Below are 54,704 nucleotides of genomic sequence, written 5' to 3'. Positions count from 1 at the left end.
GCGGATCCAAATAAGCGAAAATCTGAAAAAGACCTGAACTTCAAGCCGATCCCATCTCCGATCCATCCAACCGACTACAAGCCCGAACCCTCGCAATATCAAGAGGTTGAGCCGGGCCACTTGATCCTGACAACTGATAGCGGATACTGAACAAAATGGCAGCACGCCTGACGCCGCTTGAGATCATGACCAAACTGATCTCGTTCCCCACTGTCAGCCGCGAAACCAATTTGCCATTGGTCGATTGGGTCGAAGAATACCTGAAGGGCCACGGGATCGAACCGCATCGCTGGCCGGATCCGGACCAACCTCATAAAGCCGCGATCTTTGCGCATGTCGGCCCAAAGGAAGAAGGGGCCGTTGTTCTGTCCGGCCATACCGACGTCGTACCGGTCGACGGGCAGCCATGGGACAGTGACCCGTTTACAGTGACCGAGAAAGACGGCAAGTACTTCGGTCGCGGCACCTGCGACATGAAAGGGTTTGACGCCCTGGCGATTTGGGCTCTGGTCGAAGCGCACTATGCCAGGATCAACCGACCGCTGCAGCTTGCGCTCAGCTTTGATGAAGAGGTCGGATGTACTGGCGCGCCGCCGATGATCGAAGCGATGCAGGACGTTTTGCCCAAAGGCTCCGCGGTGATTGTGGGTGAGCCGTCAATGATGCAGGCTGTGACAGGTCACAAAGGCGGTTTTGGTTTTGACACCCACATCGTCGGGTTCGAAGTCCACAGCTCGATCATGCACACTGGCGTGAATGCCATCATGGCAGCTGCGCCTTTGATCGAGTGGGCCAATCATAGAAATGCCGAGAGCATGGCCGCGCGACCAAGTGACATTGCGGCCGTCTTCGACCCGCCGTGGACAACCTGTCATGTCGGTATGATCGAAGGGGGCACGGCTCACAACATCACCGCCAAAGACTGTAAATTCATGATGGATTTTCGTACCGTACCGGATGAAACGCAGGCTCAATGGCGTGATGCATACTTCGAACAGGTCCGTCTGGCCGAAGCGCGGATACAGGGCGTTCATCCAGACGCCCGAATCGAGCTGAAAGAGCATTTTTCGATTCCGGGGCTGGTGCCTGAACAGGACGGGGAGGCAGAGGCTTTGGTGCGCACGCTGACCGGGGATAACGCAAGCCACGTCGTCAGCTACGGGACTGAGGCCGGGCAGTTTCAGGAGGCAGGGTATTCTGCCGTGATCTGCGGGCCTGGCGATATTGCACAGGCCCACCAGCCGAACGAGTTCATTTCGATTGCGCAATTCGAAGCTGGTCAAAAGTTCATGCAGCGGCTGGTTGAAAAGCTGTGCGCCTGACCTGAAGTAAAGCACCATCAGCGGTTGAAAGGGAAAACTTGAGATGCCCGTCAAAAACAGACTAGCGGAAATGCATGGCGATATTACCAAGTGGCGTCGCCATCTGCATGCGCATCCTGAACTTTTGTATGACGTGCAAGAAACCGCTGCATTTGTCGTCGAACGCCTCAAGGAATTTGACGTTGATGAGATCACGCCGGGAATTGGCAAAACGGGTGTCGTGGCCGTTATCCGGGGGCGGCAAGACACAACTGGCCGTGTGATTGGTTTGCGTGCCGACATGGACGCCTTGCCGATTGAAGAGGCGACTGGGGTGGATTATGCGTCGATCGTATCGGGAAAGATGCATGCCTGTGGACATGACGGGCACACGTCCATGCTTTTGGGGGCGGCGCAATACCTGGCCGAGACCCGCAATTTCGATGGCTCTGTAGTTCTGATCTTTCAGCCCGCCGAAGAAGGTGGCGCAGGTGGTCTGGCTATGTGTCAGGACGGCCTGATGGAGCGTTGGGGCATTCACGAAGTCTATGGCATGCACAACATGCCCGGGCTGCCGGTGGGAGAGTTCGCAATTCGACCTGGCGCCTTACTGGCCTCGTCCGACGAGTTTGAAATCACAATCACCGGAAAGGGCGGGCACGCCGCCGCGCCACATGACGCGGTGGATACCACGCTGGTGGCCTCGCATATCGTTGTTGCCCTGCAATCCGTGGTGTCCCGTACGGTTGACCCAATCAAACGTGTCGTACTCACTGTGGGCACGTTCGTGACGGACAGTGTTGCGTCAAACGTGATTGCGCATACGGTTCGGTTGCAGGGAACCGTGCGTACGCTTGATACCGAATACCGCGCGATAGCAGAAGAGCGCGTGCGCCGGATCGCCGAGGATACGGCCTCGGCCTTTGGAGCCAAGGCGGAGGTTGTCTGGACGCCAGGGTATCCTGTGACGGTTAATTCGGATGCAGAAACGGCGTATGCCGCCGAGGCGGCAGAGGCGGTTGCGGGTAAGGTCAACGACGGCACTGACCCCATCATGCCTTCGGAAGATTTCGCCTACATGCTTGAAGAACGGCCCGGAGCTTACATCTTTATCGGGAACGGGGACACCGCCATGTGCCATCACCCGGAATACAACTTCGACGACGATGCGATACCCGCCGGCTGCAGCTGGTTTGCCGAGATTGTGGAACGACGATTGCCCGTCGCATAAAACAAGGAGAATGCCATGCCGATCAAAAACCGCCTCGCAGAGATGCACGATGAGATCACAGGTTGGCGGCGTGACTTTCACCAACACCCGGAAATTCTGTACGATACCCACCGCACCAGCGCGCTGGTGGCTGAAAAGCTGAAGGAATTCGGCTGTGACGAGGTGGTGACAGGTATCGGCCGCACGGGTGTGGTTGGTGTCATCCGCGGCAAGACCGATACTCAAGGCCGAGCAATAGGCCTGCGGGCTGACATGGATGCGCTGCCGATGCAGGAGCAGACCGGGCTGGACTATGCTTCGGCTACACCAGATGCGATGCATGCCTGCGGGCATGACGGGCATACAGCGATGGTCTTGGGTGCGGCAAAATACCTGACCGAAACCCGGAATTTCGATGGCGCGGCGGTGGTTATCTTCCAACCTGCCGAAGAGGGTGGGAATGGCGCCGAAGCCATGTGCAAAGACGGTCTGATGGATCGGTTTGGGATCCAGGAAGTTTACGCCATGCATAACGTGCCGGGTGTTCAAACCGGGCAATTCGCCATCCGCTCGGGCCCGTTACTGGCGGCGGCGGACGAGTTTGACATTCATCTCGAGGGGCGCGGTGGCCACGCGGCAAAACCGCATGAGACGATCGATACGACGGTCATGCTGTCTCAGCTTATCGTGGCTTTGCAGACGATCGTTTCGCGCAATGCGGATCCGATCCTGCAAGCCGTGCTGTCGGTGACTTCGGTCGAGACGTCTTCGAAAGCGTTCAACGTGATCCCGCAATCGGCGCAGGTACGCGGCACGGTCCGGACCCATTCCAACGACATGCGTGACCTGATCGAACAGCGCCTCAAGGACGTTGCCGACGGGATCGCCAAAACGTTTGGTGGCTCGGTGAAGGTCAATTACACGCGCGGGGTACCGGTGACGATCAATGCTGAAGCTCAGACGCGATTTGCTGAAGAAGCCGCAGTCTCGGTTGGCGGCAGCTGTCTTGAGGCACCATTGGTAATGGGGGGCGAGGATTTCTCGTTCATGCTGGAAGAGCGGCCCGGAGCTTTCATCGTTCTGGGCAACGGCGACAGTGCCGGATTGCACCACCCCGAATACAATTTCAACGACGAGATCATCCCGATTGGGTGCTCGTGGTTTGCAGAAATGATCGAGCGCCGGATGCCGGCGGCTTGAACTGAATTAGGAGAGAGAAGACATGCCAGTCAAAAACCGCTTTGCCGAATTGCAGGATGAGATCACCGTCTGGCGACGGGATCTGCACGAAAACCCGGAGATTCTTTTTGAAACCCACCGCACGAGTGCAGTGGTAGCTGACAAACTGAAAGAGTTCGGCTGTGACGAGGTTGTCACCGGTATTGGGCGCACCGGTGTCGTTGGAGTGATTAAGGGCAAGTCGGACAGCAAGGGCAAGGTTATCGGTCTGCGGGCGGATATGGATGCGTTGCCGATTCTTGAGGCGACAGGGCTGAATTATGCCTCGAAAACGCCGGGCGCGATGCATGCCTGTGGTCATGATGGGCATACTGCGATGCTGTTGGGCGCGGCGAAATATCTGTCCGAAACCCGCAATTTCGATGGCACCGTTGTTGTGATCTTTCAGCCTGCTGAAGAGGGCGGCGGTGGTGGTCGCGAAATGTGCGAAGATGGCATGATGGACCGCTGGAACATTCAGGAAGTCTACGGCATGCATAATTGGCCGGGCCAGCCAGTCGGCAAGTTCGCGATCCGTCCGGGTTCGTTCTTTGCGGCGACCGATCAGTTCGATATCACATTCGAAGGGCGTGGCGGCCATGCCGCCAAGCCGCATGAGACCGTAGACACGACCGTTTTGGCAGCGCAGGCCGTTTTGGCACTGCAAACCATTTCTTCGCGCAATGCTGATCCGATTGATCAGGTCGTGGTTTCGGTGACCTCGTTTGAGACGTCGTCGAAAGCCTTCAACGTGATCCCGCAGACCGTTCAAATCAAAGGGACTGTACGGACGATGAGCAAGGATATGCGTGATCTGGCTGAAAAGCGGATCAACGAGATCTGCAATGGGGTTGCCGCCACGTTCGGGGGCACAGCGGACGTAACCTATATTCGGGGTTATCCGGTGATGGTGAACAGCGATGACCAGACAGAATTTGCGGCGGATGTTGCCCGGTCGGTATCGGGGGATTGTGATGAGGCGCCTCTGGTTATGGGTGGTGAGGATTTCGCCTTCATGCTGGAGGAACGTCCGGGAGCGTATATTCTGGTGGGCAATGGTGACACAGCCATGGTGCATCACCCGGAATACAATTTTAACGACGAAGCTATTCCGGCCGGGTGCAGCTGGTGGGCCGAGATTGTCGAGCAGCGGATGCCGGCTGCCTGAGGGAAGGGTGGGGGCTCTGCCCCCATACCCCCGAGGTATTTTTGGCCAGATGACGAGGGATCCCGCACTTTCAGGTCAGGTCAAGCGCTGTGCAAAGCGTGTCGATGACCGTGTCCAGAGCGTCTTTTTGCGTGTTTACGCAGGATTTGGCGGCATCGCGAGCCTGGGACAGGGCCCTGTCATCTGCTAGCCAGAGCTCGACTGCCGCAGCGAGATCCCGTGTCGTTTGAACCTCAAGAGCTCCGCCTGATGTGATCAATGGGACGAATGTTTCGGCAAAGTTGAAGTAACCCGGGCCGGTTATTACTGCGGCACCGGCCTGCGCCGGTTCGAACGGATTGTGGCCACCGATCTTTTTCAGAGACCCGCCAAGGAACACGATGGGGCACAAGGCGTACCATGTACCCGTTTCGCCCAATGTGTCAGCGACATATACTTGGGTGTCGTTTTTGATCAGGGATTCTTCCGATCGGAACGAGGCGTTAAGATAGGAGCCATTCAGAAGTTTGGCGACGTCACCGCGTCGCTCCGGATGGCGCGGGATCAGCAGCAGAAGAAGATTCGGCCAACGTTTCAACAGCAAGTTGTGGGCTGCTAAAACGCTTTCTTCTTCACCTGCGTGGGTCGAACTGGCGATCCAGACGGGTCTTTGATCGATCTGTGTACGTATATCTTCGAGCGTGTTTTGATCCACAGGAAGAGGATCGGACATAGCCTTTAGGTTGGTGCCCGGCTGCACTCGGTCCGCAGGTGCCCCCATAGCCTTAAGATCGGTTGCGGTTTTATTGTTTTGGGTCAGAAACAGACGAAACTTTTCAAGTATAAATCGCGCAGTCCTGGGACGTTTTTTCCAACCGTCGACGGATTTGTCCGACAGTCGGGCATTCAGAAGAGCCAGTGGAATGTCGCGGTTTGCGCTTTCCACAACCAGCCGTGGCCAGATCTCGCTTTCGACGAAAATTCCGCCATCTGGTTGCCAATGGTTCAGAAAGCGTCGGACCGGGCTTGCAATGTCGAGCGGCGGGTATTGATGTCGCGCGCGCGGCGGCAGGCGTTTCTCGATCAGAGCCGCTGAGGTCGGGGTGCCGGAGGTGATCAGAAATTCGGTCTCGGGCAGGTGGTTTGCCAACCGTTTGATCAGGCTGAGGACGGAAAGGCTTTCTCCAACGCTGGCGGCGTGGAACCAGATCAACCGCCCTTTAGGGCGGGGCAGGCTGGCATAGCCCAGGCGTTCCTGTTGGCGTTCGACTGGTATGTCTGCTGCCTCAAGTTTTTTCCGGACGGTTCTCCAGACTAAAGGTGCGGCAAGGGACGTGAGGGCGCAGTACATGTGGTACAGCGCTGTAGGGCGGTCGTTTTGATCCGGCATTTCAGCCGCCTGTGTGGCTCATATGGCGGCTCATTTGGCCATCGATTGCCTGCCGGGAATAATCGAAGTCATGCCCTTTGGGTTTGAGGGTGATGGCCGCGCGGATGGCATCCTCAAGCGGTTGTTCGGTATCGGGGTGATCGCGCAATGCACCGCGCAGATCGGCCATGTCTTCCTGACCAAGACACATGTAAAGCTCGCCGGTGCAGGTCAGGCGGACGCGGTTGCAGCTTTCGCAGAAATTATGCGACAGCGGTGTGATGAAGCCGATTTTCTGGCCTGTTTCCTCCAACCGGACATAGCGGGCCGGGCCACCGCTGCGTTCGGCCAGATCGGTGACAGAATAGTGGTTTTCGTATTCTTTCCGAACATCCTTGAGTGACCAATACTGGTCCAGGCGGTTTTCGTTGCCGATATCACCCATTGGCATGACCTCGATCCAGGTCAGATCCATGTCACGTTCAGCGCACCATTTCGTGATCTTCGGCAATTCAGGCTCATTGAATCCTTTCAGAGCAACCGCGTTGATCTTGATCCGCAAGCCAGCTTTTTGTGCGGCGTCAATTCCGTTCAATACCTGCTTCAGGCGACCCCAGCGCGTGACCTTGGCAAACTTGTCATCGTCCAATGTGTCCAGAGATACATTCACCCGCCGCACACCGGCAGCATACAGGTCTTCGGCGAAGCGATTCAGTTGCGACCCGTTGGTCGTCAACGTCAGTTCTTTCAGCACTCCACTGTCCAGATGACGGGTCATCGCATTGAAAAAGGTCATGATATTACGGCGCACCAGTGGTTCGCCACCCGTGATGCGCAGCTTTTCGACGCCCATGTTGACGAAGGTCGAACACATCCGGTCCAGTTCTTCCAGCGTCAGTAGGTCCTTCTTTGGCAGAAAGGTCATGTTCTCGGACATGCAATACACGCAACGGAAATCGCAGCGGTCCGTGACGGAGACGCGGAGATATGTGATGGCGCGGGCAAACGGGTCGATAAGCGGAGCTGTCATGCCGTTATAAGTAAAGCTGGAACCAGCCCGCGACAAGGGCGAACTGCGCTTTGCGCTGGAACAGATAGGCGCAGGGCTGTAGGTTTCGGGTATGAAGAAAATACTAATTTTACTATGTGTGCTAACGGCCGGGTGTGACGCTGTACGGTCGACAACAGACCGTGTGTTCGGTGGGCGCGACGCACCTGCTCAGGTCGCGCCCGAGGTTGAAGCGTCTACCGCTGTTGCCGAAGAAGTGCTGCAACCCGATCCAGTTGCCGCACGCCCAAGCTGGGTCGGGGCAAAAACCACCATTGCCGGGCTTGGAGATCCGACCACGCCGGGTCGCTGGATGCAGACACCGCTGGTTGACAGTGAGGTGACGGCACGGGTCGTTGTACCGAAAACCGGAGCACAGGCCTATATCACTCTGGTCCCGATATCTGGCCCGGAAAGCAGCGGCAGCCGCTTGTCTCTGGATGCGATGCGGGCCCTTTTGGTGCCCTTCGATGAACTAGTCGAGGTTGAGGTCTACGCTGACTGATTTTTCAGGTATTTGCCTGCTTCGCGGCGGGCAAAGGGTTTCATGGCATCGCCGTGTTTATCCAGAAACTCGATTACGCGATCCGGGTCATGTTTGGACAATTCCCGTAGCCACCAGGCGATGGATTTCTGAATGAACCAGTCACGGTCCGGAACATATCCGGCGGCCCAGCCAAGAATGCGATCTCGGCGGTGCAGGTCATCGGGCTTGGGGTGGTTCTGTTTGGTCCAGGGCAGGGTTGCGACGAGGGCCGCGCGCCGGGTCCACATTTGGTCTGATCTTGTCCAATGCTCGACCTCGTCAAGCCGTTTAGGGTCAGCAGAAAGCCGCTTTTGCATCGCCATGCAGGCGTGGTCGGCAACAGCCCAGGCATCGAAATCCGGTAACCAGCTTTGCAGCAATACCCAGACCGCTTCGTCGGGCCGGATGCGGGCCTGCGTCAAAAGCTTGGCTGCGGCAAGACGACCTTCGTGAATATCGGTTTTCCAAAGTTCGTCCGCCAGTGCGACTCGCGCAGGTACGTCCAGCTCCTGCCGCCACGCCTTTGTCAGGTCGTTGAGAATCGGGTTGGCGACGCCCAGATAGAGGCGATCTGCCTTGTGGTAACTGGCCATTTGGGTCGCCCGTTCGGGGTCACCATGCGCTTTGATCTGATCGAGATATCCGGTCAGCATGCGGATCAAAATGGAACGCCTGTTGGTTTCCCATCAATCGTCTGGCCGTTCCTTTCCATCCAATAGGAACGGATTTCCTCATCTGATTTTCCATCCACCCATTTCTGCATTGTGTCGCGGTCGGATTGGAATTCCATGAAAGGCACGGCATAGCCGCAGGAGGTTTGTACCATCTCGATCGACTGGTCATAGATTTGCCGTGCACTGCGGTGACTGGGGAAGAGACCGGCAAGGTCGTCCCAACCTTCGTTGCCAACATGCAGGCAACGCGCTGTGCCATAGGTGCGCAGAATCATCGGACGCGTTGTGAAAGAACACCACATCAGCGTCATCCGGTTGACCTGCAAAAGATGCCCCGCAGTTTCGTTGCCACTGCCAGTCAGGTTCATCCAGACAACGCGGTTTGGTCCCAGTACACGCAGCGAGTCCATTCCTTTTGGGGAAATATTGACCCGACCTTCGGTCCCGGCGGTGCCGACGAAGAACATATGCTGTTCTTCAATGAACTTTTGATGCGCATCATCAAGCTGCGGGAACTGCTTGGCCATAATTCACTCCACCGTTACCGACTTTGCCAGATTGCGCGGCTGATCCACATCCGTGCCCTTGGCAACAGCCGTGTGGTAGGCCAGCAGTTGCGCGGGAACCGAGTAGAGGATCGGTGCAAGGCTGGTGTGAACATGTGGCATGCGGATGGTGCTCCAGACACCGTCGCCGGCCTCGTCAATGCCATCATCATCAGAGACAAGGATCACTTTACCTTTCCGTGCCATCACTTCCTGCATGTTCGAGACGGTCTTGTCGAAAACCGTATCACGTGGTGCCATGACAACCACGGGCATATGCTTGTCGATCAGGGCGATAGGGCCGTGTTTCAACTCTCCCGACGCGTATCCTTCGGCGTGGATATAGCTGATTTCCTTGAGCTTCAGCGCGCCTTCCATTGCCAGCGGATACATCAGGCCACGGCCCAGAAACAGGACGTCGCGCGCCTCGGACAGGCGTTGGGCGGCCTTGCGGATCGCACGGTTCTGATCAAGTGCCGCGTTCAGCACCGTCGGCAAACCGCGCAGTGCCGCGGCATGATCCGCGATTTCTTCGTCCGTCAACGTGCCCCGATCGGCGGCGGCCTTCAGGGCCAGCATCAGCAGCACACTCAGTTGGCAAGTGAAAGCTTTGGTCGAAGCGACGCCGATTTCGACACCGGCATGGATCGGAAGGGCGATATCACTTTCCCGCGCAATCGAGCTTTCGGGGACATTGACGACCGAAACGATCTTGTCCGCCTTGTCCTCGCAATAGCGCAGCGCGGCCAGCGTGTCGGCGGTTTCACCGGACTGGCTGACGAAAAGGGCCAGTGTTCGATCCGTGATCGGAGGTTCGCGATAGCGGAATTCGCTGGCGATATCGACTTCAACGGGCATCTTCGCCAGTTGTTCAAACCAGTATTTCGCGGTCAGGCAGGCGTAGAACGCGGTACCGCAGGCCACCATGGTCAGGCGATCCAGCTTGCTGAAGTCCAGATTTGTGTCCGGCAACACAACACGGTCACCGCCGGTGGGCAGGTAGGACCGGATCGCCTCAGCCACGACGACGGGCTGTTCTGCGATTTCCTTGGCCATGAAGTGCTTGTGCTCGCCTTTGTCGGCGCGTGCATGATCCAGCTTGATCTTGCGCTTTTCCCGGTTGGCAAGCTCACCGGCCTCATTGCGGATTTCCAGCGAGGTGCGGGTAAGAACTGCGCGGTCGCCTTCCTCAAGATACGTGATCTGATTGGTCAGTGGCGCCAGCGCGATGGCGTCGGAACCGACATACATCTCACCATCCCCGTGGCCTATGGCCAGTGGCGAGCCCTTGCGGGCAGCAACAATCAGGTCGTCCTCACCATCAAACAGAAAGGCCAGCGCAAAGGCGCCTTCCAGTTGATCGATCGTCTTGAACGCAGCTTCAACAGGGGAAACGCCCGAGTTGAGGTGGTGTTCCGTCATCAGGGCAACAGTTTCCGTGTCTGTTTCGGTCTGGAAATCGACGCCATGTTCGGCCAGTTCGGCCCTCAGGTCGCGGTAGTTTTCGACAATGCCATTGTGCACCACAGCCACAGGGCCGGCCTTGTGCGGATGTGCATTGTTGACCGAAGGTGCGCCATGCGTGGCCCAACGGGTGTGGCCGATCCCTGATTTTCCAGGCAGAGGATCATGCACGAGAAGGTCGCTGAGATTGACCAGCTTGCCGACCGCGCGCCGTCGTCCCAATGCGCCGTCGTTGACGGTTGCAATCCCGGCGCTGTCATAGCCGCGATATTCCAGCCGTTTCAGGGCTTCTACCAGAATAGGGGCGGCCTCGTGCTGCCCCAGAACACCTACTATTCCACACATATCTCAGGCCTCTTTATCGCGGCGAGCCTTCTTCGCCTTCAACATATCAAACAATTTACGCGCATATCCGGGCTTGTTTTCCTGCTTGGCGCGGGCCACGGCCAATGCCTCGGGGTCCACATTCTTGGTTACGACAGTGCCGGTCGCGGTCATTGCACCGTCGCCCACTGTGACCGGTGCCACCAGCATTGTGTTGGAGCCGATAAAGACATTCTCGCCGATCGTGGTTTTATGCTTCATCACACCGTCATAGTTACAGGTGATCGTCCCCGCGCCGATGTTGGTCGCAGCGCCAACGGAAGCGTCACCGATATAGCTGAGGTGATTGACTTTCGCGCCCGCGGCGATTTCGGCATTCTTGATCTCGACAAAATTACCGACCCTCGTGTTTTCAGCCAGTTCGGCCCCGGGGCGCAGTCGGGCATAGGGGCCAACGACAGACCCTCGGCTTACATGGCACCCTTCCAGATGGGAAAAAGCCCTAATTGTAGTTCCGCTTTCAACCGTGACGCCCGGGCCGAACACCACGTTGGGCTCAATCACTGTATCGCGTCCAACGACCGTATCGGCGGCCAAATACACCGTCTCAGGGGCCATCAGAGTGACGCCCATGTCCAGAAGCTCGGCTCGGGCGCGCTCCTGAAATACAGCATCAGCGACCGCCAGATCAGCGCGAGAGTTTACACCCAGTGTCTGCGCTTCGTCGCAGGCGACAGCGGTCACGTTCAGTCCGCGATTGCGGGCAATTTCGACAACGTCGGTCAGATAATATTCACCCGAGGCGTTGTCGTTTCCAACCTCATCGATCAACGAGAACAGCAGTTGCGCGTCACAGGCCAAAAGCCCTGAGTTGCAGAAAGTTATGGCGCGTTCTTCGTTTGATGCGTCTTTAAACTCGACAATGCGTTCCAGCGCATCGCCATTCATGACCAACCGGCCATAGCGGGCTGGATCAGCGGCTTCAAACCCAAGAATGACAAGGTCATTCCCAGACCGTGCCTCGATCATCCGTTCCAGGGTTTCGGGCTGCAGAAAAGGAGTGTCGCCATAAAGAACAACCAAGTCGCCCTCGAAACCGTTCAGCGCGTTCCGGGCCTGATCGACAGCATGAGCCGTACCCAACTGGTCTTCCTGAACGGCGATCTGGACCTCTTCATCTTCGGCCTTAGCAATATTTGCCACAGCTTCGGACCCGTGGCCGGTGACGATCACCGTACGCTCGGGTGACAGGACAGATCCTGCGCGCATCGCGTGGACAAGCATCGGAGCCTGAGCGATAGGATGCAGGACTTTGGGAAGATCCGAATTCATCCTGGTGCCTTTCCCGGCGGCGAGGATGACAAGGGAATTGCTCATAAAATCGTTTTCTCTTTGTGTTTTGTTGCCGACCGTTTTATCCGCTGAGGGCAAAGGCGCAAGCCGTTCGGCCATCAAACAAGATTGCCGATTGAAACAGGACACGGCGAAAACCTGCCGAGCAAGGAAGCGAAATGCGCACAGTCATCTTCGATCTGGACGGCACTCTGGCGGATACGTCGGGCGATTTGCTGGCTGCTGCGAACCATTGTTTTCGCGACATGGGGCATGGGGATGTGTTGGTCCATGGGCCAGATTCCGGTGTGGCGCTGCGGGGTGGACGCATGATGTTGACCCACGGGCTGAAACGCGTCGGAGCTTATGATGAGGAAACCGTCCAGGCCTATTACCCGGTTCTGCTTGAGGCTTATGCGCAGGATATCGACACCCATACCAGTTTCTATCCCGGTGCGTTGCAGGCGGTCGAGGTGCTCAGCAATGCTGGTTACGGTGTCGGCATTTGCACCAACAAACCGGAACATTTGGCCGAATTGTTGCTGTCGCGCATGGGGGTACGGGATCGTTTCGCCTCTTTGGTCGGGGCCGATACGCTGCCGGTACGCAAACCTGACCCTGCGCCGCTGCGTGAAGCTGCGCGTCGTGCCGGGGGCGATCCAGAATGGTGCGTGCTGATTGGAGACTCGGATACCGACCGCAATACTGCCAAAGCAGCGGGGGTTCCCTCGGTTCTGGTGACCTTTGGGCCATCGGGGGATGACATGGCGGCATTGGAGCCCGAAGCCTTGTTGCATCACTTTGACGATTTACCCGGCCTCGTGCCCGATCTGATCGGTGCGGCGGCCTGAAACCTTGACCAGACCAGTTCGGAGCCCCAGAACAAGACCATGACCGAAATATTCTCTGGTAATTTCACGCAGCAGGAACCCCTTCCGGAAGACGCAATCGAGGCGGCACTGGCCGTTCTGCACCATGGGCGTCTGCATCGCTATAATGTCGCCCCCGGAGAATTAGGGGAAACGGCTCTGCTGGAGCAGGAATTCGCAGTACAGATGGGGGCCAAGTACTGTTTGGCAGTTTCGTCCGGCGGATATGCGCTTGCGACGGCCTTGCGCGCAGTCGGCGTTCAACCCGGCGACCCGGTTCTGACAAATGCCTTCACGCTGGCACCGGTGCCGGGGTCGATTGCCTCGGTAGGAGCGCGGGCGATTTTTGTCGGTGTAACTGACAACCTGACTATCGATCTGGAGGATCTGGAGCGCAAACTGGATCAGGCGCGTGTGCTGATGCTCAGTCATATGCGGGGGCATCTGTGTGATATGGACCGCTTGATGCAGATGTGTGACGCGGCCGGGGTGATCGTGATTGAAGATTGCGCGCATACGATGGGAGCAGCCTGGCGTGGTCAGTTGTCCGGGCGACAGGGCGCAATAGGCTGTTATTCCTGCCAGACTTACAAGCATGTCAACTCGGGTGAGGGCGGATTGCTGATCACCGATGACGAGAAGTTGGCCGCCAAAGCCACGATGCTGTCGGGGTCCTACATGCTGTACGAACGCCATTTAGCCGCGCCGGGGCCAGAAGTGTTCGAGCGGATCAAATACACGACGCCGAACGTCTCGGGCCGGATGGACAATCTGCGCGCGGCGATCCTGCGCCCGCAATTGCGGGATCTGGACCGGCAAGTGGACCGGTGGAACGAGCGCTACCGCGAGATTGAAGCCGGGTTGCGTGGCACTCCGGGTCTGACTGTTGTCGAGCGGCCCGAGGACGAAACCTATGTCGGGTCTTCGATTCAGTTCTTGTTGCTGGATTGGTCACCTGAACGGATCGCCGACGTCACCAGCCGTTGTGCGGCACGTGGGGTCGAGCTGAAGTGGTTCGGAGGGGCTGAGCCGACAGGGTTCACGTCGCGCTATGACAGCTGGCGATATTTCGAAAGCGAACGGATGCCTGAAAGTGACCGGGTTCTGGCGGGCGTTATGGATATGCGTGTTCCCCTGACATTTTCTCTGGAGGATTGCCGATTGATCGCCCGGATTATCCGGGCTGAAGTGAGTGCGATTTATCAATCGTGATCTTACGGAGTGCGCCTGCGGCGCACGCTCGATCTTTTGAAACGCCGCCCTTTTGGGGCGGCATTTTTCGTTTCAGGTCGGACTTTCACAAAGATTGACCGACAATGGATTCGCTGTTAGACATTTATTGAACACTTGTTCATTAAAGCGGAGGGAAGACGCAGATGTTCATGGCCACGATGAAGTTCGATCTGGGTGAGGATGTGGATGCCCTGCGCGAGATGGTGCATCGCTGGGCGCAGGAACGGGTCAAGCCGATGGCGGCAGAGATCGATGCAACAAATTCATTTCCTAACGCGTTGTGGAAAGAGATGGGAGAGCTTGGCCTTTTGGGAGTCACCGTGCCCGAAGAATACGGCGGCGCTGGCATGTCTTATCTGGCGCACACGATTGCCGTTGAAGAAGTTGCTCGCGCATCGGCATCAGTTTCTCTGTCCTACGGGGCGCATTCCAACCTTTGTGTGAACCAGATCAAGCTGAACGGCAATGATGAGCAGAAGCAGAAATACCTGCCGCGCCTGATTTCAGGAGAGCATGTGGGCGCGCTGGCCATGTCGGAACCTTCGGCCGGGTCGGATGTGGTGTCGATGAAGCTGCGGGCTGAAAAGCGCAACGATCACTACCGTCTGAACGGTAACAAGTATTGGATCACCAACGGGCCGGATGCCGATACTCTGGTGGTTTATGCCAAGACCGACCCCGATGCCGGATCGAAGGGCATCACGGCTTTTCTGATCGAAAAAGAGATGACGGGTTTTTCGACTTCACCGCATTTCGACAAGCTGGGGATGCGCGGATCGAACACGGCCGAGCTTATCTTTGAAGACGTTGAGGTGCCGTTCGAAAATGTGTTGGGCGAAGAAGGCAAGGGTGTGGCCGTGCTCATGTCGGGGTTGGACTACGAACGTGTCGTTCTGGCCGGTATCGGCACCGGTATCATGGCTGCCTGCCTGGACGAAGTGATGCCCTACATGGCCGAGCGCAAGCAGTTCGGCAAACCCATCGGCAGCTTTCAGTTGATGCAAGGCAAGATCGCCGACATGTACACGGCGATGAATTCGGCGCGGGCCTATGTCTACGAGGTCGCCAAGGCGTGCGACCGGGGCGACGTGACCCGGCAGGATGCGGCGGCCTGCTGCCTTTACGCCTCGGAACAAGCGATGGTGCAGGCGCATCAGGCCGTTCAGGCGCTGGGCGGGGCGGGGTTCCTGTCGGATTCACCGGTCAGCCGGATTTTCCGAGACGCCAAGCTGATGGAAATCGGTGCAGGCACCAGTGAGATACGCCGGATGCTGATTGGCCGTGAAATGATGAGTGAAATGCTCTGAGAAATACCGCCCCGCAGACGAGGGAACTGCGGGGCGTTTTGGTTATGGGATCAGAACCGATGGACGTAGGAAACACCGACCAGCCAGGGATCGATTTCCGCGGTGCCGATGGGGTTGCCGTTCAGCGAGACATCCGAGTCAATGTCGAACCAGCGTACGTTCAGACGGATCGCACCGTTTTCGGTGACCACGTAATCCAGACCTGCCTGCAGCGCGAGGCCGACAGAATTGTCGAGATCGAGGTTACCCAGCGCGGATTGTTCGTCGAAGAAGATGGTGTAGTTCAGGCCGGCGCCGACATAGGGCTTCCAGGCGCTGTTGGTCGGGAAGTGATAGTTCAGCGACAGGGTGGGCGGCAGGTGCTTGACCGTGGCCGCGTCCGTGCCACCAAGGGCAACGGTGTGTTTGAACGGGGTCGCGGCCAGAAGCTCGATGCCCAGATTGTCGCGAACAAAGTATTCCGCAGTGAAAATCGGGCGGGTGTCCGCGTCAATCGTCGCTGCCGCACCGGCCAGCGTACCGTTGTTGGATTTCGGGTCCAGGTAGCCGACACCAATGCCAAGCGTCCAATCCCCTTGCGATTGGGCCAACGCCGGAGCAGCCAGAGCGACCAATGCGGTAGACAGTGTCAAGGCGGCGAGTCTCTTTGTCATATTCTTGCCTTTGGTTATGTTAATGTTCGTGGTTTCGCAAAGGCAGCGACCGGCAACTCTGATCTGTATCAAGTTTGCGTGATAAGCCCACTTGAGGTCACGTCGCCAAGCATCATGAAAACAAGGGGAATTCGCGGTGCCAGACGTTGAGCGCATACCGGGTTTGCGCCCAGGGGGAGCCTGGGACTTACCTGACCGGCTGAACATGGCGCAGCAGTGTCAGAGCCATCCGGGCGATCAGGTGGCGCTTGTTGATCTGACAGGATCGGACTTGCGAACCATAAGCTATAGGCAGCTGTCGCAGATGACCGACGGTATCGCCCGCGCGTTGTCGCGTCGCGTGCAGCCCATGGATCGCATCGGAGTTTTACTGAGCCAATCGCCGTGGTGCGCAGCGGCCCATCTGGCGATTTGGAAAATTGGCGCGATCTCAGTGCCGCTGTTCAAATTGTTCAAGCGGGATGCGCTGCGGTCGCGGGTTAGCGATGCGGGTGTTCAGATCGTGCTGACCGATGCCGAAGGGACGGATCTGCTGGGTGATCTGGCCGAGCCTCTGATTGCCTCTGATATCGGCGAGGAAGGTGCGGATGTGCCATTTGCCGCGACCGGCCCTGAAGATCCGGCGGTGTTGATCTATACCTCAGGCACCACCGGCAGCCCGAAGGGCGCGCTGCATGGGCACCGGGTTCTGACCGGGCACTTGCCGGGCGTCTCGATCAGCCACAATCATCTGCGTAAAGGTGATTGCCTGTGGACACCGGCGGATTGGGCTTGGATCGGCGGATTGTTCGATGTGCTGATGCCGGGCCTTGCGCTGGGTATCCCGGTCGTCGCGGCGCGGTTAGAAAAATTCACCCCCGAGGCCTGTGCAGACATTGTCGCGCGGGGCGGGATTCGGAATGTGTTTTTTCCACCAACCGCGCTGAGGATGCTCAAGGCAGCGGATCAGGTGATTCCCGGACTGCGCTCAGTGGCTTCCGGCGGCGAACCATTGGGGATTGAGATGCTGGCTTGGGGTCAGAAGGCGTTCGGTCTGACAATCAACGAGTTTTACGGCCAGACCGAATGCAACATGGTTGTTTCGTCGTGTTCAGAGGATTTTCCCGTGCAACCCGGCTGTATCGGCAAACCTGTAGCGGGGCACGAGGTTGCGGTAATCGACGAGAACGGCAACCCGACCAGCGAGGAAGGCGACGTGGCCATCCGGCGCGGTTCGGCCTCGATGCTGCTGGAATACTGGAACCGGCCCGGGGCGACTGCTGAGAAATTCCGGGGCGACTGGCTGATAACCGGAGACCGTGGCGTGTGGGAAGGCGACTACCTGCGCTTCGTGGGTCGTGACGATGACGTGATCACCTCGGCGGGCTACCGCATCGGCCCGGCGGAGATCGAGGATTGCCTGCTGACCCACCCGGCGGTGGCGACGGTGGGTGTGGTCGGCAAGCCCGACCCGCTGCGGACCGAGATCGTGAAGGCCTATGTGGTGTTGAAACCAAGAGCTGAGGCCACAGAGCGCGAGTTGCAGGATTGGGTCAAGGACCGTCTGGCGCAATATTCCTATCCGCGCGAGGTGGCGTTTCTGAAGGAATTGCCGATGACAGTGACCGGGAAGGTGATCCGGAAAGAGTTGAAGGCGCGGGCGGCGGGGGAATTGAACAAGTGATACTAAAATTGAGAAACTTATTTGTTTTGGCGACTGCGCTAAGTGCCGTTGGCGTGGCAACACGATCCGAAGCAGCGAGTCCTGACAGTTTTGATACAGTCGCATTTTTGCAAGCTTGCAGTGATCTGGTTCCAAATGTCGACTATGCGCCTCCTATGGATGTGGAATGTATCAGTCAAAGTCATAGGATGTGTGAGTTGGTGGACCCGAGTGCTGAGGCCGAAAAATGCGTTTCGGTGGTTTCCAAGTGGATGCGCGACGAAACGATCTCGAAATGGTCTCAAATCCCGGAAAAACTCCGTCTCGGTTATGGACACCCTCCTGCCGCGCAAGAGTTAGCAAGAGATGCAATGAGATATTTCGACAATGAACTGTTGGCCCAATTTGCGCCGGCTATACCTGATTGTGAAGACGTTCAGGTCCAAGGAGTCTCTGAGCAGGTTGTTTGTGGCTATGCGGATGCCATGGCTGGCTGGCTTGCGCTGAGAGAGCTCCAACGCGCGGCTGAACGCGCTGAAGAATAACAGGTGCCTTAGACATGAAACTCACTTCCAAAGCCATGCCCACCTCCGAGGGCTTCAAAACAAACCGCACAGCCCATCTTGATGCGCTGGCGCAAATCTCTGATGCCGCCGAAGCGGCCCGTATAGGGGGCGGCGAGAAATCCCGCGTGCGACATGAATCCCGAGGCAAGATGCTGCCGCGTCGGCGGGTGGCGAACTTGCTGGATCCGGGGTCTCCGTTCCTCGAAATCGGGGCGACGGCGGCGCATGGGATGTATGGCGATGCCGCGCCCTGTGCCGGGGTGATTGCGGGCATTGGCCGGGTGCAGGGGTGTGAGGTCATGGTGGTGTGTAACGACGCCACCGTGAAGGGCGGCACCTATTACCCGATGACGGTCAAGAAACACCTGCGCGCGCAGGAGATTGCCGAGGAAAACCATCTGCCCTGCATCTATCTGGTCGATAGTGGCGGCGCGAACCTGCCCAATCAGGATGAAGTCTTTCCCGACCGCGATCATTTTGGTCGCATCTTCTATAATCAGGCGCGGATGAGCGCGAAGGGGATTGCTCAGATCGCGGTGGTGATGGGGTCTTGCACGGCGGGCGGGGCTTATGTGCCCGCGATGTCGGATGTGACGATCATCGTGAAGGAGCAGGGCACGATCTTTCTGGCCGGACCGCCATTGGTCAAGGCCGCGACGGGTGAGGTTGTCAGCGCTGAAGACTTGGGCGGCGGTGATGTGCATACTCGTTTGTCCGGCGTGGCCGACTATCTGGCAGAGGATGACGCTCATGCACTGGCCCTTGCGCGCCGCGCGGTCGCTTCGCTGAACCTGCGCAGGCCGCAGACGGTGGATTGGGCCAGCCCCGAAGACCCGGCCTATGATCCCGACGAGATTCTGGGTGTTGTTCCTGCCGACCTTCGGACTCCTTATGACATCCGCGAAGTGATCGCGCGTCTGGTCGACGGTTCGCGTTTTGATGAGTTCAAACCGCGCTTCGGTGAGACGCTGGTGACCGGTTTTGCCCATGTCAAAGGCTGCCCTGTTGGCATCATCGCCAATAACGGCGTGCTGTTTTCTGAGGCCGCACAGAAAGGTGCGCATTTCGTCGAGCTGTGTTCGCAGCGCAAAACGCCTCTGGTTTTCCTGCAGAACATCACTGGCTTTATGGTCGGGCGGAAGTACGAAAACGAAGGTATCGCACGGCACGGGGCCAAGATGGTGACCGCCGTGGCGACCACTTCGGTTCCCAAGATCACCATGCTGGTGGGTGGCTCGTTTGGGGCCGGGAACTATGGCATGGCTGGACGTGCCTACCAGCCGCGGTTCCTGTGGACATGGCCGAATTCGCGGATTTCCGTTATGGGCGGTGAGCAGGCAGCGGGCGTGCTGGCCACTGTCAAACGCGATGGGATAGAACGGCAGGGCGGCACATGGTCTGCCGAGGAAGAGGCCGAATTCAAGCGCCCGACGCTAGAGATGTTCGAGGAGCAATCGCATCCGCTCTACGCCTCGGCCCGGTTGTGGGACGACGGCATAATCGACCCGCGCAAAAGCCGCGACGTGCTGGCCCTGTCGCTGAGTGCCGCTCTGAACGCACCGATTGAGGAGACACGTTTCGGCGTGTTCCGGATGTAAGATGAGCGAGAGTTTGCAAGACATTAAGGCCCGCTATCCCGGTGCGCAAACCTTCAAATTCGGTGACAGCGCAGTGCTGAGCGCTGAGCTACTGGCATTTGTGCGTTCTGGCCGCAAAACCGCGACCTGTGATGCACTCAGCAACTATCCTGATGGAAGCCCCGATATGCCGAAGCCCGGTCGCCGTGATGTTGCACTGAACTGGGATGGCACACCGGCATTGGTCATTGAAACCGTTTCTGTTTCGATCCAGCGTTATTGTGATGTGACCGAGGACTTTGCTTTGGCGGAAGGTGAGAATGAAACGCTTGAAGGATGGCGGGAAGATCATCGTCGCTATTTCCAACGAAACGGTGGTTTTAATCCCGAGATGAAACTCGTGTGCGAACGGTTTCGGCTTGTAGAAGATCTGGCATAGGAAGGGTGTAGGATATGTTCAATAAAATCCTGATTGCCAACCGGGGCGAGATCGCTTGCCGGGTTATGGAAACCGCTCAAAAGATGGGGGTGTCTTGCGTTGCTGTTTATTCCGATGCGGACGCCGTAGCGAAGCATGTGCAAATAGCGGACGAGGCCATTCATATTGGCGGTCCCGCCCCGGCAGATAGCTACCTGAAAGGGGATGTGATCATACAGGCGGCGCTGGATACCGGCGCACAGGCGATCCATCCGGGCTATGGGTTTCTGTCCGAGAACCCTGACTTCGTGGATGCGGTTCAGGCTGCGGGTCTGACGTTCATTGGCCCCTCGGCGGATGCGATCCGCAAGATGGGCCTTAAGGATGCGGCCAAAGTGCTGATGGAAAAGGCGGGCGTGCCCGTGGTCCCGGGCTATCATGGTGACAATCAAGACCCTGAGCATTTAGCAGGAGCGGCTGATACGATTGGGTATCCTGTGCTGATCAAGGCCGTGGCGGGCGGTGGCGGCAAAGGAATGCGGCTGGTCGAACGCCCCGAGGATTTCCGTGCTGCGTTGGACAGTGCGCGTGGCGAGGCCAGGACAGCTTTTGGCAACGATGCGGTATTGGTCGAGAAATTCGTCGCCAAACCTCGCCATATCGAAGTGCAAGTGTTCGGCGATGGTACCCAAGCGGTGCATCTGTTCGAACGTGACTGCTCGCTGCAACGTCGGCATCAGAAGGTGATCGAAGAGGCTCCGGCCCCGGGCATGAACATCGAGATGCGCGAGGCGATGGGCCAGGCTGGCGTGCGGGCTGCTGAAGCCATAGGCTATAGAGGCGCTGGCACGGTCGAATTCATCGTCGATGCCTCTGACGGGCTGCGTCCCGACAGATTCTGGTTTATGGAAATGAATACGCGTTTGCAGGTTGAACACCCGGTGACCGAGGCGATCACCGACGTCGATCTGGTCGAATGGCAATTGCGTGTTGCAGCGGGTGAAAGCCTGCCGAAGCAACAAGAAGACCTGTCGATCTCTGGCCATGCGTTTGAGGCCCGTCTTTATGCTGAAGACGTGCCGAAAGGGTTCTTGCCTGCAACTGGAACGCTGACTCATCTGGTTTTCCCTGCTAATTGTCGCGCCGATAGCGGCGTGCGGGCCGGGGACACGATCAGCCCGTGGTACGACCCGATGATCGCCAAGGTGGTCGTACATGGTGCAACACGGGCCGTTGCGCTGGAGACATTAAACCGGGTGCTTCAACAAACTGAAGTAGCAGGCACCGTTACGAACCTGGCCTTTCTGGGCGCGTTGACGCGTCACGAAGGATTTGCCTCGGGTGATGTGGATACGGGTCTGATTGGGCGAGACCTTGAAGCGTTGGTGCAGGAACCAGAGCTGTCGGTCTCTTCGGCAGTCGCAGCTGCGATAACTGCACTGAATCTTGTGGATGTTGAACCAGACACCGGGTTTTCGCTCTGGGCTCCGCTGCATCGCGCTGTGCAATTGTCCCATCGCGATGTGGTGTTGGATCTGGACGTGCAGGTCGACGGGCCGGATCGCCAGATCTGGCAGATTGGCAAGGATCGCGTTGTTGCAGAACGCGCCGCCGGGCGTTGGGTATTGAACGGTGCACCGATGCCTCGCGTCGCGGTGGATAACGCGATCCTGACGGTTTTCACCAACTACGGCCAGAGCTTCGAAATCATCGATCCGCTGGACAGGGATGCCAGCGCGACCGGCGACACCAACGTGATCGAGGCTCCGATGCCCGGTCTGGTCAAGGCCGTCTTTGCCACAGCGGGACAAACCGTACAGGAAGGCGATCGTTTGGCCATATTGGAAGCTATGAAGATGGAACATTCTCTGCTTGCGGCGCGTGACGGGGTTGTGGCCGAAGTTTTGGTCGAAGACGGTGCTCAGGTCGAAGCCGGGGCCGCTTTGGTGAGGTTGGAAGAAGAGTAACCTGTACCCGCGCCGCGCGACGTGGCACGGTCGGGCTTACTGCATTTTGAACGAGAAGAAACCGGGAGAGGTTCTGACATGGGCGATCTGGTCGAGATCTATGAAGTTGGGCCGCGCGACGGGCTACAAAATGAAAAGCGAGAGATACCGGTTGCCGACAAGGTCGCGCTGATTGACTGCCTCAGCCGTGCGGGTTTCCGCCGGATAGAGGTTGCAAGCTTTGTCTCACCGAAATGGGTGCCGCAGATGGCGGGATCGGCTCAGGTGCTGGGTGGGATTACACGCGCGAGCGGTGTGCGTTATGCGGCGCTGACACCGAATATGCATGGATATAGCGATGCGCTGGCGGCCAAGGCGGACGAGATTGCAGTGTTTGCCTCTGCCTCCGAGGGGTTCTCAAAAGCCAATATCAATGCCTCAATCGCCGAGTCGATTGAGCGGTTCACGCCGATCCTTGAAGCGGCGCGTCATATCGACCTGCCGGTTCGCGGTTATGTTTCATGCGTCACGGATTGCCCATATGACGGTCCGACACCGCCCGAAAAAGTGGCCGAAGTCGCCGATCGGCTCTTTGGGCTTGGCTGTTATGAGGTTTCGCTGGGTGACACGATTGGGCAGGGCACTCCGGACAAGGTCGCACATATGCTTCTGGCAGTACGCGAAAGGGTTCCGGTAACCCGGTTGGCAGGGCACTTCCACGACACCAATGGTCGCGCGGTTGACAATATCGATGCCGCATTGGCGCTGGGTGTTCGCGTGTTCGACGCAGCCGTGGGCGGGCTGGGCGGTTGCCCCTATGCTCCGGGTGCTGCGGGCAATGTCGCGACTGAAGCTGTTGCATCGCACTTACAAAGACTCGGGTATGAAACCGGTCTGGACATCGATGTGGTTGAAGAGGCAGCGCAAATGGCAAGGGCACTAAGGGGCTGACATGTTAGAAACAATCGCGATCGTGACCGATGCACGCGGTGTAGCTACGCTCACTTTGAACAGGGCGGAAAAACACAACGCCATGTCGGGGCAAATGATCGCCGAACTGACCGAAGCCGCGTCGCGGCTGGGGCAGGATGACGGCGTGCGGGTGGTTGTTCTGGCAGCTGCCGGTAAGAGTTTTTGTGCAGGTGGTGATCTGGGTTGGATGCAGGACCAGATGGCCGCCGACAAAGCGACACGTTTCGTCGAGGCGCGCAAGCTGGCCGAAATGTTACAGGCTTTGAACACGATGCCCAAGCCTTTGATCGGGGCGTTGCAGGGCAATGCCTTTGGCGGCGGCGTGGGGATGGCTGCCGTTTGTGATGTCGCAATTGGGGTCGACAGCCTGAAGATGGGGTTGACCGAGACACGGTTGGGGCTGATTCCCGCAACAATCGGGCCCTATGTCATCGCACGCATGGGTGAGGCGCGCGCACGCCGGGTTTTCATGTCGGCCCGTCTGTTTGACGCAACTGAGGCCGTTGATCTGGGATTGCTGACGAAGACTGTGTCCGCGGATCGGCTTTTAGAAGCGGTAGAGGATGAAATTCGCCCCTATTTGTCTTGCGCGCCGGGGGCAGTCGCCTCCGCCAAGGCGCTGGTCCAATCATTAGGGCCGCGCATTGACGATACCGTGATCGATCAGACCATCTCGGAACTGGTTGAACGGTGGGAAACGGAAGAAGCGCGTGAAGGGATCGCGGCGTTTTTCGAAAAACGAAAACCTGTATGGAATAAGTAGGTTTAGCGAAGAACCGCTGTGCCAAAGCGAAACGCACGCGCTGCGATTCTATGCCGCGCTGTCAAGCACATGTTTGATGGCGAAGGGGGCTGTGTTCGGTTGACCCTCTGACCCCGCGGGGATAGAGAATGTCCAGTCAACACGCCAATTGACGGCGCACCCGAATAAGATGCGTGCGCAGGAAAGGAGCTATTCGTGGAAGACCTGCTGCGGGAGTACCTCCCGATTCTGGTGTTTCTGGCCGTTGCCGTGGGCCTTGGAATCGTCTTGATTCTGGCCGCAGTCGTACTGGCCGTCCGCAATCCCGACCCTGAAAAAGTCAGCGCATATGAATGCGGGTTCAACGCCTTCGACGATGCGCGGATGAAATTCGACGTCCGATTCTATCTGGTCTCGATTCTTTTCATCATCTTCGATCTGGAAATTGCTTTCCTGTTCCCGTGGGCCGTGGGCTTCAAAGACATCAGCGATGTCGGGTTCTGGTCTATGATGGTGTTTCTGGGCGTTCTGACCATCGGCTTTGCCTATGAATGGAAGAAAGGGGCCCTGGAATGGGAGTGATGACGGGTGCAAACACCGCCGGCGTCGACAAAGAAGTCGCCACCCAGGCCCTGAACGCCGAACTGCAGGACAAAGGTTTCCTGCTGACTTCGACCGAAGACATTATCAACTGGGCCCGTACCGGCTCGTTGCACTGGATGACCTTTGGCCTGGCCTGCTGCGCGGTTGAGATGATGCATACTTCGATGCCGCGTTACGATGCCGAACGGTTTGGAATCGCCCCGCGCGCCTCTCCGCGCCAATCTGACGTGATGATCGTGGCCGGAACCCTGACCAACAAAATGGCACCGGCGCTGCGCAAGGTCTATGACCAGATGCCCGAGCCGCGCTATGTGATCTCTATGGGATCCTGCGCAAATGGCGGCGGGTATTACCACTATTCCTATTCGGTTGTACGTGGCTGTGACCGCATCGTTCCGGTGGATATCTACGTACCCGGCTGCCCGCCGACGGCTGAAGCGCTGTTGTACGGCCTGATGCAGCTACAACGCAAAATCCGCCGTACCGGCACAATCGTACGCTGAGGAGAGAGCTGATGAGCGAAGCACTCAAGGAACTCGGCGCACAATTGGAACTGAAGAGGGCTGATTGCGTTTTGTCATGGGATGTAACCCATGATGAGCTGAACGTGGATGTTGCTCCGTCGAACCTTGTGGAATTCATCGAGTTCCTGAAGTCCGACCGCAACTGTCAGTTCTCGACTTTGGTGGACATTACCGGTGTCGACTATCCCGAACGGGCCAAGCGGTTCGACGTGGTGTATCACTTCCTGTCGATGTACCAGAACCAGCGCATTCGTTTGCGGGTTTCAATCCGTGAAGAAGACATGGTGCCCTCAATCGTTGACGTGCATCCCTCGGCCAACTGGTTCGAGCGCGAGGTGTACGATATGTTCGGAATCCTGTTCTCGGGGCATCCGGATCTTAGGCGCATTCTGACGGACTATGGGTTCCGCGGTTATCCGCTGCGCAAGGATTTCCCGACCACCGGCTATATCGAGGTCCGTTACGACGAGGCTCAGAAACGTGTGGTCTATGAGCCCGTGTCGCTGGTGCAGGAATACCGTCAGTTTGATTTCATGTCTCCATGGGAAGGTGCGAACTACATTCTGCCGGGGGATGAGAAACAGGAGACCGAATAATGGGTAGCATCTGGTGGCTGATCTTGTCTGCGCTGACCATCATTCCGATGGTGAAGATACTGCCGTTCTTCGGGATCAACAAAGTCTGGTGCCTGCTGTGTCTGGTCCCTTTCGGCACGATCGCCCTGTTGTGGTGGGTCGGACTGAAATTGCAAGAGTTGGAGCGTCGCTGAGATGATGGGTGAGTTGATCATTCTGGGCGCGTTGGGTGTTCTGCTGGCCGGCGCTGCAGCCAAGACGGCCGAGGCGAAAAAGGTTCGGGTTCGGGCCGAAGCAAAGAAGAAACGGGGACGTTGATGGACGGCTCAAGATATGATGACGGCAGCACGGACGCGCTGAGCGGAGAACAGAAGATCCGCAATTTCAACATCAACTTCGGCCCGCAACACCCTGCGGCGCACGGGGTTCTGCGTCTTGTTCTTGAGCTGGACGGCGAGATCGTCGAGCGTTGTGACCCGCATATTGGCTTGCTGCACCGTGGTACTGAGAAGCTGATGGAAAGCCGGACCTATCTGCAGAACCTACCGTATTTTGATAGGCTGGATTATGTGGCGCCGATGAATCAGGAACATGCCTGGTGTCTGGCTATCGAGAAATTGACCGGTGTCGAGGTGCCGCGCCGTGGTTCGCTGATCCGGGTTCTGTATTCCGAGATCGGGCGCATTCTGAACCACCTTCTGAACGTCACCACACAGGCGATGGATGTCGGCGCGCTGACCCCACCTCTCTGGGGTTTTGAAGAACGCGAAAAGCTGATGGTGTTTTATGAGCGCGCCTGTGGTGCCCGTCTGCACGCCGCCTATTTCCGCCCCGGTGGTGTACATCAGGATCTGCCGCCCGAGCTGCTGGACGATATCGAGGCATGGAGCCATGAATTCCCAGCGGTTCTGGACGATATTGATGGTCTGCTGACCGAAAACCGTATCTTCAAACAGCGCAACGCCGATATTGGCGTGGTGACCGAGGATGACATCCAGAAATACGGCTTCTCGGGCGTGATGGTGCGTGGATCGGGTCTGGCCTGGGACCTGCGCCGGGCGCAGCCCTATGAGTGCTATGACGAGTTCGAATTCCAGATCCCCGTCGGCAAGAACGGCGACTGCTATGACCGCTATCTGGTTCGGATGGAAGAGATGCGTCAATCGCTGCTGATCATCCGTCAGGCCATCGCCAAAATCCGCGACTGCCCCGGAGACGTGCTGGCACGGGGTAAGATCACCCCGCCGAAGCGCTCGGACATGAAGACTTCGATGGAAAGCCTGATCCATCACTTCAAGCTTTACACCGAAGGCTTCCACGTGCCTGCGGGCGAGGTTTATGCCGCCGTCGAGGCCCCCAAGGGGGAGTTCGGCGTCTATCTGGTCGCCGACGGCAGCAACAAACCCTACCGCGCCAAGCTGCGCGCACCGGGTTTCCTGCACCTGCAAGCCATGGACCACATCGCCGGAGGCCACCAACTGGCGGATGTTGCTGCCATCATCGGCACCATGGACGTTGTGTTTGGGGAGATTGATCGGTGAGACGTCTTGCCCTGATCTTTGCCCTTGCAGCGGCCACTCCGTTGCATGCCACGTCGACACATCCGACGGCAAAAGTGCTTGAAGTTATGCGTGAAAACGGTTGTCGGCTGGATGTCTCGCGGGTTGAGGATGCGTTTTCTGCACGTGACTTGCGCCCCGAGGATGTCAGTGCGGTGGTAAATGGATGGGCCGAGCAAGGATTGGCCGGGCTGGATGGGCCTACATTCGAGATCGCACCGGCAATCTGCGGTGCGCATGGGCTGGCGTCCGAAAACGCGGCGGGCCGCGCCGACGCACTTTACGATTTCGTGCGCCTGAACGGCTGCCGTATGGTCGAGGAAGAGGCTGAAATCAAACTGCGACCTGCCGGATTTACCCAAGCCGAAACACCCGACTTGATTGCCCGTCTTGTGGATCAAGGCCGGGCGCATCAGGAAGACCCCTATATTATCGTGATCGGAGATGCCTGCTAATGCTGCGCCGTCTGCACCCCGAACAACCCGAAAACTTCGCCTTTACCGCTGCCAATCAGCAATGGGCAGAAGCGCAGATCACCAAATACCCTGAGGGCCGTCAGGCCAGCGCGGTCATCCCGCTTTTATGGCGCGCGCAAGAGCAGGAGGGCTGGCTGAGCCGTCCGGCGATTGAATCCGTCGCCGATATACTGGGTATGGCCTACATCCGTGTACTTGAGGTTGCGTCCTTCTACTTCATGTTTCAGCTGCAACCGGTTGGGTCTGTCGCGCATATTCAGGTCTGCGGCACGACGTCGTGCATGATCTGCGGGGCCGAGGATCTGATCGCGGTCTGTAAAGAAAAGATCGCAGCGAAACCGCATGAACTGTCTGCGGACGGCAAGTTGAGCTGGGAAGAGGTGGAGTGCCTCGGATCCTGCACCAACGCGCCGATGGCGCAAATCGGTAAGGATTATTACGAAGACCTGACCGCCGAGAGCTTTGGCAAGATCCTCGATGATTTGGTGGCGGGCAAAGTTCCTGCACCGGGTCCGCAAAACGGACGTTATGCAGCAGAACCGCTTAAAGGTCTGACCAGTCTGACCGAGCATGAGGCGGGAAAACCTCAGTACAACGCCAGCGTCGAATTGGCGACGGATCTGGGCGACACGGTCAAGCGCATTGACGGGACCGAGGTTCCGATCCTGACACCGTGGCTTGGTAAGGACGGCAAGCAGGCAGGTGCGTCGGCGGCAGCAGAACCGCCCAAGGTGCCTGAGGCTCCGAAACCGGCCGTGAAGCAAGCGGCAGAGGCGAAAGCCAAGCCTGCTACCAAGGAAGTCAAAGCCAAACCCGCTGACGTCAAAGAAGACCAGCCCGAAACCCTGACGGGTGCACGCGATGGTAAGGCCGATGACCTGAAGCTGTTGAAAGGCGTCGGCCCCAAGCTGGAACAGACGCTGAACGAGCTGGGTTTCTATCACTATGACCAGATCGCCGCGTGGACGCCCGAGCACGTGGCTTGGGTCGACGCGCGTTTGAAATTCAAAGGCCGGATCGAACGGGATGACTGGATCGAACAGGCGGCCAGATTGGCTGCGGGTGAAGAGACCGAGTTTGCCAAACGTGCCAAGGAAGATGGCACGTACGAAGACTAGACGGGTGCCCAACCGGGCATCGGGGGAAGATGGACAAAGACAAGGAACTGGCCATAGCCCGTAAGGGCCGACATATCGGGGTGGTCATCGCTGTGACCATGCTGATCTGGCTTGGCATGAACATGTTCATTGGCCCCGCGCTGGGTTTGACGACCCGGCATGCTCTGCTGTTTGACCTCGCTGCTCTGGCGGCGTTCATTTATGCGGGCATTAATATTTTTCAACTCTGGCGCATGCGTCAGGACAGCTGAAGGTAACACACGATGCTGAAGGATCAGGACCGGATCTTCACCAACATCTACGGGATGCATGAGCGCACGCTGAAAGGCGCGCAAGCCCGCGGGCATTGGGACGGCACTTCTGGCCTGATAGGCAACGGTCGTGACTGGATCATTCAGACGATGAAGGATTCTGGCCTTCGTGGTCGTGGTGGAGCGGGTTTCCCGACGGGTTTGAAATGGTCATTCATGCCCAAGGAAAGCGACGGTCGTCCGTCTTATCTGGTGGTAAACGCCGACGAATCCGAACCTGGCACCTGCAAAGATCGCGAGATCATGCGCCATGATCCGCACACGCTGATCGAAGGCTGCCTGATCGCGTCGTTCGCGATGAATGCTCACACCTGCTACATCTACCTGCGCGGCGAATACATTCGCGAACGTGAGGCGCTGCAGGCCGCGATTGATGAGGCCTATGATGCGGGCCTGCTGGGCAAGAACGCGGCCAGTACAGGTTGGGATTTCGATATCTTCCTGCATCATGGGGCAGGGGCCTATATCTGCGGCGAAGAAACCGCCCTGATCGAAAGCCTAGAAGGCAAGAAGGGTATGCCGAGGATGAAACCCCCGTTCCCGGCAGGGGCGGGTCTGTATGGTTGCCCGACAACTGTGAACAACGTGGAATCGATTGCGGTTGTGCCGACTATCCTGCGCCGGGGCGCCGATTGGTTTGCCGGCTTTGGGCGCCAGAACAACGCAGGCACAAAACTGTTTGCGATCTCGGGTCATGTGAACAACCCGTGTGTTGTCGAAGAGGCGATGTCGATTTCCTTCGAAGAGCTGATCGAAACCCATTGCGGCGGCATTCGCGGCGGTTGGGACAATCTGCTTGCCGTGATCCCGGGGGGGTCGTCGGTTCCTTGCGTGCGCGGTGAGAACATGCGTGACGCGATCATGGATTTTGATTATCTGCGCAACGATCTGGGCTCGGGCCTGGGCACAGCTGCGGTGATCGTGATGGACAAGTCCACCGACATCATCAAGGCGATTTGGCGTCTGTCGAAATTCTACAAGCATGAAAGCTGTGGCCAATGTACGCCGTGCCGCGAAGGCACCGGCTGGATGATGCGTGTGATGGACCGTCTGGTACGCGGCGAGGCCGAACCGGAAGAGATCGACATGCTGTTCGACGTGACCAAACAGGTCGAAGGTCACACGATCTGTGCACTCGGTGACGCGGCAGCCTGGCCGATCCAGGGCCTGATCCGCAACTTCCGTGAAGAAATCGAAGACCGCATCAAGGCCCAGAAATCGGGCCGCATGGGTGCGATGGCGGCGGAGTAAGCGAGATGAATATCTTTGCAGAATATGGCCACGCGATTGCGTCGGTTGTGCTTTTCACACTGGTTGTTCTGGTCTTGGCCCCGTTTTCGGCGCTGGCCAAGCAGGGCAAGGGCCTCGCGCCGGGGGCAACCCCAGAGCAGAACTACGCCGATCAAGCCTATCGTCTGAACCGGGCCTATCTGAATGGAACGGAAACGCTTCCGGCGTTTGCGACCGTTGTGACAGCGGCCGTTTTGCTGGGTGCCAGCCCGCTCTGGGTCAATCTGCTGGCGTCCGTCGCTTTGGTGGCGCGATTGGTGATGTTGGTGGTGCATATAAAGGGCATAGGAAAACCGAACAGCGGTCTGCGGTCTGTGCTTTATGTTTTGGGATGGGCCTGCATGATTGTGATCGGGCTTATGGCACTGGTGGCGGCGTTTTGATTGTGGCGCGGCGGATAAGAACACAAAGAGGGAAACTATGAAGGCCCCAAGAACCCTTATTGTCGTGCTGGCGCTAGCGAGCGTGTCCGCATGCGGTATTATTAAACCGTCAGAGGATCGTATCCTGTTCGACGGAAAGTCATTCAGGACCAAGGCGAAGGTGGTCGACAAGAAAGCATCGCCGACCGATTTTACAGTTGTCGTGAAAGGCGTGTCCGCATCATTGGACGGCGCGCGCGAGGCTGGCCGCCATGAAGGCACCAAGTTCTGTGTTCAGAATTTTGGGTCGTCGCGTATAAACTGGAAAGTTGGCCCGGATACTGAACCGCAAAATCTCCGCATCAGTGATGATCAACTGACATTTGCGGGAACCTGCCAACGGCCATGACACGCCTTTTTGCATATCATGACGCGACTGACGGGCTGTTATTGCCTAGCAAGGCCGAACCAACTCGTTTTGGAGCTTCCAAAACGAAAGGAAGTGTCATGTCTTTTGCAAAAATGTTCGGTCTGGCCGCTCTGACGGCTTTCCCTGCTATGGCAGAAGCGAAGCCGCCCTTGAGGGATGTCAAAGAGATCGACAATGAACTCTATTACATCGCCATCGCAAATGAGATTTCGGAATACTGCCCCTCGATCAGCGGGCGGCGATTGAAAGCGATCAGCGTGATGTGGGGGCTGCGGTCCAAAGCGAACAAACTGGGATACTCGGACGCGGAAATCCGGTCATATGTCGAGTCGGATGCTGAAAAGGACCGGATGCGGGCCAAGGGAGGGGCGTATTTGACCCAAAACGGCGTGACATACGACGACCCCAACACATTCTGCTCGCTTGGGCAGAAAGAAATACAAAGAAATAGCGCCATAGGCGTGTACTTGAGGGCGAATTGAGGATGGGGTTCTGTACTTTCACCAAAGCCTTATGTGGTTGTTTGTTGCTGGTACTTGTTGCCGGATGCCAGACGACCACCAACGAGACAGCGGAAACGGCTGCCTCACGTTCTCAGTTCCGCACCGAAATCCCGGAAAACCTGTATGATGTCGCCTTCGCCAATGCGATGGCCCAGCAAATTGCGATTGGCTGCCCGACTTTGTCAGTGGATCGATCACGGATTGCGCGAAGCATGAAAGCCACTGCCGATGATCTTGAAGCCAAAGGGTATCGGGAAAGCGACTTTAAGTATCTCGAAGAAAATATGCCTCGGAAACGGATACAGGATGATGCAATCCGCTATATCCAGGAAAGGGGGATCGTCGTGGGCGTGCCAGAGACAATGTGTTCAGCGGGCCGAAGCGAGATCGCCAAAAGCTCTACCATTGGCACATTCCTGAAAGGTTGAAGTCACTATGTCTGACCTCCGCAAAGTAAACATCGACGGGCAGGAAATCGAAGTCGATGGTGCGATGACACTGATCCAGGCCTGTGAACAGGCTGGGGTCGAAGTGCCGCGTTTCTGCTATCACGAGCGTCTGTCGATCGCCGGGAACTGCCGAATGTGTCTGGTTGAGGTTGTCGGCGGGCCACCAAAGCCTGCGGCGTCCTGCGCGATGCAGGTGCGCGACCTTCGTCCAGGGCCTGAGGGCCAGCCGCCGGTGGTCAAGACCAACTCGCCCATGGTTAAGAAAGCCCGCGAAGGGGTGATGGAGTTCCTGCTGATCAACCACCCGCTGGATTGCCCGATCTGCGATCAGGGTGGTGAGTGCGACCTGCAGGATCAGGCCATGGCTTATGGTGTCTCGGGTTCGCGTTTCAAAGAGGCGAAGCGCGCTGTCGATGATCTGGATCTTGGCCCGCTGGTTGGCACTGCGATGACCCGCTGCATCAGCTGTACACGCTGCGTGCGGTTCACGACCGAGGTCGCCGGGATCACTCAGATGGGTCAGACCGGGCGCGGTGAGGATTCCGAGATCACGTCCTATCTGAATCAGACGTTGGACTCGAACCTGCAAGGAAACATCATCGACCTGTGCCCTGTTGGGGCGCTGACCTCAAAACCTTATGCATTTACGGCACGTCCATGGGAATTGACGAAAACTGAGAGCATCGACGTCATGGATGCTCTGGGCTCGAACATCCGCGTGGACACGAAAGGGCGCGAAGTGATGCGCTTCCTACCGCGCAACCATGATGGCGTGAACGAGGAATGGATCAGTGACAAGACCAGGTTCGTCTGGGATGGTCTGCGCCGCCAACGTTTGGACAAGCCATATATCCGTGAAAACGGCAAATTGCGCCCTGCCTCGTGGCCCGAGGCACTGACCAAGGCCGCCGAGGCATTAAAAGCGGCTGAGAAACCTGCCGGGATAGTTGGCGATCAAACTTCTGTTGAGGCTGCGTTCGCGCTCAAACAAATGATCGAAAGGCAGGGCGGCATTGTCGAGTGCCGTACCGATGGTGCCAATTTGCCTGCTGGAAACCGTGGTGCTTACGCCGGGACCGCGGCAATCGAAGACATCGACAGCGCGGAGCGTATCCTGCTGATCGGGACCAACCCTCGTGAAGAGGCTCCGGTTCTGAACGCGCGCATCCGCAAAGCGTGGACGCACGGGGCCGAGTTGGCTCTGGTCGGTCAAGCGGTCGATCTGACCTATGACTATTACCACGTTGGCGACGATCGCGCGGCACTGCAAAAAGTCGTCGATATGGGCGGTGATGATGAGATCAAGGGCAAACGCTCTTTGGTTATCGTCGGACAAGGCGCGCTGCAAGAGGCCGACGGAGCCGCCGTTCTTGCTGCCGCTCAAACCATTGCCGCCAATACCGATAGTGGCCTGATCGTTTTGCACACGGCAGCTTCGCGCGTGGGCGCGATGGATGTGGATGCCACCAACGAAGGTGGCATGGACGCCGTCAACGCAGCGGATGTGATTTTTAATCTGGGCGCCGATGAGGTTGAGATCGCCGACGGTGCTTTTGTCATCTATCAGGGAAGCCACGGCGACCGGGGTGCCCATCGCGCCGATGTGATCCTGCCGGGTGCGGCTTATACCGAGGAAAACGGTCTGTTCGTAAACACAGAAGGTCGTCCTCAACTGGCGATGCGCGCTGGGTTTGCGCCGGGTGAAGCCAAGGAAAACTGGGCGATCCTGCGGGCTCTGTCTGACGAGTTGGGCGCAACACTGCCGTTTGACTCGCTGGCACAACTGCGCAGCGCACTGATCGAAGCGGTACCGCATCTGGCCCGTATAGACGAAGTGATCGGGAACGAGGTTCAGGCGCTTGACGCCGGACCGCTGGGCAAAGCAAGTTTCCGCAATGCGATCAAGGATTTCTATCTGACCAACCCGATCGCGCGCGCCTCGCAATTGATGGCCGAGCTTTCGGCGCAGTCGCAATCCCGCAAGGCAGAGAAGATCGCGGCGGAATGAACCAGACCTGTTTCATATCGCAGACGAACGCAACTGCCGAGCGGCAGTTGGCCGCGTTTGATTTGCGTATGAAACTAAAGAAAAAGGGTGGCGCAATGGCGGCAGATGCTGTTTACACCAACGCGCCGACCCAGTCGCTCGTTGCGCAGGCATCTGGCCTTTGCATCGCGCGCGGAAAACGGAATACCCACGGTGTGAGGACCAATGGCAGAATTCTTTAACACCCCAGGCGGAATAGCCATCATCATTCTGGCGCAAGTCCTTGCAGTCGTTGCGTTCGTGATGATCTCGCTGTTGTTCCTTGTTTACGGCGACCGCAAGATCTGGGCCGCCGTCCAGATGCGCCGCGGCCCCAACGTGGTTGGCGTCTATGGCATCCTTCAATCGGTGGCCGACGCACTGAAATACGTGGTGAAAGAGGTCGTCATTCCCGCCGGGGCCGACCGTGCCGTGTTTATTCTGGCGCCATTGACCAGCTTTGTTCTGTCGCTGATCGCCTGGGCGGTGATCCCGTTCAATGATGGCTGGGTGTTGTCGGACCTCAATGTTGCTGTGCTGTACGTTTTCGCCGTTTCCTCGCTGGAGGTTTATGGCGTGATCATGGGCGGTTGGGCGTCGAACTCAAAGTACCCCTTCCTGGGCTCGCTGCGATCCGCCGCGCAGATGATCTCCTATGAGGTGTCTATCGGACTGATCATTATCGGCGTGATCATCTCGACCGGGTCGATGAATTTCGGCGCCATCGTGGGTGCGCAGGATACCGGATATGGTTTCTTCGGCTGGTACTGGCTGCCGCATTTCCCGATGGTCTTCCTGTTCTTCATCTCGGCGCTCGCGGAAACCAACCGCCCGCCGTTCGACCTGCCCGAGGCGGAATCGGAACTCGTGGCCGGTTATCAGGTGGAATACTCCGCAACCATGTTCCTGCTGTTCATGGCAGGTGAATACATCGCCATCTTCCTGATGTGCGCCCTGACAACGCTGCTGTTCTTTGGCGGTTGGCTGTCACCGATCCCCGGCCTGCCGGATGGCGTGTTGTGGATGGTTGGCAAGATGACGTTCTTCTTCTTCATTTTCGCAATGGTCAAGGCCATCACGCCCCGCTACCGCTATGACCAACTGATGCGGCTGGGCTGGAAAGTGTTCCTGCCGTTCTCGCTGGCCTGGGTGGTATTTGTGGCCTTCGCAGCGAAATTCGAGTGGTTCTGGGGCATCTTCGCCCGTTGGTCAGTGGGGGGATAAAATGACACAGATCGACTACACCCGCGCCGCCAAGTATTTCCTTCTGCAGGATTTCTGGGTCGGCATGAAGCTGGGATTGAAGTACTTCTTCGCGCCCAAGGCGACCCTCAACTACCCGCACGAAAAGGGCCCACTGTCGCCGCGCTTCCGGGGCGAGCACGCCCTGCGCCGCTATCCCAATGGCGAGGAACGCTGCATTGCCTGCAAACTGTGCGAAGCGATCTGCCCGGCGCAGGCCATCACCATCGACGCCGAGCCACGCGAAGACGGCAGCCGCCGCACCACGCGCTATGACATCGACATGACCAAATGCATCTATTGCGGCTTCTGTCAGGAAGCCTGCCCGGTCGATGCCATCGTCGAAGGTCCGAACTTCGAATTCGCCACCGAGACCCGCGAAGAGCTGTTCTACGACAAGGAAAAACTGCTGGATAACGGCGAACGCTGGGAAGCCGAGATCGCCCGCAATCTGGAAATGGACGCGCCTTATAGGTGATCGGGGACGTTATGAATAGTGCAACTGAAAATATGCAGTATCAGGTAACTGGTCTTCCGGCTTTTCTGATCTTTTTGGCAATTGGCTTTTTTGCCTTTGGTCTTCCTTCGATGAAAATCGCGAAGCGCACAGGTTCGTCGCCGTGGTTAGCTCTTTTGATGTCTGTCCCTTTCGTCAACATCGTAGTGATATGGGTTTTTGCTTATTCTTCTTGGCCGGGCGTGGATGGGGTGTCGAACAATGACTGACAGCCCGACAAATCCGTTTGAGCTGATGATGAAGCAGGCGCAGGACATGGCCAAGGCGATGAACCCGGCGATGGAGAATTTCTCGCCCAAGGGGTTCGAGGCGCTGTGGCCGACCATGCCGAAAGAGGTCATGGAGATGATGTTCGGCAACACCGTCAACAAGGACGGCCTGGATGCCAAAACCCGCCTGCTGCTGACGCTGGCCGGGCTGACCTGTCAGGGCGCTCAGGCGGATGCGGCGGTGCGCCAGACCGTGCGCCACGCGCTGGAAGCGGGCGCAAAGAAACAAGAGATCGTGGAAACGATCGGTCAGATGTCGGTCTTTGCCGGCATCCCGGCCATGACCCGCGCGCTCGATCTGGCGCAAGAGGTCATGGGCGACAACGAGGATGAGGATCAATGACCGTCTTTGCCTTCTACCTGTTTGCCATCAGCGCCATCACCGGCGGGCTGTTCACGGTGATCAGCCGCCAGCCGGTGCACTCGGTGCTTTGGCTGATCCTGTCCTTCCTGTCCTCGGCGGGGCTGTTCGTGCTGCTGGGGGCCGAGTTCGTGGCGATGCTGCTGATCATCGTCTACGTCGGCGCGGTCGCGGTGCTGTTCCTGTTTGTGGTGATGATGCTGGACGTGGATTTTGCCGAGCTCAAGGCCGAGATGGCGCGCTATATGCCACTGGCGCTGCTGATCGGTCTGGTCATCCTGATGCAGTTCGTCATGGCCTTCGGGGCCTGGGACAGCGCGCAAGGTGCGGCGGCCAATCTGGCGCAGCCGGTACCAGTAGATCGCCACAACACCGAGGCGCTCGGCGTCATTCTTTACGATCAATACTTCCTTCTGTTCCAACTGGCGGGTCTGATCCTGCTGGTGGCCATGATCGGCGCCATCGTTCTGACGCTGCGCCACCGCAAGGACATCAAGCGTCAGGACATCATCGGCCAGATGATGCGCGACCCGGCCAAGGCGATGGAGTTGAAGGACGTGAAACCGGGGCAGGGGTTGTGACGCGTAACTCCACCTTCGCACTTGCGCTCGCCATATTTTTGACGAGTAACGTGGCATTGGCTTGTTCGCCAGCGCCCGTCAACGAAGGATGGAAATTTAAAGCAGTCCACCCTGATTGTTCTTTTGAGAATGGTGGGCGTGGTAAATGGAATTCCTTCAGGGGGAAGCCAGTTGTCGATTTGGGCAATGGCCGTATTGGACAAAGATTGAACAGTGGCGACGCGTGCTTCTCTCAGCAGAACCTTTTTTTCATGGATTGCTCAATTGCAGACGGAATTGTCATTGGTGGGCAACTCGTGGGCTCGGAGACAAAAATTGGGGCAGATGGCCAGAAGGTTGTGTCACATCCAATAGGTATTCATGAGTCAATCGAACTCATTCAACAGCCGCTAGGGCCAATAGGTCTAGATGAACAGACGACATTGTCTGAGTTGCAGAATATCGCAAAAAACCAAGGTTATCGTAGTACCTCTAGCCTCGATGCATTCTTCGGCAGGACTGCGGTTCAAAAGAAAGTCGACTACACCTGTGGCTGCAAACTCTACTACCCCGACTCGCCAGGAGCGAAGCTATGATCGGACTTGAACACTATCTTACGGTCGCGGCGACGCTGTTCGTCATCGGCATCTTCGGTCTCTTCCTGAACCGCAAGAACGTCATCATCCTGCTGATGAGCATCGAACTGATGCTGCTGGCGGTGAATATCAACTTCGTGGCGTTTTCCAGCTTCCTCGGCGATCTGGTCGGGCAGGTGTTTACGCTGTTCGTGCTGACCGTTGCGGCGGCTGAGGCGGCGATCGGGTTGGCCATTCTGGTCTGTTTCTTCCGCAACCGCGGCTCGATCGCGGTTGAAGACGTCAATATGATGAAGGGCTAAGAGAACTATGGAAACCACCATCCTCTTTGCCCCGCTGGTGGGCGCGCTGCTCTGCGGGTTCGGCTGGCGATTTATCGGCGAGAAGGCCGCCATGTGGACCGCCACGGGCCTGCTGTTTCTGGCCTGTCTGCTGTCATGGATCGTGTTCTTCACCTTTGACGGCCACACCCAGCAGATCGAGATCATGCGCTGGATCGAGAGCGGCTCGCTGTCGACAAGCTGGGCCATTCGTCTGGATCGTCTGACCGCGATCATGCTGATCGTGGTGACAACTGTTTCTTCACTCGTGCACCTCTATTCCTTTGGCTACATGGATCACGATCCGCAGTGGCGTGAGGGCGAGAGCTATAAGCCGCGTTTCTTTGCCTATCTATCCTTCTTTACCTTCGCCATGTTGATGCTGGTGACAGCAGACAATCTGGTTCAGATGTTCTTTGGATGGGAAGGCGTAGGCGTCGCCTCGTACCTGTTGATCGGGTTCTACTATCGCAAATCCAGTGCCAATGCGGCGGCGATGAAGGCGTTTATCGTCAACCGCGTCGGTGACTTTGGCTTCGCACTGGGGATTTTTGCGCTGTTCTTCCTGACAGACAGCATCAATTTCTCGGATATCTTTGCGTCGGCTCCTGCGCTGGCCGAGGAAAAGCTGCACTTCCTGTGGGGTGAGTGGACCGCGATTGAGGTGATTTGTGTCCTGTTGTTCATTGGTGCCATGGGTAAATCGGCCCAGTTGATCCTGCACACCTGGTTGCCGGACGCGATGGAAGGTCCGACGCCTGTGTCGGCACTGATCCACGCCGCCACCATGGTGACCGCAGGTGTGTTCCTTGTCTGCCGCATGTCACCGCTGATGGAGTTCGCGCCGGGTGCGACCGGGTTCATCACCTTCCTTGGGGCTTCGACCGCGTTTTTCGCCGCGACCGTGGGGCTGGTGCAGACCGACATCAAGCGCGTCATTGCGTATTCGACCTGTTCGCAACTGGGTTACATGTTCGTGGCCGCTGGTGTGGGCATGTATTCGGCGGCGATGTTCCATCTGCTGACACACGCATTTTTCAAGGCACTGTTGTTCCTTGGGGCGGGTTCTGTGATCAACGCAATGCATCACGAGCAGGAGATGACCGAGTATGGTGGTCTGCGGAAGAAGATCCCCTATACATTCTGGGCGATGATGATCGGTACGCTGGCCATCACCGGTGTGGGCATCCCACTGACCACCTTTGGCTTTGCCGGGTTCCTGTCGAAAGACGCGATTATCGAAAGCGCGTATGCCGGTGGCACGGGTTATGCGTTCTGGATGCTGGTGATTGCGGCGATTTTCACCTCGTTCTACAGCTGGCGTCTGATTTTCCTGACCTTCTATGGCGAACCACGTGGGGACAAGCATACCCACGATCACGCTCATGAAAGCCCGATGACCATGCTGGTTCCGCTGGGAGTTCTGTCGCTGGGTGCGGTGTTCTCGGGGATGCTATGGTACAACCAGTTCTTCGGCTACACCGACAAGGTTGCCAAATTCTACGGCATCCCACTGGCGGAAGAGACCGGCGGGCATGGTGAGGCTGCATCGGGCAAAACTCATGGCGAGGTCCTGGCAGATGACGGCCACGGGGAAGCGAAATCTGATAGAGGCGAGGATGGTTATAAGGCCGACAAAAAGCATGCCAGTTTCGGCGGTGAGCCTGGTGAAGGCGCGCTGTATATGGCACCCGACAACAATGTCCTGAACGATGCGCATGAGGCTCCGAAATGGGTAAAGGTCTCGCCGTTTGTTGCGATGTTGCTGGGCTTTATCGTGGCGTACTGGTTCTACATCGTGAACACCACGCTGCCTGCACGTTTGGCTGCGAACCAGCGCCCGCTGTATTTGTTCCTGCTGAACAAGTGGTACTTTGATGAGATTTATGACGCGATCTTCGTCAGACCCACCATGGCGCTTGGCCGCTTCTTATGGAAACGCGGGGACGGCAAATCAATTGATGGTTTCCTGAACGGAGTAGCAATGGGCGTTGTTCCCTTCTTTACCCGCCTCGCAGGCAAGGCGCAGACCGGGTACATCTTTACCTATGCCTTCTGGATGGTGCTGGGCATTGCAGCCCTTGTGACCTGGATGTCTATCGGCGGAGGGGCCCACTAATGGACAATATCCTATCTATTGTCACATTCATCCCAGCCATTGCAGCGGGCATTCTGGCCCTGTTCCTGCACGGTGATGATGCGGCGGCACAACGGAACGCCAAGTGGATTGCTCTTCTGGCCACCACTGTGACCTTCCTGGTTTCAATTGGTATCTATACTGGTTTTGATCCCGCCAATACCGGCTTCCAGATGGTGGAAGAGGGTGGGTGGCTGATGGGCCTCAAATACAAGATGGGCGTGGATGGCATCAGTGTTCTGTTCGTTCTGCTGACCACCTTCATCATGCCATTGACCATTCTGGCCAGCTGGAACGTGACTGACCGCGTCAAGGAATACATGGTGGCGTTCCTGCTGCTGGAAACGCTGATGCTCGGCGTGTTCATGGCGCTGGATCTGGTGCTGTTCTATTTGTTCTTCGAAGCGGGCTTGATCCCGATGTTCCTGATCATCGGCATCTGGGGCGGCAAGGACCGGGTTTACGCCAGCTTCAAGTTCTTCCTCTACACTTTCCTCGGTTCGGTTCTGATGCTGGTGGCCATGGTGGCTATGTATGCGGATGCGGGCACCACGGATATTGAGGCACTGATGACACATCAGTTCTCGTCCGAAAGCTTCAGCGTGCTGGGCATCTATGTGGTTGGCGGTATGCAGACGCTGATGTTCCTGGCCTTCTTTGCCTCGTTTGCAGTGAAAATGCCGATGTGGCCGGTGCACACCTGGTTGCCCGATGCGCACGTACAGGCCCCGACCGCGGGCTCAGTGGTACTGGCGGCGATCCTGCTGAAAATGGGCGGCTATGGTTTCTTGCGGTTCAGCCTGCCGATGTTCCCTGTGGGTTCTGCGGTGATGACCGATCTGGTGCTGTGGATGTCGGCCATTGCGGTTGTCTACACCTCGCTGGTGGCGTTGGTGCAGGAGGATATGAAGAAGCTGATAGCTTATTCCTCGGTCGCGCATATGGGTTTTGTGACCATGGGCATTTTTGCGGCGAACCAACAGGGCATTGATGGCGCAATTTTCCAGATGCTCAGCCACGGGTTCATCTCGGCCGCGCTCTTCCTTTGCGTAGGCGTGATCTATGACAGGATGCATACCCGCGATATCGAGGCTTATGGTGGTCTGGTCATACGGATGCCTGCCTATGCACTGGTCTTCATGCTGTTCACCATGGCCAATGTCGGTTTGCCCGGCACATCCGGTTTCATCGGCGAATTCCTGACCCTGATGGGGGCCTTCCAGGTCAATACCTGGGTGACAGCCGTGGCCGCGACGGGTGTGATCTTTTCGGCCGGTTATGCGCTGTGGCTGTACCGTCGCGTGGTCTTTGGCGACCTGATCAAGGAAAGCCTGAAGGCGATGACAGACATGAGCTCGCGCGAGCGGTTGATCTTTGCTCCGCTGATCGTGATGACCATCCTTCTGGGCATCTACCCGTCGCTGGTGACCGATGTGATCGGTCAATCCACAGCCGCGCTGATTTCGAACTATGACACGGCTCTGGCCGCGGCTGACGCCGCGACCCAGACAGCCGCTTCGCATTAAGGGAGCTTTGGAGACATGATCCAGGCTGATCTGACAATAATCCTGCCGGAAGTCATTCTGGCGCTCTATGCGATGGCGGCGCTGCTGGGGGCTGTCTACACGACGAAGGATGGGCTGGCACCTTTGCTGGTCTGGACCACGGCTGGTCTGATGGCCCTTCTGGCAATCTGGATCGCCACCCAGGGCGAGGGCACCAATGTGGCGTTTAACGGCATGTTTGTGGATGACAGTTTCGCCCGCTTTGCCAAGGTCGCCATCCTGTTGTCGGCTGGCGCCGTTCTGGTCATGAGCCAGGAATACATGGCACGCCGTGATCTGCTGCGTTTTGAATACCCGTTGTTGGTGGCTTTGGCTGCCGTTGGCATGATGATGATGGTCAGCGCGGGCGATCTGATGTCCTTGTACATGGGCCTCGAGCTGCAATCTCTGTCTCTCTACGTTGTTGCCGCATTGCGTCGTGATAGCGCGAAATCAACTGAGGCAGGTCTGAAGTACTTCGTACTTGGCGCACTGAGCTCGGGTCTGCTGCTCTATGGCGCTTCGCTTGTCTATGGCTTCACCGGCACCACGCTGTTCTCGGGTATTATCCAGACAGTACATCACGGCGATGTTTCGATTGGTCTGCTGTTTGGCCTGATCTTCCTGATCTCGGGTCTGGCCTTCAAAGTATCGGCGGTTCCGTTTCATATGTGGACGCCGGACGTCTACGAGGGCTCACCCACACCGATCACAGCCTTCTTTGCCACCGCTCCGAAAGTTGCAGCGATGGCATTGTTTGCGCGCCTGCTGCACGACGCGTTTGGCGGTGTTGTCAAAGATTGGCAGCAAGTGATTGTCCTGCTCTCGGTACTATCGATGCTTCTGGGTGCTGTGGCCGCGATTGGACAGCGTGACATCAAACGTCTGATGGCGTTCTCGTCGATTGCCCATATGGGTTATGCGCTAATCGGCCTTGCCGCGGGCACCGAGTTGGGCATAAAGGCAATGCTGATGTATCTGGCTATCTATGTGACCATGAATATCGGTACCTTTGCTTTCATCCTGATGATGGAACGGGACGGTAAGCCCATCACCGACATTGATGCTCTGCGCCAGTATTCCAGGCGTGATCCGGGTAAGGCGCTGGCGGTTCTGATTCTTATGTTCAGCCTTGCAGGTGTGCCGCCGATGCTAGGTTTCTTTGCAAAGTTCGGCGTCTGGCAAGCGGGCGTCAGTGCGGGGCTGACCGGTCTGGTCGTCGTCTCAGCTATCTCTTCGGTTATCGGTGCCTTCTATTACTTGCGGATCGTGTTCTACATGTATTTCGGGGCAGAGAACGAAGAGCCGATCGAAACCCGATCGACACCCGTTCTGTGGGTGGCATTGATGGGGTCAGCAGCTTTGATGCTGGTCGGTATCTTTTATCAGTTTGGTGTTGAGGGCGCGGCGGCAGCTGCGGCAGCTACGCTTGTCAACTGAACGTTTTGAACACTCAGAAGGAGGGGCTCGGTCGCGCGACCGGGCCTTTTTGATATGACCAAGTGGCCTCAAGGATACGGCCTGCACGAGGTGCAGGAAGTTGACAGCACACTCAACGAGGCGGCGCGGATCGCTCCGAATGCCCGTGGTCCTGTCTGGATCATGGCGCATCATCAAACGGCGGCGCGCGGGCGGCGCGGACGGGCGTGGGCGAACCCTATGGGCAATCTGGCAACGACGTTGCTGTTGCGTCCTCAGGGCGCGCCGGACCAGGCGGCCTTGCGCAGTTTCGTGGCCGCGCTGGCGTTGTTTGATGCCTGTGTCGCCGTGACCGGGCGGGCCGAAGGACTGTCGCTGAAATGGCCCAATGATGTGTTGCTGAACGGCGGAAAGCTGGCCGGTATTTTGCTGGAAAGCACCGGGCAGGGGCACGGTGTGGCGCATCTGGCTATCGGCATCGGTGTGAATCTGGCCAATGCTCCGGACGCGGATGCGGTTGAACCCGGTGCGCTCCGTCCGGTCTCATTGCTGTCGGAAACCGGGGCACACGTCTCGCCAGAGGATTTTCTGACGGAACTTGCGGCCGCCTACGCCACCTACGAAACTCAATTCACCACCTATGGGTTCGATCCAATCCGTACCTCCTGGCTGGCCCGCGCGGCCCGGTTGGGTGAGGTCATCACCGCACGCACCGGAACGTCAGAGACGGTTGGAACCTTCGAAACGGTGGACGCAAGCGGTAACCTTGTCTTAAAAACCGCCAAGGGCCGCGTCAACATTCCTGCGGCGGATGTCTATTTCTGAGAGGGGCACAGATGCTTCTGGCCATCGATTGCGGCAATACCAATACCGTTTTCTCGATCTGGGACGGTGACGAGTTCCTGTGTACCCTGCGCACCTCGACCCACCATGCGCGCACGGCAGACGCATATTTCACCTGGTATTCGACTCTGGTGAAGCACTACGGAATCGAAGCGGACATCACCGATGTGATCATAGCTTCGACTGTTCCGCGTGTTGTGTTCAATTTGCGCATCTTCGCCGACCGCTTCTTTGGCTGCAGACCGCTGGTAGTGGGTAGACCAGATTGCCCGCTGCCTGTACCGCCTCGTGTGGATGAAGGAACCGTGCCTGGCCCGGACCGATTGGCCAATGCAGTTGGTGCTTTTGACCGCCATGGCGGCAATGTGGTTGTCGTGGATTTTGGCACTGCAACAAATTTCGATGTTGTGGCTGCCGATGGAGCTTATGTGGGTGGCATTATCGCTCCGGGTGTGAACCTGAGCCTTGAGGCGCTGCATCAGGGTGCAGCGGCACTGCCGCATATTGATATTACACGACCGGACAAGGTGATCGGTACGAATACGGTTGGTTGTATCCAATCGGGTGTGTATTGGGGATATTCCGGCCTGATCGAGGGGCTGATCGCCCGGATTAAGGCCGAATACGGAATGCCGATGAAAGTCGTTGGAACCGGCGGGCTCGCCCCCTTGTTCGATCAGGCCGACGTGGGGTTCGACGCAATCGAAGATGATCTGACGATGCACGGTCTGACCGTGATCCATCGCTATAACAAGGATAATGGCTCCTCATGAGCAGCGAAAGATTGATCTACCTGCCGCTGGGTGGCGCGGGCGAAATTGGCATGAACGCCTATGTGTACGGCTACGGAGCGCCGGGGCAAGAGCGTCTGATCCTTGTGGATCTGGGCGTAACCTTTCCCGACATGGACACCACGCCAGGCGTTGACCTGATCCATGCGGATATTTCGTGGCTGAAAGAGCGCGCCGACCGGCTGGATGGCGTTTTCGTCACGCACGCCCATGAAGACCATGTCGGTGCCGTTGCCCATTGCTATGAAGCCTTGGGTGCGCCGGTCTATGCGCGGGCCTTCACGGCCAATATCGCGCGTCGCAAGTTGGAAGAACATGGGCACCCGGCCGAAGCGGTGACGACCGTTTCCGCCTGGCCTGAGCAGATTTCTGTCGGGCCATTCACGGTCGGTTTCCTGCCTGTTTCGCATTCGATCCCGGAAAGCGCGGCCTTGGTCATCGATACTCCTGCCGGGCGCGTCGTGCATTCGGGTGACTTCAAACTGGATGCAGCTCCGGTCGTTGGCGAAGCCTTTGATCCCGATCTGTGGGCCGAGGTGGCCAAGCCGGGCGTCAAGGCGCTGGTCTGTGACAGTACAAATGTGTTTTCCACCCATCCGGGCCGTTCGGAATCCGAAGTTGGCCCCGAGATCGTCAAACTGGTTGAAAGCGCTGAAGGTATGGTTGTGGCCACCACTTTTGCCTCAAACGTCGCGCGGGTCAAAACACTTGCTGAAGCGGGCGCGCGTGCAGGACGTTCGGTCGTTCTGCTGGGCCGGGCCATGCGCCGGATGATCGAGGCCTCGACCGAGACCGGTATCCTTGTGGATTTTCCAAAGGTGATCAGCGCCGAAGAGGCGTTGGACCTTCCACGCCAGAACCTGATGCTGATTGTAACCGGCAGCCAGGGCGAACGCCGTGCCGCCAGTGCCCAACTGGCCCGTGGCAAGTACCGTGGTCTGGAGCTGGCCGAAGGCGATCTGTTCCTGTTTTCCTCGAAGACCATTCCCGGGAACGAGCGGGGCGTGATCTTCATTATGAACCAGCTCAGCGAAAAGGGCGTGGATGTGGTGGATGACGGCTCGGGTCTCTATCACGTGTCAGGCCATGCGAACCGACCTGATCTTGAGAAAGTGCACTCGCTTATTGATCCTCAGTTCGTGATCCCGATGCACGGTGAGCACCGCCATCTGCGTGAGCACGCCAAACTGGCGGAACAGGGCGGCAGAACCGGTGTGCTGGCAGTGAATGGCACCATGCTGGATCTCAGCGGTAATGCACCTGTGGTCGTCGATTATGTCGAAACTGGACGTACTTATCTGGACGGAACCGTGAAAATCGGTGCGCTTGACGGCGTGGTGCGGGATCGTATCCGCATGGCCCTGAATGGGCATGTCACTGTGACGGTTGTTCTGGACGAAGAAGACGAACCACTGGGTGAGCCGTGGTGCGATACCATGGGCCTGCCCGAGATCGGAACGTCTCGTGCCGCGTTGATCGAAGTATTGGAAGCGGACCTGAACCAGTTTCTGATGCGGGCTGCAGCCAAGACTCTGCGCGATGATGACAAGCTGGAAGACGAGATGCGCCGGATCGTACGGCAGACAGCCAGATCGGAAATCGGCAAAAAGCCCGAAGTGACGGTGGTGGTCAGCCGGATGCGGTGAAACCAGCCTGTCAGTCGTGGTCGGGCATCGGATAGCCCCTGAGACGCAGAAACAGATTGGCTTCTTCGTCATTCTTATAGAAGGGAACAGATGAAGGCGGCTCGGACGAGGTAATCCGGGCCGCGATTTCTGCCAGAACAACCTCGGTTATGAAGGGCAGATCCAGATCGCGCGCCCGATCCAGTTGCACCCATTGCAGGTGCGACAGCTCATCCGAGGCGTGACTGAAATCATCCAGATCACCTTGCAGCGCTTCGGCATCTACCAGAAAGAACCGGGCGTCGAACCGGCGGGGGCGGCCGGGCGGTGTTACTGCGCGAAAGACGAATTGCAGCGCAGCCGCAGTCGGCAGATAACCCAGCGTGGAAAAGCTCTGCCAATCGTCAGGCACATTTCCTGGCCAAGCTCCCATCTGGCCGAGAACAAGACCAGTTTCTTCCCACAGCTCGCGTATGGCCGCTGCGGCCAGGGCATGTTGTACACCCGGCTCGGACTGTTCGCCCAAACGTTCAAAGCACAGATCCGGCAATACTGTTGCCAAAGGAACTTCCCCATCAGCCGGATCGACCGCACCACCAGGGAACACGAACTTGTTCGGCATGAAGGCCGCCTTGGACCCGCGTTGGCCCATAAGAATCGATGGGTTGGTCCATCTGTCCCTCAGAACGATAACCGTTGAGGCGTCCCGGATGGCGGTTTTGTCAGGTGTCTTATCCAATCTGATCAACCGGTTCGGGTCACGCGGCTTTTTCAAAGCCATGCATGCGACGCGCCCACTGATACGCTACAACTGCACCTTTCAGGCGCGGCAGAAGGAACAGAGACAACGCGATACAGGCGACAGAAAAGCCAAGGGCCATTGCCCACGGGTCCGGCCGCCAGTTCACATATGACACGTGCAGAGCCGGCGCCAGCAGATGTCCGACCAACAGAATAGTCAGATAGGCCGGCCCGTCATCGGCGCGATTATGAAACAACTCCTGCCCGCAACTCGAGCAGGAATCGTTGACCTTGAGATAGCTGTGCAACAGCTTGCCTTCACCACAGTTGGGGCACTTGCCCCGAAATCCCTTGATCAGGGCGGGCCATGTTTCACGCTCATTTTCGGTGGTCGTCTCGATCGTCTGATCCGTCATAATATAACTCGCGCATTAATCTTTGCCGGATAATGGGCCTGATTGAGTGGATTTAAAAGGGGGGTGCGTCGCTTTGCAACGCCCGACGATTGGGGCGGGTTGCGATTATTCGAAATCCCTCAAAAAAGTTTTCTGGTTCTGCGACGGAAATCATGGCGCGGCCCGTTTGAATGGGTATGAGCAGCGGTTCTCGGACCGCATCAATAAAGGAAAACAGAAATGAAAAACGCGAAATTCATCACGGCGATTGTTCTGTCGGCAGTTGCAGTCACAGGCACGTCCGTTCTGGCCGCTGGCCCGGGTGGCCGTGAGCCTGTGTCCTTTCAGGACCTGGACGCCAACAAAGACGGTCAGGTAACGCAACAGGAGATGGAGGCGCATCGCACCGCTCGGTTCTCGGAGGCAGACACAGATGGGGACGGTCAGCTCAGCCTTGAAGAAATGCAGGCCGCCGCCCAGAAAAAAGCAAGTGATCGGGTCACCAGGATGTTTGAAAACAACGATGCAAACAAAGACGGCTTCCTTAATCAGGATGAGTTGCCGAAACCGCGCCGGGCTGACAAGATGTTTGACCGGATGGATGCGGATAACAGTGGCGGAATCTCGGAACAGGAATTTGCCGATGCCAAAGACCGGATGGGACGGCACCAAAAGAAAAAGCATCACAAATCGAACGCAAACGATAACTGATGCGGGATGGAGGATCTGACCTCCCACCCACAAGACGTTCGCGGAGCAGATTGCTTCGCGAGCACACTCAGCGACGATGCGTTGCTGAGGCAATTCGCCGATGGCGAGGCGGGGGCCGCGCGGGTCTTGACCGATCGGTTGGGGCCACGCTGTTACTCGGTTGCTATGCGCATGTTGGGGAACAGAACCGAGGCAGAAGACGTAACGCAGGATGCGATGATGCGCTTATGGCAGATAGCGCCCGATTGGGTGTCGGGTCAGGCCAAAGTTTCGACCTGGCTGTATCGGGTGACGTTGAACCTGTGTGTGGACATCCGAAGGAAGAAAACGCCCGACAGATTGTCGGACGTTCCCGAGCCTGAAGACGACAAGGCCAGCGTTGTTGACCGAATGCAGGATGAAGCGCGCAAGGATGCTCTGCAGTCGGCCTTGGCGGAACTGCCTGAGCGGCAGCGACAGGCAGTCGTACTGCGCCATATCGAGGAACTGCCCAACCCCGAGATTGCCGGGATTATGGGTGTTTCGGTAGAAGCAGTTGAAAGCCTGACCGCACGTGGCAAACGAAGCCTGACCGTGATTTTGACCGGACGGCGTGAAGAACTGGGGTATGACAATGGCGGATGAAGATTTGGGGCTGGATAATTTGTTTGCGCAGGCGCGGCAAAAGCGAACAGCTCTGCCCGACGATCTGGCCGTGCGAATCCAGACCGATGCTGAGACTATCCGTCTCAGTCGCCTTGCACCTGCACCGCGCCCGAAACCTTCAATATGGGCCAGATTGGTGAGTACTGTAGGAGGGTGGCAGGGCCTTGGCGGGCTTGTTGCCGCAAGTGCCGCCGGTGTCTGGATAGGCTTTTCTGCACCGACCTTTCTGCCTGATCCCGCTAACCTGCTGACGTCGCAGGAGACAACCTTCTTTGTGGCGGACCTTGGATTTGACTCGAGTTTTCTGGAGAACACGGAATGAACGCTGATCCCAAGCCCAAACGCAGGTGGGTACCTGTCGTTCTGGCCGTGTCACTGGCCTTGAACCTTTTGATTGTGGGTATTGCTGTTGGAACGGTATTGCGCCTCAAAGGTGGGGGCCACGCCAAAGCACCGCCGGGCTTTGGGCCTGCTCTGTACCGCGCCTTGCCAAAAGATGATCGCAAGGCGATGCGGGGCGAGTTGTCGGGCTTGCACAAAAAGGGATCCAAGGGCCGGACGCAGGATTTCGACGCACTGAGTCAGGCTTTACGCACAACGCCTTTTGATCCGGTTGCTGTTCAGGCATTGTTGCATCAACAGGCGCAGGCCACCGCCAACCTGCAGCAAGCCCTGCAAACGCAATGGCTGGCGCGCGTGACTGCCATGAGTGATGAAGAACGGCAGGCCTATGCGGACAGATTGCAGGAGGTTGTCAAACGTGGCCCGCATGGGCACAAGAAACGGGACTAAGCGCTTCAGGCTGCATATTGCCTGATACACACCTGATTTCGCCCCGCTTTTTTTGCCGCATAAAGCGCCTTGTCTGCCGACTTTATCAGGTTCTCCACGTTCTCAGCGGTACAGTCTTGCGGGGTGGGCGCTGTCTGGGACATTTTAAGCCCAATGCTGATCGTTACATCAACGCGTGCGCCCTGATCAGGTAAAGGAAACGGGGTCTGGCAGATGCTGTCACAGACGGTTTTGGCCAGTCTCAACGCCTGATTGGGCGACACGTCCGGTACGCCGATCATGAACTCTTCACCGCCAATACGGGCGACGAACCCGAGGGATCCCAGGGCGTTTTGCATACGCTCTGCCGCCTGCGTCAAAACACAATCGCCGCTAGCATGGCCATGGCCGTCATTGATTGCTTTGAAGTGATCCAGATCCGCCAGCATGATGGCAAAACTGCTCCCTGTCTTGGCGGACTGGTGTGCGATCTGGTCCAGTGCCCGCATGGCGTAACGGCGATTATGCAATCCGGTCAACGGGTCGATCCAGGATTCCGCAATACCCCTTTTGAGCGAAACCCGCATTTGATCTAGCCGCGCCTTGCGAGCAATCTGGTTGTCCAGCCGCAACAGGATCTCCTGCGCGCAGAAGCCGCCCAGACAAACCGCGTCGGCCCCCCGATCCAGAGCTTCCGAAGCCTGTTCGGCATCGTCGTCATTCAGTACCCCGATCAGAACAGTGTGCCGTGTCAAACCGCGTGACCTGAGATCGGCAAGAATCTTCAGGCCGGACGGGTGTGCGCCGAGCTCAACCACAATCGCATCGGGAATTGCGCCGGATAAAACGCCCTGCAGGCTTGACTGAAGATGCCAGGACAGATCGAATTGGCGTTGATCATCCAGGGCTTTATGCCAGAGGGCGCCGGTTCGGGCTGTTTGAGTCAGAATGTCAACCCGCGCGGTTTTCGGCGGTCTGATAATCGTCGGGGCTGGTTCCGCAAATCCAATTGGTTGCGATTCGTTGCTGACCTGCAGGTCCTGTGTAACTGCACGCGCGCGCAACAGGCTGCGAATGCGCGCCAGCAGCAAGGTGTCCTTGAACGGGTGTGTCAGCACATCGTCCAGCCCGTCCTTCAGCGCCCGAAGGTGCGCGTCACGATCGTTTTGCGCGGCAAGTGCCACGACCGGCACGTCATCCAGGCCGGGCTCCTTCACGATCGCCTTTTTCACGTCTGCAGCTGTTCCATCCGGCAATGTCTGGGCCGTCAGAACCAGATCTGGTTGGGTGCGGCGCACCAGCGCCGGTAACCCTTCAAGCTTTTCGCCTTGTACCACGTGATACCAGGCCGCCGTCAGCTGCACCTTCAGCATTATGCGATTGGTCGATACCCCGTCGAGGACAAGGATGGTTCCCTGCACAGACATAGTTGTTCACCGTTGATTGCATGCGTGAACAAAGTGTTTATGAGTCTGGTTAACAAACCCTTTCCAAGACCGGATCTGAGCCCAGTTAATGTCGATATCATCCGAATTTGCCGAAACACTTGCCCTGACAGCCCTGGGCTGGTTGGTCACTAATGACGAGCTTATGCCTGTCTTTCTGGGCTCGACAGGTGCATCGATCGAGGATGTGCGCGACCTGGCAGGTGATCCGGAATTTCTGGCGTCGGTACTTGATTTTCTGGTGCTTGACGATTCGTGGGTCATGGCGTTTTGTGACGCCAACTCGTTCGCCTATGATCTTCCCGCTCAAGCGAGGGCGGTATTGTCCGGCGCTGATATACACTGGACCTGAACAATCTTTTCCGCAGGAGCACCTGATGCCGATAGATGCAATCGTCTTCGATAAAGACGGCACGCTGTTCGATTTTGCAAACACCTGGGGGGGCTTTGGGCGCTCGATGCTGTTGCGCCTGTCACAAGGGGATGAGGATCGCGCGACAGAGCTTGGCCGCGTTATCGGATATGATTTCGAGCATGGGCGATACACCGCAGACAGCATTGTGATCGCCGCGACTGTCGAGGAAATCGCAGAGGTCCTGATCTTACATGTTGACGGTATGACCTTGCAAGAGATCGTGGATCTGATGAATGCGGAAGCCGCCGCAGCCCCTCAGGCACCTGCTGTTCCTCTGGTGCCGTTTTTGGAAAGTTTGCAAAAGGCGGGAATAAAGTTGGGGGTTGCGACCAATGACAGTGAGCATCCGGCTTTGCAGCATCTGGAGTCTGTCGGGATACGGGAACACTTCGATTTTGTAGCCGGGTATGACAGTGGTCACGGGTTCAAGCCGGGGCCGGGCCAGTTGCTGGCTTTTGCCGCACATGTCGGGGTCGAACCTTCGCGTATCGCGATGGTGGGCGACAGTCTTCACGACTTGCAGGCAGGGCGCGCGGCAGGAATGACCACCATCGGTGTTCTGACCGGACTGGCAGAGGCAGAGGCACTGGCACCAATGGCGGATGTGGTCTTGCCGGATATCGGGCATATTCCCGAATGGCTGGCGCAAAACTGATTGGCTTGAGCCGACAATCGACAGTCTGAAATAAAAAACCGACATATTCTGTCGCAGACGGAGCGGCCAGAGCCGTGCCTTCCGGGCTTGCTGGTATCAAGCAAGAACGGAGGCAACGATGGCCGAGACCACGACACGCAAGCGCCGCGGCGGAGGCCGCGCAGGGGCAGCTGCACGCAGGGGCAGCGCGGCGATTGACCAGATGCCCTGGGATCCGCCGATCAATATTGACCGGCCGACGGAACCGCTGGATCAGGCCGGGATCGAAGCGATCCATGAAGGGGCCATGCGTATCCTCGAAGAGATCGGGATCGAATTTTACAATGAAGAGGCGATCGGCATCCTGCGCGAAGCCGGTTGTACCATCGACGGTGACAATGTCCGTATGGGTCGGGACTTTGTTATGGAGATGATCGCCAAAGCCCCGAGTAAGTTTTCGATCACCCCCCGCAATCCAGATCGGAAGATCGAAATTGGCGGGAAAAACATTCTGTTCGGCAACGTCTCTTCCCCACCGAATTATTGGGACATGGAGATCGGGAAAAAGGTGCCGGGCAATCGTGAGATGTGCCGGAACCTTCTGAAACTGACGCAGTACTTCAACTGCATCCATTTCGCGGGTGGATACCCGGTCGAGCCGGTCGATATCCATGCCAGTGTTCGGCATCTGGACGTGCTGTATGATAAACTGACCCTGACGGACAAGGCGATGCATGCCTATTCGCTGGGTAAGGAACGTGTCGAAGATGTAATAGAAATGGTGCGCATTGCTGGCGGGCTGAGCCATGATGAGTTCGAAGCCGCGCCACGGATGTATACCAACATCAACTCCACCTCACCCCTTAAGCATGATCATCCGATGATTGACGGCTGTCTGCGGCTGGCGCGGCGCGGTCAGGCGATTGTGGTCACACCCTTTACTCTGGCGGGGGCCATGGCGCCGGTGACCATGTCGGGGGCAGTGGCGCAATCTCTGGCCGAGGCGTTGTGTGCCATCGCTCTGTTCCAATATGTGCGTCCCGGCATTCCTTGTGTGATCGGTACGTTCACCTCTAACGTGGATATGAAATCTGGTGCACCCGCATTTGGGACGCCGGAATACATGCGTTCGACGCAGATGACCGGTCAGATGGCACGGTTCTATGGCCTGCCCATGCGATCTTCGGGTGTTTGCGCGGCAAATGTGCCGGACGGGCAATCGGTGTGGGAGACTTCGAATTCGCTTTGGGCCTCTGTGCAATCGGGCACCAACATGGTCTATCATGCTGCCGGGTGGCTTGAGGGAGGGCTGATCGCAAGCCCGGAAAAGTTCATCATGGATTGCGAAATCCTGCAGCAAATTCAACGCTATATGAACCCTGAGTTAACCGCCACAGGACCGGACGAGATTGCATTGGATGCGATCAGGTCGGTCGGAAATGACGGTCATTTCTTTGGGATTCAACATACACAGGATCGCTATACCACAGCCTTCTATCAACCTTTCCTGAGCGACTGGAAGAACTATGAAGGCTGGGAGGTCGCTGGCGGAATCTGGACCGCTGAACGCGCCCATCACATGTTCAAAGAGATCATTTCCAGTTTCGAAGCCCCTCCGATAGATGAAGGGATTCGAGAGGAACTGGCCGAGTTTGTGGAACGTCGCAAAGCCGAAGGCGGCGCGCCCACGGATTTCTGACCGGACAGGTGATATCGACCTGATGCCTGATTGCATTCGCTACAATTCACGGTGGATTTTGGCTTTTTGTTAAGGTTTTTCAGCCCACAGTGCATTGGACACCAATCTGGGGCATCCGATGCATGGTCTGATCAATCGGGCGATACAGTCTTTTGTCTGCGCGACCTACGGGCAATCCTGCTGGTTGCGCGTGACAGAAGCCGCACGACTGGGTTTTATCGAGTTTGAAGCCATGCTCGTCTATGACGATGACATGACGGCACGGGTGCTGGACGCTCTAAGCGTCGATCTCGACCGATCTCAGGCGGAAATTCTTGAGGATGTGGGTACGTATCTGGTGTCCCATCCGAACATGGAAGGATTGCGCCGATTACTCAGGTTTGGCGGTGTCAGCTATGTGGAGTTTCTGCATTCACTGGATGATCTGGCAGACCGCGTGCGGCTGGCCGTGTCCGATTTGGCGTTGCCGACCCTGGAACTGAGAGAGCTATCTGCAACCGAATACCAACTTGGCTGCTCTCCGGGTTTGCCGGGGTATTCCAGCGTCATGGTTGGTGTCTTGCGTGCAATGGCGGACGACTATGGCGCCTTGGTGATGTTGTCACATGAAGAGCGGTATCAGGATAGCGACGTCATTTCCATCATGCTGGTTGAAAGCGCCTTTGCAGAAGGGCGTCACTTTGATCTGGGGGCTCGGAACGGATGACAGACACCC

The 54,704-nt window shown here is 57.5% G+C and carries 63 protein-coding genes (2 of these 63 only partly in view); 53 read left to right on the top strand and 10 right to left on the bottom strand.

Annotated features, from left to right (window positions below; all coding sequences use genetic code 11):
* The 5 genes in view from Q0816_RS01440 to Q0816_RS01420 are tightly spaced (at most 43 nt apart) and all read left to right on the top strand, a layout consistent with a single transcriptional unit that may run on beyond the window.
* Positions 1 to 150, top strand: the final stretch of a protein-coding gene (locus tag Q0816_RS01440; protein ID WP_298846730.1) for an ABC transporter ATP-binding protein. It extends 1,671 nt beyond the left edge of the window; 150 of the gene's 1,821 nt are visible here — the last part of the coding sequence; the start codon falls outside the window, past its left edge; its stop codon occupies positions 148 to 150.
* Between the two features lie 5 nt (positions 151 to 155).
* The gene (gene argE / locus Q0816_RS01435) at positions 156 to 1,322 is read left to right on the top strand and encodes an acetylornithine deacetylase (protein WP_298846728.1); all 1,167 of its coding nucleotides are present in this window, start codon (positions 156 to 158) and stop codon (positions 1,320 to 1,322) included.
* 43 nt (positions 1,323 to 1,365) lie between these two features.
* Complete coding sequence (locus Q0816_RS01430) at positions 1,366 to 2,532, top strand: M20 aminoacylase family protein (RefSeq protein WP_298846725.1); 1,167 nt, start codon at positions 1,366 to 1,368, stop codon at positions 2,530 to 2,532.
* A 15-nt stretch (positions 2,533 to 2,547) separates the two neighbouring features.
* Entirely contained in the window at positions 2,548 to 3,711 is a 1,164-nt protein-coding gene (locus Q0816_RS01425) for a M20 aminoacylase family protein (RefSeq protein ID WP_298846723.1), read from the top strand.
* 22 nt (positions 3,712 to 3,733) lie between these two features.
* The gene (locus tag Q0816_RS01420) at positions 3,734 to 4,897 is read left to right on the top strand and encodes a M20 aminoacylase family protein (RefSeq protein WP_298846720.1); all 1,164 of its coding nucleotides are present in this window, start codon (positions 3,734 to 3,736) and stop codon (positions 4,895 to 4,897) included.
* 70 nt (positions 4,898 to 4,967) lie between these two features.
* Here the strand turns inward: Q0816_RS01420 and Q0816_RS01415 are convergent, their stop codons facing one another.
* Positions 4,968 to 6,266, bottom strand: coding sequence for a 3-deoxy-D-manno-octulosonic acid transferase (locus Q0816_RS01415; RefSeq protein ID WP_298846718.1), 1,299 nt, complete (start codon positions 6,264 to 6,266; stop codon positions 4,968 to 4,970).
* 1 nt (position 6,267) lies between these two features.
* Positions 6,268 to 7,275, bottom strand: a complete 1,008-nt coding sequence (gene moaA, locus Q0816_RS01410) for a GTP 3',8-cyclase MoaA (RefSeq protein WP_298847260.1) — start codon at positions 7,273 to 7,275, stop codon at positions 6,268 to 6,270.
* A 91-nt stretch (positions 7,276 to 7,366) separates the two neighbouring features.
* On the opposite strand from moaA, the gene Q0816_RS01405 reads away from it, so the two are divergent.
* Positions 7,367 to 7,798 (top strand): hypothetical protein, encoded by a 432-nt coding sequence (locus Q0816_RS01405; protein WP_298846707.1) that lies wholly within the window; start codon positions 7,367 to 7,369, stop codon positions 7,796 to 7,798.
* On the opposite strand, the gene Q0816_RS01400 is transcribed toward Q0816_RS01405, so the two are convergent.
* The 4 genes from Q0816_RS01400 to glmU are packed head-to-tail and all read right to left on the bottom strand — an operon-like array spanning position 7,786 to position 12,203.
* Entirely contained in the window at positions 7,786 to 8,472 is a 687-nt protein-coding gene (locus Q0816_RS01400; RefSeq protein WP_298847257.1) for a DNA alkylation repair protein, read from the bottom strand. The genes Q0816_RS01405 and Q0816_RS01400 overlap by 13 nt on opposite strands.
* A 5-nt stretch (positions 8,473 to 8,477) precedes the next feature.
* On the bottom strand, positions 8,478 to 9,020 hold the full coding sequence (locus tag Q0816_RS01395) for a pyridoxamine 5'-phosphate oxidase family protein (RefSeq protein WP_298846704.1): 543 nt from the start codon (positions 9,018 to 9,020) through the stop codon (positions 8,478 to 8,480).
* Between the two features lie 3 nt (positions 9,021 to 9,023).
* Positions 9,024 to 10,847: a glutamine--fructose-6-phosphate transaminase (isomerizing) gene (gene glmS, locus Q0816_RS01390; protein ID WP_298846701.1), complete on the bottom strand. Its 1,824-nt coding sequence runs from the start codon at positions 10,845 to 10,847 to the stop codon at positions 9,024 to 9,026.
* A gap of 3 nt (positions 10,848 to 10,850) precedes the next feature.
* On the bottom strand, positions 10,851 to 12,203 hold the full coding sequence (glmU, locus tag Q0816_RS01385) for a bifunctional UDP-N-acetylglucosamine diphosphorylase/glucosamine-1-phosphate N-acetyltransferase GlmU (RefSeq protein WP_298846698.1): 1,353 nt from the start codon (positions 12,201 to 12,203) through the stop codon (positions 10,851 to 10,853).
* A 134-nt stretch (positions 12,204 to 12,337) separates the two neighbouring features.
* Here glmU and Q0816_RS01380 point away from each other — a divergent pair, with 134 nt between their 5' ends.
* The 3 genes from Q0816_RS01380 to Q0816_RS01370 all read left to right on the top strand — a co-directional run bounded on the left by Q0816_RS01380 (position 12,338) and on the right by Q0816_RS01370 (position 15,567).
* Entirely contained in the window at positions 12,338 to 13,009 is a 672-nt protein-coding gene (locus Q0816_RS01380) for an HAD-IA family hydrolase (RefSeq protein ID WP_298846695.1), read from the top strand.
* 39 nt (positions 13,010 to 13,048) lie between these two features.
* A complete protein-coding gene (locus Q0816_RS01375) occupies positions 13,049 to 14,239 on the top strand; it encodes an aminotransferase class I/II-fold pyridoxal phosphate-dependent enzyme (RefSeq protein WP_298846690.1) in 1,191 nt (396 codons plus the stop codon).
* A gap of 164 nt (positions 14,240 to 14,403) precedes the next feature.
* Positions 14,404 to 15,567, top strand: a complete 1,164-nt coding sequence (locus tag Q0816_RS01370; protein WP_298846687.1) for an isovaleryl-CoA dehydrogenase — start codon at positions 14,404 to 14,406, stop codon at positions 15,565 to 15,567.
* A 50-nt stretch (positions 15,568 to 15,617) separates the two neighbouring features.
* Here the strand turns inward: Q0816_RS01370 and Q0816_RS01365 are convergent, their stop codons facing one another.
* Positions 15,618 to 16,220 (bottom strand): OmpW family outer membrane protein, encoded by a 603-nt coding sequence (locus Q0816_RS01365; protein WP_298846684.1) that lies wholly within the window; start codon positions 16,218 to 16,220, stop codon positions 15,618 to 15,620.
* Between the two features lie 136 nt (positions 16,221 to 16,356).
* Here Q0816_RS01365 and Q0816_RS01360 point away from each other — a divergent pair, with 136 nt between their 5' ends.
* From Q0816_RS01360 to Q0816_RS01190, 35 genes are all read left to right on the top strand, one after another.
* Entirely contained in the window at positions 16,357 to 17,883 is a 1,527-nt protein-coding gene (locus Q0816_RS01360; RefSeq protein WP_298846681.1) for an AMP-binding protein, read from the top strand.
* Positions 17,880 to 18,407, top strand: coding sequence for a hypothetical protein (locus Q0816_RS01355; protein WP_298846678.1), 528 nt, complete (start codon positions 17,880 to 17,882; stop codon positions 18,405 to 18,407). Before Q0816_RS01360 ends, Q0816_RS01355 begins: the two co-directional genes overlap by 4 nt.
* Before the next feature lie 14 nt (positions 18,408 to 18,421).
* Positions 18,422 to 20,026 (top strand): carboxyl transferase domain-containing protein, encoded by a 1,605-nt coding sequence (locus Q0816_RS01350; protein ID WP_298846675.1) that lies wholly within the window; start codon positions 18,422 to 18,424, stop codon positions 20,024 to 20,026.
* A 1-nt stretch (position 20,027) separates the two neighbouring features.
* Complete coding sequence (locus Q0816_RS01345; protein ID WP_298846672.1) at positions 20,028 to 20,444, top strand: ASCH domain-containing protein; 417 nt, start codon at positions 20,028 to 20,030, stop codon at positions 20,442 to 20,444.
* 14 nt (positions 20,445 to 20,458) lie between these two features.
* Positions 20,459 to 22,390 (top strand): acetyl/propionyl/methylcrotonyl-CoA carboxylase subunit alpha, encoded by a 1,932-nt coding sequence (locus tag Q0816_RS01340; protein ID WP_298846669.1) that lies wholly within the window; start codon positions 20,459 to 20,461, stop codon positions 22,388 to 22,390.
* Positions 22,391 to 22,468: 78 nt separating this feature from the next.
* Positions 22,469 to 23,320, top strand: coding sequence for a hydroxymethylglutaryl-CoA lyase (locus Q0816_RS01335; protein WP_298846667.1), 852 nt, complete (start codon positions 22,469 to 22,471; stop codon positions 23,318 to 23,320).
* A gap of 1 nt (position 23,321) precedes the next feature.
* On the top strand, positions 23,322 to 24,104 hold the full coding sequence (locus tag Q0816_RS01330) for a crotonase/enoyl-CoA hydratase family protein (protein ID WP_298846664.1): 783 nt from the start codon (positions 23,322 to 23,324) through the stop codon (positions 24,102 to 24,104).
* A gap of 195 nt (positions 24,105 to 24,299) precedes the next feature.
* Positions 24,300 to 24,665: an NADH-quinone oxidoreductase subunit A gene (locus Q0816_RS01325; RefSeq protein WP_050602775.1), complete on the top strand. Its 366-nt coding sequence runs from the start codon at positions 24,300 to 24,302 to the stop codon at positions 24,663 to 24,665.
* Positions 24,656 to 25,189 carry an NADH-quinone oxidoreductase subunit B family protein gene (locus Q0816_RS01320; protein WP_037307875.1) on the top strand — a complete coding sequence of 178 codons (534 nt, stop codon included), beginning with the start codon at positions 24,656 to 24,658 and terminating at the stop codon, positions 25,187 to 25,189. Before Q0816_RS01325 ends, Q0816_RS01320 begins: the two co-directional genes overlap by 10 nt.
* 11 nt (positions 25,190 to 25,200) lie before the next feature.
* A complete protein-coding gene (locus tag Q0816_RS01315) occupies positions 25,201 to 25,806 on the top strand; it encodes an NADH-quinone oxidoreductase subunit C (protein ID WP_298846658.1) in 606 nt (201 codons plus the stop codon).
* Positions 25,806 to 25,979, top strand: a complete 174-nt coding sequence (locus Q0816_RS01310; protein ID WP_298846656.1) for a hypothetical protein — start codon at positions 25,806 to 25,808, stop codon at positions 25,977 to 25,979. The genes Q0816_RS01315 and Q0816_RS01310 overlap by 1 nt, the downstream gene beginning before the upstream one ends.
* A gap of 1 nt (position 25,980) precedes the next feature.
* Positions 25,981 to 26,103 carry a hypothetical protein gene (locus tag Q0816_RS01305; RefSeq protein ID WP_298846654.1) on the top strand — a complete coding sequence of 41 codons (123 nt, stop codon included), beginning with the start codon at positions 25,981 to 25,983 and terminating at the stop codon, positions 26,101 to 26,103.
* The gene (locus Q0816_RS01300; protein ID WP_298846652.1) at positions 26,103 to 27,326 is read left to right on the top strand and encodes an NADH-quinone oxidoreductase subunit D; all 1,224 of its coding nucleotides are present in this window, start codon (positions 26,103 to 26,105) and stop codon (positions 27,324 to 27,326) included. The genes Q0816_RS01305 and Q0816_RS01300 overlap by 1 nt, the downstream gene beginning before the upstream one ends.
* The gene (locus tag Q0816_RS01295; protein ID WP_298846650.1) at positions 27,323 to 27,799 is read left to right on the top strand and encodes a hypothetical protein; all 477 of its coding nucleotides are present in this window, start codon (positions 27,323 to 27,325) and stop codon (positions 27,797 to 27,799) included. The genes Q0816_RS01300 and Q0816_RS01295 overlap by 4 nt, the downstream gene beginning before the upstream one ends.
* A complete protein-coding gene (gene nuoE / locus Q0816_RS01290; protein WP_298846647.1) occupies positions 27,799 to 28,938 on the top strand; it encodes an NADH-quinone oxidoreductase subunit NuoE in 1,140 nt (379 codons plus the stop codon). Before Q0816_RS01295 ends, nuoE begins: the two co-directional genes overlap by 1 nt.
* A gap of 29 nt (positions 28,939 to 28,967) precedes the next feature.
* Positions 28,968 to 29,189, top strand: a complete 222-nt coding sequence (locus Q0816_RS01285) for a DUF5337 domain-containing protein (protein WP_298846645.1) — start codon at positions 28,968 to 28,970, stop codon at positions 29,187 to 29,189.
* A gap of 12 nt (positions 29,190 to 29,201) precedes the next feature.
* Complete coding sequence (gene nuoF / locus Q0816_RS01280; RefSeq protein WP_298846642.1) at positions 29,202 to 30,500, top strand: NADH-quinone oxidoreductase subunit NuoF; 1,299 nt, start codon at positions 29,202 to 29,204, stop codon at positions 30,498 to 30,500.
* A 5-nt stretch (positions 30,501 to 30,505) separates the two neighbouring features.
* Positions 30,506 to 30,922: an MAPEG family protein gene (locus Q0816_RS01275; RefSeq protein ID WP_298846639.1), complete on the top strand. Its 417-nt coding sequence runs from the start codon at positions 30,506 to 30,508 to the stop codon at positions 30,920 to 30,922.
* 37 nt (positions 30,923 to 30,959) lie between these two features.
* Positions 30,960 to 31,310: a hypothetical protein gene (locus tag Q0816_RS01270; protein WP_298846636.1), complete on the top strand. Its 351-nt coding sequence runs from the start codon at positions 30,960 to 30,962 to the stop codon at positions 31,308 to 31,310.
* Between the two features lie 98 nt (positions 31,311 to 31,408).
* A complete protein-coding gene (locus tag Q0816_RS01265) occupies positions 31,409 to 31,813 on the top strand; it encodes a DUF5333 domain-containing protein (RefSeq protein ID WP_298846633.1) in 405 nt (134 codons plus the stop codon).
* A gap of 44 nt (positions 31,814 to 31,857) precedes the next feature.
* On the top strand, positions 31,858 to 32,262 hold the full coding sequence (locus Q0816_RS01260; protein ID WP_298846630.1) for a DUF5333 family protein: 405 nt from the start codon (positions 31,858 to 31,860) through the stop codon (positions 32,260 to 32,262).
* Between the two features lie 7 nt (positions 32,263 to 32,269).
* A complete protein-coding gene (nuoG, locus tag Q0816_RS01255) occupies positions 32,270 to 34,291 on the top strand; it encodes an NADH-quinone oxidoreductase subunit NuoG (RefSeq protein ID WP_298846628.1) in 2,022 nt (673 codons plus the stop codon).
* Between the two features lie 204 nt (positions 34,292 to 34,495).
* Positions 34,496 to 35,533 carry an NADH-quinone oxidoreductase subunit NuoH gene (gene nuoH, locus Q0816_RS01250; RefSeq protein WP_298846625.1) on the top strand — a complete coding sequence of 346 codons (1,038 nt, stop codon included), beginning with the start codon at positions 34,496 to 34,498 and terminating at the stop codon, positions 35,531 to 35,533.
* 1 nt (position 35,534) lies between these two features.
* Complete coding sequence (nuoI, locus tag Q0816_RS01245; protein ID WP_037307839.1) at positions 35,535 to 36,029, top strand: NADH-quinone oxidoreductase subunit NuoI; 495 nt, start codon at positions 35,535 to 35,537, stop codon at positions 36,027 to 36,029.
* A gap of 11 nt (positions 36,030 to 36,040) precedes the next feature.
* Positions 36,041 to 36,277, top strand: coding sequence for a hypothetical protein (locus Q0816_RS01240; RefSeq protein WP_298846612.1), 237 nt, complete (start codon positions 36,041 to 36,043; stop codon positions 36,275 to 36,277).
* Entirely contained in the window at positions 36,270 to 36,680 is a 411-nt protein-coding gene (locus Q0816_RS01235) for a carboxymuconolactone decarboxylase family protein (protein ID WP_298846609.1), read from the top strand. The genes Q0816_RS01240 and Q0816_RS01235 overlap by 8 nt, the downstream gene beginning before the upstream one ends.
* The gene (locus tag Q0816_RS01230) at positions 36,677 to 37,279 is read left to right on the top strand and encodes an NADH-quinone oxidoreductase subunit J (RefSeq protein WP_085821135.1); all 603 of its coding nucleotides are present in this window, start codon (positions 36,677 to 36,679) and stop codon (positions 37,277 to 37,279) included. The genes Q0816_RS01235 and Q0816_RS01230 overlap by 4 nt, the downstream gene beginning before the upstream one ends.
* A complete protein-coding gene (locus Q0816_RS01225; protein ID WP_298846602.1) occupies positions 37,276 to 37,854 on the top strand; it encodes a hypothetical protein in 579 nt (192 codons plus the stop codon). The genes Q0816_RS01230 and Q0816_RS01225 overlap by 4 nt, the downstream gene beginning before the upstream one ends.
* On the top strand, positions 37,851 to 38,156 hold the full coding sequence (gene nuoK / locus Q0816_RS01220; RefSeq protein ID WP_298846599.1) for an NADH-quinone oxidoreductase subunit NuoK: 306 nt from the start codon (positions 37,851 to 37,853) through the stop codon (positions 38,154 to 38,156). The genes Q0816_RS01225 and nuoK overlap by 4 nt, the downstream gene beginning before the upstream one ends.
* Before the next feature lie 7 nt (positions 38,157 to 38,163).
* Complete coding sequence (nuoL, locus tag Q0816_RS01215; RefSeq protein WP_298846596.1) at positions 38,164 to 40,293, top strand: NADH-quinone oxidoreductase subunit L; 2,130 nt, start codon at positions 38,164 to 38,166, stop codon at positions 40,291 to 40,293.
* Complete coding sequence (locus Q0816_RS01210; protein WP_298846593.1) at positions 40,293 to 41,837, top strand: NADH-quinone oxidoreductase subunit M; 1,545 nt, start codon at positions 40,293 to 40,295, stop codon at positions 41,835 to 41,837. The genes nuoL and Q0816_RS01210 overlap by 1 nt, the downstream gene beginning before the upstream one ends.
* A 15-nt stretch (positions 41,838 to 41,852) precedes the next feature.
* A complete protein-coding gene (gene nuoN / locus Q0816_RS01205; RefSeq protein WP_298846591.1) occupies positions 41,853 to 43,295 on the top strand; it encodes an NADH-quinone oxidoreductase subunit NuoN in 1,443 nt (480 codons plus the stop codon).
* Positions 43,296 to 43,349: 54 nt separating this feature from the next.
* Positions 43,350 to 44,099, top strand: a complete 750-nt coding sequence (locus tag Q0816_RS01200; protein ID WP_298846588.1) for a biotin--[acetyl-CoA-carboxylase] ligase — start codon at positions 43,350 to 43,352, stop codon at positions 44,097 to 44,099.
* An 11-nt stretch (positions 44,100 to 44,110) separates the two neighbouring features.
* Positions 44,111 to 44,890, top strand: coding sequence for a type III pantothenate kinase (locus Q0816_RS01195; protein ID WP_298846586.1), 780 nt, complete (start codon positions 44,111 to 44,113; stop codon positions 44,888 to 44,890).
* Positions 44,887 to 46,554: a ribonuclease J gene (locus tag Q0816_RS01190; protein ID WP_298846583.1), complete on the top strand. Its 1,668-nt coding sequence runs from the start codon at positions 44,887 to 44,889 to the stop codon at positions 46,552 to 46,554. The genes Q0816_RS01195 and Q0816_RS01190 overlap by 4 nt, the downstream gene beginning before the upstream one ends.
* 10 nt (positions 46,555 to 46,564) lie before the next feature.
* Here the strand turns inward: Q0816_RS01190 and Q0816_RS01185 are convergent, their stop codons facing one another.
* The gene (locus tag Q0816_RS01185) at positions 46,565 to 47,314 is read right to left on the bottom strand and encodes an NUDIX hydrolase (protein WP_298846580.1); all 750 of its coding nucleotides are present in this window, start codon (positions 47,312 to 47,314) and stop codon (positions 46,565 to 46,567) included.
* Positions 47,292 to 47,690, bottom strand: coding sequence for a DUF983 domain-containing protein (locus Q0816_RS01180; RefSeq protein WP_298846577.1), 399 nt, complete (start codon positions 47,688 to 47,690; stop codon positions 47,292 to 47,294). Before Q0816_RS01180 ends, Q0816_RS01185 begins: the two co-directional genes overlap by 23 nt.
* 219 nt (positions 47,691 to 47,909) lie before the next feature.
* On the opposite strand from Q0816_RS01180, the gene Q0816_RS01175 reads away from it, so the two are divergent.
* Genes Q0816_RS01175 through Q0816_RS01160 form a run of 4 tightly spaced genes read left to right on the top strand, consistent with a single transcriptional unit; the run spans position 47,910 to position 49,817 of the window.
* Positions 47,910 to 48,380 (top strand): EF-hand domain-containing protein, encoded by a 471-nt coding sequence (locus tag Q0816_RS01175; protein WP_298846575.1) that lies wholly within the window; start codon positions 47,910 to 47,912, stop codon positions 48,378 to 48,380.
* A 6-nt stretch (positions 48,381 to 48,386) separates the two neighbouring features.
* Positions 48,387 to 49,004: an RNA polymerase sigma factor gene (locus tag Q0816_RS01170; protein WP_298846572.1), complete on the top strand. Its 618-nt coding sequence runs from the start codon at positions 48,387 to 48,389 to the stop codon at positions 49,002 to 49,004.
* Positions 48,994 to 49,347: a hypothetical protein gene (locus Q0816_RS01165; RefSeq protein ID WP_298846570.1), complete on the top strand. Its 354-nt coding sequence runs from the start codon at positions 48,994 to 48,996 to the stop codon at positions 49,345 to 49,347. Before Q0816_RS01170 ends, Q0816_RS01165 begins: the two co-directional genes overlap by 11 nt.
* Positions 49,344 to 49,817, top strand: coding sequence for a periplasmic heavy metal sensor (locus tag Q0816_RS01160; protein WP_298846567.1), 474 nt, complete (start codon positions 49,344 to 49,346; stop codon positions 49,815 to 49,817). The genes Q0816_RS01165 and Q0816_RS01160 overlap by 4 nt, the downstream gene beginning before the upstream one ends.
* Positions 49,818 to 49,822: 5 nt before the next feature.
* Here the strand turns inward: Q0816_RS01160 and Q0816_RS01155 are convergent, their stop codons facing one another.
* On the bottom strand, positions 49,823 to 51,223 hold the full coding sequence (locus Q0816_RS01155; protein ID WP_298846564.1) for a diguanylate cyclase: 1,401 nt from the start codon (positions 51,221 to 51,223) through the stop codon (positions 49,823 to 49,825).
* Between the two features lie 88 nt (positions 51,224 to 51,311).
* On the opposite strand from Q0816_RS01155, the gene Q0816_RS01150 reads away from it, so the two are divergent.
* The 5 genes from Q0816_RS01150 to Q0816_RS01130 all read left to right on the top strand — a co-directional run.
* Positions 51,312 to 51,593 (top strand): DUF3572 domain-containing protein, encoded by a 282-nt coding sequence (locus Q0816_RS01150; RefSeq protein WP_298846562.1) that lies wholly within the window; start codon positions 51,312 to 51,314, stop codon positions 51,591 to 51,593.
* Positions 51,594 to 51,618: 25 nt separating this feature from the next.
* Entirely contained in the window at positions 51,619 to 52,311 is a 693-nt protein-coding gene (locus Q0816_RS01145) for an HAD family hydrolase (RefSeq protein WP_298846560.1), read from the top strand.
* Positions 52,312 to 52,429: 118 nt separating this feature from the next.
* Complete coding sequence (locus Q0816_RS01140) at positions 52,430 to 53,989, top strand: trimethylamine methyltransferase family protein (RefSeq protein ID WP_298846557.1); 1,560 nt, start codon at positions 52,430 to 52,432, stop codon at positions 53,987 to 53,989.
* Positions 53,990 to 54,107: 118 nt separating this feature from the next.
* Positions 54,108 to 54,695 carry a heme NO-binding domain-containing protein gene (locus Q0816_RS01135; RefSeq protein ID WP_298846555.1) on the top strand — a complete coding sequence of 196 codons (588 nt, stop codon included), beginning with the start codon at positions 54,108 to 54,110 and terminating at the stop codon, positions 54,693 to 54,695.
* Positions 54,692 to 54,704 carry the 5' portion of a diguanylate cyclase gene (locus Q0816_RS01130; RefSeq protein WP_298846553.1) on the top strand. The gene runs 980 nt beyond the window's last position, so the window shows 13 of its 993 coding nt (coding positions 1-13); its start codon is at positions 54,692 to 54,694; the stop codon falls past the right edge of the window. The genes Q0816_RS01135 and Q0816_RS01130 overlap by 4 nt, the downstream gene beginning before the upstream one ends.

It is taken from the genome of uncultured Ruegeria sp. (assembly GCF_947497005.1).
Lineage (GTDB): Bacteria > Pseudomonadota > Alphaproteobacteria > Rhodobacterales > Rhodobacteraceae > Ruegeria.
The sequence above is the reverse complement of the archived record's forward strand: the minus strand, read 5'-3'. Positions and strand labels throughout refer to the sequence as shown.

Excerpts from the sequence above, each read along its gene's own strand:
- argE (WP_298846728.1), top strand. The coding sequence starts at position 156 with ATGGCAGCACGCCTGACGCCGCTTGAGATCATGACCAAACTGATCTCG.
- Q0816_RS01430 (WP_298846725.1), top strand. The coding sequence starts at position 1,366 with ATGCCCGTCAAAAACAGACTAGCGGAAATGCATGGCGATATTACCAAG.
- Q0816_RS01425 (WP_298846723.1), top strand. The coding sequence starts at position 2,548 with ATGCCGATCAAAAACCGCCTCGCAGAGATGCACGATGAGATCACAGGT.
- Q0816_RS01420 (WP_298846720.1), top strand. The coding sequence starts at position 3,734 with ATGCCAGTCAAAAACCGCTTTGCCGAATTGCAGGATGAGATCACCGTC.
- Q0816_RS01415 (WP_298846718.1), bottom strand. The coding sequence starts at position 6,266 with ATGCCGGATCAAAACGACCGCCCTACAGCGCTGTACCACATGTACTGC.
- moaA (WP_298847260.1), bottom strand. The coding sequence starts at position 7,275 with ATGACAGCTCCGCTTATCGACCCGTTTGCCCGCGCCATCACATATCTC.
- Q0816_RS01405 (WP_298846707.1), top strand. The coding sequence starts at position 7,367 with ATGAAGAAAATACTAATTTTACTATGTGTGCTAACGGCCGGGTGTGAC.
- Q0816_RS01400 (WP_298847257.1), bottom strand. The coding sequence starts at position 8,472 with ATGCTGACCGGATATCTCGATCAGATCAAAGCGCATGGTGACCCCGAA.
- Q0816_RS01395 (WP_298846704.1), bottom strand. The coding sequence starts at position 9,020 with ATGGCCAAGCAGTTCCCGCAGCTTGATGATGCGCATCAAAAGTTCATT.
- glmS (WP_298846701.1), bottom strand. The coding sequence starts at position 10,847 with ATGTGTGGAATAGTAGGTGTTCTGGGGCAGCACGAGGCCGCCCCTATT.
- glmU (WP_298846698.1), bottom strand. The coding sequence starts at position 12,203 with ATGAGCAATTCCCTTGTCATCCTCGCCGCCGGGAAAGGCACCAGGATG.
- Q0816_RS01380 (WP_298846695.1), top strand. The coding sequence starts at position 12,338 with ATGCGCACAGTCATCTTCGATCTGGACGGCACTCTGGCGGATACGTCG.
- Q0816_RS01375 (WP_298846690.1), top strand. The coding sequence starts at position 13,049 with ATGACCGAAATATTCTCTGGTAATTTCACGCAGCAGGAACCCCTTCCG.
- Q0816_RS01370 (WP_298846687.1), top strand. The coding sequence starts at position 14,404 with ATGTTCATGGCCACGATGAAGTTCGATCTGGGTGAGGATGTGGATGCC.
- Q0816_RS01365 (WP_298846684.1), bottom strand. The coding sequence starts at position 16,220 with ATGACAAAGAGACTCGCCGCCTTGACACTGTCTACCGCATTGGTCGCT.
- Q0816_RS01350 (WP_298846675.1), top strand. The coding sequence starts at position 18,422 with ATGAAACTCACTTCCAAAGCCATGCCCACCTCCGAGGGCTTCAAAACA.
- Q0816_RS01345 (WP_298846672.1), top strand. The coding sequence starts at position 20,028 with ATGAGCGAGAGTTTGCAAGACATTAAGGCCCGCTATCCCGGTGCGCAA.
- Q0816_RS01340 (WP_298846669.1), top strand. The coding sequence starts at position 20,459 with ATGTTCAATAAAATCCTGATTGCCAACCGGGGCGAGATCGCTTGCCGG.
- Q0816_RS01335 (WP_298846667.1), top strand. The coding sequence starts at position 22,469 with ATGGGCGATCTGGTCGAGATCTATGAAGTTGGGCCGCGCGACGGGCTA.
- Q0816_RS01330 (WP_298846664.1), top strand. The coding sequence starts at position 23,322 with ATGTTAGAAACAATCGCGATCGTGACCGATGCACGCGGTGTAGCTACG.
- Q0816_RS01320 (WP_037307875.1), top strand. The coding sequence starts at position 24,656 with ATGGGAGTGATGACGGGTGCAAACACCGCCGGCGTCGACAAAGAAGTC.
- Q0816_RS01315 (WP_298846658.1), top strand. The coding sequence starts at position 25,201 with ATGAGCGAAGCACTCAAGGAACTCGGCGCACAATTGGAACTGAAGAGG.
- Q0816_RS01310 (WP_298846656.1), top strand. The coding sequence starts at position 25,806 with ATGGGTAGCATCTGGTGGCTGATCTTGTCTGCGCTGACCATCATTCCG.
- Q0816_RS01305 (WP_298846654.1), top strand. The coding sequence starts at position 25,981 with ATGATGGGTGAGTTGATCATTCTGGGCGCGTTGGGTGTTCTGCTGGCC.
- Q0816_RS01300 (WP_298846652.1), top strand. The coding sequence starts at position 26,103 with ATGGACGGCTCAAGATATGATGACGGCAGCACGGACGCGCTGAGCGGA.
- nuoE (WP_298846647.1), top strand. The coding sequence starts at position 27,799 with ATGCTGCGCCGTCTGCACCCCGAACAACCCGAAAACTTCGCCTTTACC.
- Q0816_RS01285 (WP_298846645.1), top strand. The coding sequence starts at position 28,968 with ATGGACAAAGACAAGGAACTGGCCATAGCCCGTAAGGGCCGACATATC.
- nuoF (WP_298846642.1), top strand. The coding sequence starts at position 29,202 with ATGCTGAAGGATCAGGACCGGATCTTCACCAACATCTACGGGATGCAT.
- Q0816_RS01275 (WP_298846639.1), top strand. The coding sequence starts at position 30,506 with ATGAATATCTTTGCAGAATATGGCCACGCGATTGCGTCGGTTGTGCTT.
- Q0816_RS01270 (WP_298846636.1), top strand. The coding sequence starts at position 30,960 with ATGAAGGCCCCAAGAACCCTTATTGTCGTGCTGGCGCTAGCGAGCGTG.
- Q0816_RS01265 (WP_298846633.1), top strand. The coding sequence starts at position 31,409 with ATGTCTTTTGCAAAAATGTTCGGTCTGGCCGCTCTGACGGCTTTCCCT.
- nuoG (WP_298846628.1), top strand. The coding sequence starts at position 32,270 with ATGTCTGACCTCCGCAAAGTAAACATCGACGGGCAGGAAATCGAAGTC.
- nuoH (WP_298846625.1), top strand. The coding sequence starts at position 34,496 with ATGGCAGAATTCTTTAACACCCCAGGCGGAATAGCCATCATCATTCTG.
- nuoI (WP_037307839.1), top strand. The coding sequence starts at position 35,535 with ATGACACAGATCGACTACACCCGCGCCGCCAAGTATTTCCTTCTGCAG.
- Q0816_RS01240 (WP_298846612.1), top strand. The coding sequence starts at position 36,041 with ATGAATAGTGCAACTGAAAATATGCAGTATCAGGTAACTGGTCTTCCG.
- Q0816_RS01235 (WP_298846609.1), top strand. The coding sequence starts at position 36,270 with ATGACTGACAGCCCGACAAATCCGTTTGAGCTGATGATGAAGCAGGCG.
- Q0816_RS01230 (WP_085821135.1), top strand. The coding sequence starts at position 36,677 with ATGACCGTCTTTGCCTTCTACCTGTTTGCCATCAGCGCCATCACCGGC.
- nuoK (WP_298846599.1), top strand. The coding sequence starts at position 37,851 with ATGATCGGACTTGAACACTATCTTACGGTCGCGGCGACGCTGTTCGTC.
- nuoL (WP_298846596.1), top strand. The coding sequence starts at position 38,164 with ATGGAAACCACCATCCTCTTTGCCCCGCTGGTGGGCGCGCTGCTCTGC.
- Q0816_RS01210 (WP_298846593.1), top strand. The coding sequence starts at position 40,293 with ATGGACAATATCCTATCTATTGTCACATTCATCCCAGCCATTGCAGCG.
- nuoN (WP_298846591.1), top strand. The coding sequence starts at position 41,853 with ATGATCCAGGCTGATCTGACAATAATCCTGCCGGAAGTCATTCTGGCG.
- Q0816_RS01200 (WP_298846588.1), top strand. The coding sequence starts at position 43,350 with ATGACCAAGTGGCCTCAAGGATACGGCCTGCACGAGGTGCAGGAAGTT.
- Q0816_RS01195 (WP_298846586.1), top strand. The coding sequence starts at position 44,111 with ATGCTTCTGGCCATCGATTGCGGCAATACCAATACCGTTTTCTCGATC.
- Q0816_RS01190 (WP_298846583.1), top strand. The coding sequence starts at position 44,887 with ATGAGCAGCGAAAGATTGATCTACCTGCCGCTGGGTGGCGCGGGCGAA.
- Q0816_RS01185 (WP_298846580.1), bottom strand. The coding sequence starts at position 47,314 with ATGGCTTTGAAAAAGCCGCGTGACCCGAACCGGTTGATCAGATTGGAT.
- Q0816_RS01180 (WP_298846577.1), bottom strand. The coding sequence starts at position 47,690 with ATGACGGATCAGACGATCGAGACGACCACCGAAAATGAGCGTGAAACA.
- Q0816_RS01175 (WP_298846575.1), top strand. The coding sequence starts at position 47,910 with ATGAAAAACGCGAAATTCATCACGGCGATTGTTCTGTCGGCAGTTGCA.
- Q0816_RS01170 (WP_298846572.1), top strand. The coding sequence starts at position 48,387 with ATGGAGGATCTGACCTCCCACCCACAAGACGTTCGCGGAGCAGATTGC.
- Q0816_RS01165 (WP_298846570.1), top strand. The coding sequence starts at position 48,994 with ATGGCGGATGAAGATTTGGGGCTGGATAATTTGTTTGCGCAGGCGCGG.
- Q0816_RS01160 (WP_298846567.1), top strand. The coding sequence starts at position 49,344 with ATGAACGCTGATCCCAAGCCCAAACGCAGGTGGGTACCTGTCGTTCTG.
- Q0816_RS01155 (WP_298846564.1), bottom strand. The coding sequence starts at position 51,223 with ATGTCTGTGCAGGGAACCATCCTTGTCCTCGACGGGGTATCGACCAAT.
- Q0816_RS01150 (WP_298846562.1), top strand. The coding sequence starts at position 51,312 with ATGTCGATATCATCCGAATTTGCCGAAACACTTGCCCTGACAGCCCTG.
- Q0816_RS01145 (WP_298846560.1), top strand. The coding sequence starts at position 51,619 with ATGCCGATAGATGCAATCGTCTTCGATAAAGACGGCACGCTGTTCGAT.
- Q0816_RS01140 (WP_298846557.1), top strand. The coding sequence starts at position 52,430 with ATGGCCGAGACCACGACACGCAAGCGCCGCGGCGGAGGCCGCGCAGGG.
- Q0816_RS01135 (WP_298846555.1), top strand. The coding sequence starts at position 54,108 with ATGCATGGTCTGATCAATCGGGCGATACAGTCTTTTGTCTGCGCGACC.